This is a genomic window from Simkaniaceae bacterium, from assembly GCA_021734805.1.
GTDB lineage: Bacteria > Chlamydiota > Chlamydiia > Chlamydiales > JACRBE01 > Amphritriteisimkania.
The window spans coordinates 1-47,632 of the sequence record JAIPIG010000014.1 but is presented as its reverse complement, the minus strand read 5'-3'; the positions used below and the strand labels follow the sequence as shown (position 1 = coordinate 47,632).

General features: G+C 41.9%; 33 protein-coding genes. 18 read left to right on the top strand and 15 right to left on the bottom strand.

Features of this window, described 5'->3' with window-relative positions; all coding sequences use genetic code 11:
* Positions 1-156 precede the first annotated feature (156 nt).
* Positions 157-726 carry a VTT domain-containing protein gene (locus K9M07_03970; protein MCF7852384.1) on the bottom strand — a complete coding sequence of 190 codons (570 nt, stop codon included), beginning with the start codon at positions 724-726 and terminating at the stop codon, positions 157-159.
* A gap of 250 nt (positions 727-976) precedes the next feature.
* Between K9M07_03970 and K9M07_03965 the strand changes: the two genes are divergently transcribed.
* From K9M07_03965 to K9M07_03955, 3 genes are read left to right on the top strand one after another with little or no spacing between them, the layout of a single operon-like run.
* The gene (locus K9M07_03965) at positions 977-2,149 is read left to right on the top strand and encodes an efflux RND transporter periplasmic adaptor subunit (GenBank protein ID MCF7852383.1); all 1,173 of its coding nucleotides are present in this window, start codon (positions 977-979) and stop codon (positions 2,147-2,149) included.
* Entirely contained in the window at positions 2,149-5,268 is a 3,120-nt protein-coding gene (locus K9M07_03960; GenBank protein MCF7852382.1) for a multidrug efflux RND transporter permease subunit, read from the top strand. Before K9M07_03965 ends, K9M07_03960 begins: the two co-directional genes overlap by 1 nt.
* Complete coding sequence (locus K9M07_03955) at positions 5,255-6,670, top strand: efflux transporter outer membrane subunit (protein ID MCF7852381.1); 1,416 nt, start codon at positions 5,255-5,257, stop codon at positions 6,668-6,670. Before K9M07_03960 ends, K9M07_03955 begins: the two co-directional genes overlap by 14 nt.
* Here the strand turns inward: K9M07_03955 and K9M07_03950 are convergent.
* Positions 6,667-7,302: a hypothetical protein gene (locus tag K9M07_03950; GenBank protein MCF7852380.1), complete on the bottom strand. Its 636-nt coding sequence runs from the start codon at positions 7,300-7,302 to the stop codon at positions 6,667-6,669. The two genes, K9M07_03955 and K9M07_03950, sit on opposite strands and share 4 nt — an antisense overlap.
* Positions 7,303-7,414: 112 nt before the next feature.
* Positions 7,415-8,728 (bottom strand): PhoH family protein, encoded by a 1,314-nt coding sequence (locus tag K9M07_03945; protein MCF7852379.1) that lies wholly within the window; start codon positions 8,726-8,728, stop codon positions 7,415-7,417.
* 340 nt (positions 8,729-9,068) lie between these two features.
* On the opposite strand from K9M07_03945, the gene K9M07_03940 reads away from it, so the two are divergent.
* Positions 9,069-9,785, top strand: a complete 717-nt coding sequence (locus K9M07_03940) for a hypothetical protein (protein MCF7852378.1) — start codon at positions 9,069-9,071, stop codon at positions 9,783-9,785.
* 18 nt (positions 9,786-9,803) lie between these two features.
* Here K9M07_03940 and K9M07_03935 read toward each other — a convergent pair whose 3' ends face one another.
* A complete protein-coding gene (locus K9M07_03935) occupies positions 9,804-10,394 on the bottom strand; it encodes a hypothetical protein (GenBank protein ID MCF7852377.1) in 591 nt (196 codons plus the stop codon).
* Positions 10,395-10,901: 507 nt separating this feature from the next.
* Here K9M07_03935 and K9M07_03930 point away from each other — a divergent pair.
* A complete protein-coding gene (locus K9M07_03930; GenBank protein ID MCF7852376.1) occupies positions 10,902-12,125 on the top strand; it encodes an SH3 domain-containing protein in 1,224 nt (407 codons plus the stop codon).
* 58 nt (positions 12,126-12,183) lie between these two features.
* Positions 12,184-12,966, top strand: a complete 783-nt coding sequence (locus tag K9M07_03925; GenBank protein ID MCF7852375.1) for a ferritin-like domain-containing protein — start codon at positions 12,184-12,186, stop codon at positions 12,964-12,966.
* On the opposite strand, the gene K9M07_03920 is transcribed toward K9M07_03925, so the two are convergent.
* From K9M07_03920 to rmuC, 3 genes are all read right to left on the bottom strand, one after another.
* Positions 12,950-14,002, bottom strand: a complete 1,053-nt coding sequence (locus K9M07_03920) for a nucleotidyl transferase AbiEii/AbiGii toxin family protein (GenBank protein MCF7852374.1) — start codon at positions 14,000-14,002, stop codon at positions 12,950-12,952. The two genes, K9M07_03925 and K9M07_03920, sit on opposite strands and share 17 nt — an antisense overlap.
* Position 14,003: 1 nt before the next feature.
* Positions 14,004-14,627 carry a type IV toxin-antitoxin system AbiEi family antitoxin domain-containing protein gene (locus K9M07_03915; GenBank protein MCF7852373.1) on the bottom strand — a complete coding sequence of 208 codons (624 nt, stop codon included), beginning with the start codon at positions 14,625-14,627 and terminating at the stop codon, positions 14,004-14,006.
* Between the two features lie 165 nt (positions 14,628-14,792).
* Positions 14,793-16,109, bottom strand: a complete 1,317-nt coding sequence (rmuC, locus tag K9M07_03910; GenBank protein MCF7852372.1) for a DNA recombination protein RmuC — start codon at positions 16,107-16,109, stop codon at positions 14,793-14,795.
* A gap of 20 nt (positions 16,110-16,129) precedes the next feature.
* On the opposite strand from rmuC, the gene lexA reads away from it, so the two are divergent.
* On the top strand, positions 16,130-16,741 hold the full coding sequence (lexA, locus tag K9M07_03905; GenBank protein ID MCF7852371.1) for a transcriptional repressor LexA: 612 nt from the start codon (positions 16,130-16,132) through the stop codon (positions 16,739-16,741).
* Between the two features lie 57 nt (positions 16,742-16,798).
* Positions 16,799-17,887 carry an aminoglycoside phosphotransferase family protein gene (locus tag K9M07_03900; GenBank protein MCF7852370.1) on the top strand — a complete coding sequence of 363 codons (1,089 nt, stop codon included), beginning with the start codon at positions 16,799-16,801 and terminating at the stop codon, positions 17,885-17,887.
* On the opposite strand, the gene K9M07_03895 is transcribed toward K9M07_03900, so the two are convergent.
* The gene (locus K9M07_03895; protein MCF7852369.1) at positions 17,888-18,724 is read right to left on the bottom strand and encodes a phosphatidylcholine/phosphatidylserine synthase; all 837 of its coding nucleotides are present in this window, start codon (positions 18,722-18,724) and stop codon (positions 17,888-17,890) included.
* 302 nt (positions 18,725-19,026) lie between these two features.
* Between K9M07_03895 and K9M07_03890 the strand changes: the two genes are divergently transcribed.
* The 4 genes from K9M07_03890 (at position 19,027) to K9M07_03875 (ending at position 29,262) form a co-directional block, all read left to right on the top strand.
* The gene (locus K9M07_03890) at positions 19,027-23,385 is read left to right on the top strand and encodes a ribonucleoside-diphosphate reductase subunit alpha (protein MCF7852368.1); all 4,359 of its coding nucleotides are present in this window, start codon (positions 19,027-19,029) and stop codon (positions 23,383-23,385) included.
* Positions 23,386-23,416: 31 nt separating this feature from the next.
* On the top strand, positions 23,417-24,451 hold the full coding sequence (locus K9M07_03885) for a ribonucleotide-diphosphate reductase subunit beta (GenBank protein MCF7852367.1): 1,035 nt from the start codon (positions 23,417-23,419) through the stop codon (positions 24,449-24,451).
* Positions 24,452-24,672: 221 nt separating this feature from the next.
* A complete protein-coding gene (locus K9M07_03880) occupies positions 24,673-27,612 on the top strand; it encodes an insulinase family protein (GenBank protein MCF7852366.1) in 2,940 nt (979 codons plus the stop codon).
* Between the two features lie 42 nt (positions 27,613-27,654).
* Positions 27,655-29,262 carry a Do family serine endopeptidase gene (locus K9M07_03875; GenBank protein MCF7852365.1) on the top strand — a complete coding sequence of 536 codons (1,608 nt, stop codon included), beginning with the start codon at positions 27,655-27,657 and terminating at the stop codon, positions 29,260-29,262.
* On the opposite strand, the gene K9M07_03870 is transcribed toward K9M07_03875, so the two are convergent.
* From K9M07_03870 to sucC, 3 genes are read right to left on the bottom strand one after another with little or no spacing between them, the layout of a single operon-like run.
* Positions 29,251-30,396 carry a site-2 protease family protein gene (locus K9M07_03870; GenBank protein ID MCF7852364.1) on the bottom strand — a complete coding sequence of 382 codons (1,146 nt, stop codon included), beginning with the start codon at positions 30,394-30,396 and terminating at the stop codon, positions 29,251-29,253. The two genes, K9M07_03875 and K9M07_03870, sit on opposite strands and share 12 nt — an antisense overlap.
* On the bottom strand, positions 30,393-31,277 hold the full coding sequence (gene sucD, locus K9M07_03865; GenBank protein MCF7852363.1) for a succinate--CoA ligase subunit alpha: 885 nt from the start codon (positions 31,275-31,277) through the stop codon (positions 30,393-30,395). Before sucD ends, K9M07_03870 begins: the two co-directional genes overlap by 4 nt.
* Positions 31,278-31,286: 9 nt before the next feature.
* Complete coding sequence (gene sucC, locus K9M07_03860; GenBank protein ID MCF7852362.1) at positions 31,287-32,447, bottom strand: ADP-forming succinate--CoA ligase subunit beta; 1,161 nt, start codon at positions 32,445-32,447, stop codon at positions 31,287-31,289.
* A 123-nt stretch (positions 32,448-32,570) separates the two neighbouring features.
* Here sucC and ftsY point away from each other — a divergent pair, with 123 nt between their 5' ends.
* The 3 genes from ftsY to priA are packed head-to-tail and all read left to right on the top strand — an operon-like array spanning position 32,571 to position 36,589.
* Positions 32,571-33,491 carry a signal recognition particle-docking protein FtsY gene (ftsY, locus tag K9M07_03855; GenBank protein ID MCF7852361.1) on the top strand — a complete coding sequence of 307 codons (921 nt, stop codon included), beginning with the start codon at positions 32,571-32,573 and terminating at the stop codon, positions 33,489-33,491.
* A 54-nt stretch (positions 33,492-33,545) separates the two neighbouring features.
* A complete protein-coding gene (locus tag K9M07_03850; GenBank protein ID MCF7852360.1) occupies positions 33,546-34,358 on the top strand; it encodes a hypothetical protein in 813 nt (270 codons plus the stop codon).
* The gene (gene priA / locus K9M07_03845) at positions 34,358-36,589 is read left to right on the top strand and encodes a primosomal protein N' (GenBank protein ID MCF7852359.1); all 2,232 of its coding nucleotides are present in this window, start codon (positions 34,358-34,360) and stop codon (positions 36,587-36,589) included. The genes K9M07_03850 and priA overlap by 1 nt, the downstream gene beginning before the upstream one ends.
* A gap of 46 nt (positions 36,590-36,635) precedes the next feature.
* Here priA and K9M07_03840 read toward each other — a convergent pair whose 3' ends face one another.
* Complete coding sequence (locus tag K9M07_03840) at positions 36,636-37,271, bottom strand: NAAT family transporter (protein ID MCF7852358.1); 636 nt, start codon at positions 37,269-37,271, stop codon at positions 36,636-36,638.
* A gap of 384 nt (positions 37,272-37,655) precedes the next feature.
* Here K9M07_03840 and K9M07_03835 point away from each other — a divergent pair, with 384 nt between their 5' ends.
* Positions 37,656-38,027 carry a hypothetical protein gene (locus K9M07_03835; protein MCF7852357.1) on the top strand — a complete coding sequence of 124 codons (372 nt, stop codon included), beginning with the start codon at positions 37,656-37,658 and terminating at the stop codon, positions 38,025-38,027.
* 411 nt (positions 38,028-38,438) lie between these two features.
* Here K9M07_03835 and K9M07_03830 read toward each other — a convergent pair whose 3' ends face one another.
* Complete coding sequence (locus K9M07_03830; GenBank protein ID MCF7852356.1) at positions 38,439-40,409, bottom strand: hypothetical protein; 1,971 nt, start codon at positions 40,407-40,409, stop codon at positions 38,439-38,441.
* 229 nt (positions 40,410-40,638) lie between these two features.
* Between K9M07_03830 and lysS the strand changes: the two genes are divergently transcribed.
* Positions 40,639-42,213 carry a lysine--tRNA ligase gene (lysS, locus tag K9M07_03825; protein MCF7852355.1) on the top strand — a complete coding sequence of 525 codons (1,575 nt, stop codon included), beginning with the start codon at positions 40,639-40,641 and terminating at the stop codon, positions 42,211-42,213.
* Positions 42,214-42,239: 26 nt separating this feature from the next.
* On the opposite strand, the gene cysS is transcribed toward lysS, so the two are convergent.
* Both cysS and K9M07_03815 read right to left on the bottom strand, forming a co-directional pair.
* On the bottom strand, positions 42,240-43,664 hold the full coding sequence (gene cysS / locus K9M07_03820) for a cysteine--tRNA ligase (GenBank protein ID MCF7852354.1): 1,425 nt from the start codon (positions 43,662-43,664) through the stop codon (positions 42,240-42,242).
* Positions 43,665-43,677: 13 nt separating this feature from the next.
* Positions 43,678-46,419, bottom strand: a complete 2,742-nt coding sequence (locus tag K9M07_03815; GenBank protein ID MCF7852353.1) for an AMP-binding protein — start codon at positions 46,417-46,419, stop codon at positions 43,678-43,680.
* Positions 46,420-47,165: 746 nt separating this feature from the next.
* On the opposite strand from K9M07_03815, the gene K9M07_03810 reads away from it, so the two are divergent.
* Positions 47,166-47,483, top strand: a complete 318-nt coding sequence (locus K9M07_03810; protein ID MCF7852352.1) for a hypothetical protein — start codon at positions 47,166-47,168, stop codon at positions 47,481-47,483.
* Positions 47,484-47,632: the final 149 nt, after the last annotated feature.

Below are 47,632 nucleotides of genomic sequence, written 5' to 3'. Positions count from 1 at the left end.
TGGTGGAAATCAGAGCTAGCAGAAGCAATGATCAATCTCAGAATACTAAGAGCAAACGGAGACTGGGATGAATTTTGGAAAGAGGAAACCCCTCAAAGCGTGGCCGCCTAAATATGAGTACAATTTTTAGTTACACCCTTTTATACCGGGAGTGATTCAAGAGCGGTATAATTTTTTGATGAGAATCGGGAGCAAAACAAAAAGCGCTAGACCAATTAAAGCTAACTTGACATGCAAGTTAAAGAGCGTATTGAAAGACAAGCTTTGATGAATATCTAAAATAGATCCCATCGCAGCTCCGATTTGCGTATAGATAAACATAATCGGAATGATTCCAAAAAATGTCGTCCATATAAACCGCCAAAAAGGAACTCGAAGAAGGGCTGCCGCTAAGTTGACCAATGCTAAGGGAAAAATAGGAATCAGCCTTAAAAACAAAAGATAACTGGGGCCATTATTCTCTATTTCTTTTTCAATACGAATGAGTTTTGATCCCCACCTCTTACTTAGAAAATCACCCAAACTTGTCCGTGCAACCCAAAAAAAGATGATCGATCCCATTGTTGCGCTGCAGACGGCATAGATCAAACTGAGAGGTTGAAAAAACAAAAATCCCCCTAAAATAGATAGAAAAACACCAAGTGGAATGGCAAGTGAAACCATCACGATAAAGCTGATAATATATAAAAATGAAGTCCAAAACCAATGATCTGAGACAAATGTCATAAAACCGGAATAGTGGCGTTTGATCTCCGCGTAGATGAAATACTGTGACAGGCCCAAAAGGTAAAAGATCAAGATTAAAGCCAGGATGATTAATATTTTGTAATATCTTTTAAATGAAATCATTAAAACCAGCGTTAATAAAAATCGTTTATTTAACAATTAATATTTAAGGCGTTTTAAAACAATTGTTTATTTAATAATAAAGTGCTATTTCATCGTTTTTGGAATTCGAGTGAGGGTGTGCACAGAGATGAAAAACCTTAAATTATTCATTATATGCTTGTTATCGATTTACTTCACCGCCTGTCATAAAAAACAACAACCTCAAAAATTTGAGGTCCCCATCTCAGCCATGAAAGTAGTTGCCCAAACCATCCCCGCAGATTTTGAATTTGTCGGGGTTGCTAAAAGCTCCCATATCGTTGAACTGCGCGCGCGCGTTGAAGGCTATCTCGAACAAATCTCCTATGAAGAGGGAGGACTTGTCCAAGCCAATGATTTGATGTTTGTCGTAGATCCCAGACCCTTTATCGCAGCTGTAGAAGAGGCTAAAGGCCAACTCGCTTACCAAGAAGCTCTACTTTGGAATACTCAGCAAAGTAAAAACCGGATGATTCCTCTTTATGAGCAAAATGCCGTGAGTCAAAAAGATCTCGATGATGCCATTGCATCAGAAAAAGAAGCTGAAGCAAGTGTCCTATCCGCTCAAGCGAATTTATTGAAAGCCAATCTCAATCTCAGCTTTGCATCGATCCGAGCTCCGGTGACAGCCATGGCATCTCAAGCTAAATTCCGAGAAGGCGCTTTGATTGCTCCCGGTCCCGATAGCCTTCTGACCACTCTATATGTGATCGATCCCATATGGGTTAACTTTGCAGTATCCGAAGGCGACATTCTAAAAGCAAGAGAAGAAATGCTCAAAAAACGCCTCAAATATCCCGAAGGAATGAACTTTAAAATTGAAATTATGATGGCAGATAATTCCATTTTGCCTGCCGAAGGGAAAATTGACTTCACCGATCCTGCTCTGCAACAAAGTACGGGAACAATGCTCGTTCGATCTATTTTACCCAATCCTAAGGGATGGCTCAAGCCCGGGCAATTTGTCAGAGTGATTGTCAAAGGAGCAACGCGGCCCAATGCCATTATCGTCCCTCAATCGGCAGTCCAACAAGGGCAAAAAGGCGTTTTTGTCTATGTCATCGATAAAAATAATCAAGCACAAATCCGCCCCGTTTCAGCAGGAGATTGGTATAAAAACTATTGGATTATCAACGAGGGACTTCAAAACGGCGATATCGTCGTTGGTCAGGGTGTGAATAAAGTTCAAAATGGCACACCTGTTAAAATTGTTCAGTGGATGCCCTCCTCTCCCTCAAATGAACAATCCCCCCCATCATCACTAGGTAACTTTGTCCAATGATTTCTAAGTTTTTTATCCATCACCCTATTTTTGCCAGTGTGATTTCCATTATCATCACACTTGCAGGTCTTGCTGCGATGAATTCTTTACCCATTGAACAGTACCCCAATATCACCCCTCCTTTGATCCAAGTGACCGCAACCTATAATGGAGCCAATGCCCAAACGATGGCTGACGATGTGGCTTCCCCGTTGGAGCAGCAAATTCTCGGTGCTGAAAATATGCTCTATATGTATTCGCAAAACGCATCGACCGGAAATATGACGCTCGACATCTATTTTGCTCTAGGCAGTAACGCCGATATGGATCAGGTCAATGTCCAAAATCTTGTCAATCAAGCAATTTCTCAATTGCCTGAAAGCGTTCAGAAGCAGGGAATCGATATCAATAAACAGACGCCGAATATCTTAATTATTGTCGCACTGCAATCGCCTGACGGTCGCTATAGTCAAGAATTTGTGAGCAATTATGCGAGCATTAATGTCGTTAATTCTCTTGAGCTCCTTCCCGGGATTAGTAATATTACAATCATTGGTGAGCGCGACTATTCGATGCGAATTTGGCTGCGCCCCGATTTGATGGCGCAGCTTGGGATTACAACTAATGATGTCTACAATTGCGTTCAGGAACAAAATAATGACTTTGGCATTGGTCAGCTCGGTCAAGCCCCTAACCCTCATCCCGTGACTCTCACGGTCCCAATGTCAACAAAGGGAAGACTGTCAACGCCTGAAGATTTTGAAAATATTATCATCCGCGCCGATTTAAGCGGCGCTATGGTTCTTCTCAAAGACATTGCCACAGTGGATTTGGGCGCTCAAGATTATACCGTAGACGGATCTATTGACGGCAAATCAACCATACTGCTCGCTATCTATCAAGAATATGGGGCCAATGCCATTGATGTTGCCAATTCCATTCGGCAAGCCATGGAAAAAATGTCTGAGGGTTTTCCCGTAGGACTGACTTATAACATCCCCTATGACACAACACTATTTATCAAAGGATCCATCGTTGAAGTTGTTCGCACGATGCTTGAAGCCGCCATCCTCGTCGTCCTCGTCGTCTTTCTCTTTTTACAAACGATTCGAGCCACTTTAATTCCCGTTGTGGCTCTTATCGTATCTATTGTAGGAACTTTTGCCGGCATGTATGCCCTCGGATTCTCAATTAATACACTGACCCTTTTTGGAATGGTCCTCGCGATTGGAATTGTTGTCGATGACGCTATCGTTGTTGTTGAAAATGTTGAGCGCAATCTCCACACCTTTAATTTAAAACCCAAAGAAGCAGCGACTAAGGCGATGAAAGAGGTGACGGGCCCCATCATTGCCATTGTCTTTGTTCTTTGCGCCGTATTTATTCCCATCGCCTTCTTAGGGGGAATTGCAGGACAGCTCTATAAGCAATTTGCGATGACCATCGCCATCTCTGTTGTTTTTTCCGGGCTTGTCGCTCTCACCTTTAGCCCGGCTCTTGCTTCGATTGTATTACAAAAAAAACAAAAAGAGCGAAAATGGGCCCAAATTTTTAATACCGGATTACAAAAAGTAACCAATGGTTATTTAAAAATTGCCTCTTTTTTTCTCCATCACCGCACCATTAGCCTCGGTGTTTTTGCCGCAATTTTGGGAGGGCTCTTTTTCTTATTTAAAATCACTCCCACCAGTTTCGTTCCCAATGAAGACCAGGGGTATATCATTTCGATTGCCTATCTTCCCGATGCGGCAAGCCTTGATCGTACGATCAATGTCGATGATCAAATTAAAGATATTGCACTGAAACATCCGGGCGTGGATAAAGTGATTTCACTCACCGGATTTAGTATTATAGAAAGCTTGGATAGAACGACCATCGGAACGAATTTCATCATGTTAAAAGATTGGAGTGAGCGCAAAGCAAAAAACTTGCATGCCGATGCCATCATCCGCGATTTGCAAAAGGAGTTTTTTGCTATTCAGGATGCACAGGTTTTAGTGACAAACCCACCTGCGATTCCCGGAATCGGAACGGTTGGCGGCTTTGAGTTTTGGATTGAAAATCGGGGTGATGGCGGCAATGAAGCCTTAAAAATGGCCACGATGCAATTCATTGAAGCGGCAAAAAAACGCCCCGAACTCTCGCCCCTGCATACCACGGCCCAATTTGATAATTTACAATTCTACGTCGATCTCGATCGGTATAAAACACGCGCTCTAGGTGTGAGTGTTTCAGATGTCTTTCAAGCCCTGCAAACGCTTCTCGGATCGGTCTATGTCAATAATTTTAACAAATTCGGTCGCGTCTATCAGGTGATTATCCAGGCGCAACCCGAATTTAGAGAACGACTTGACAATCTCGGCGATATGTATGTGCGATCGAGTTATAACGAAATGGTTCCCCTTAAATCACTCCTTACGATTTATCCCAAAAACGGTCCCAATTTAGTCAGCCGCTTTAATGATTATCCGGCAGCGGAAATAATTGGAGGAGCAGCTCCCGGCTATACCTCCGGACAAGCCATTCAAGCAATGCAGGAGCTCGCCAAAGAAGCCCTTCCCCCCGACATGAACTTTGGGTGGAGCGGTGAAGCTTACCAAGAACTATCAACGGGAGGAACCTCTTCTCTTGTATTGATTGCAGGGCTTATCATGGTTTTTCTCATCTTAGCGGCTCTATATGAAAAATGGTCCCTTCCACTTGCAATTATTATGGCAGTCCCCTTTGGAGCACTTGGGGCTTTTATCGCTATTTGGATTAAGGGAATGCCAAATGATGTTTATTTCCAAATCGGACTTGTCACGCTCATTGCCTTATCAGCCAAAAATGCTATTTTAATTGTCGAATTTGCCGTGATTAAGCACAAGGAGGAGGGGTTATCGATTATTGATGCGGCTCTAGAAGCGGCTAGCTTGCGTTTCCGAGCGATTATTATGACGTCGCTCACCTTTATTTTAGGTGTTACTCCTCTCATTACAAGTTCAGGAGCGGGGGCAGCCTCACGCCATTCCGTCGGAACGGGAGTCTTTGGAGGCATGATCGCAGCGACAATTTTAGCCCTCTTTTTCGTCCCTTTCTTCTTTACACTCCTATATCGAGATTCCAAGAAAAAAGAAGAGGATCCCCATGAAAAAGATTAGTTTCCTCATACTGCTGCTTCTTTTCACCTCATGTTCTTTTAAACCTAAATATGAACGCCCCGAAATGGCCATCCCCTCTCAATGGCGCACTCCTTCCGATATCGCCCCTCAAGACTCGAATGTTGCTTGGTGGAAAGAACTCAATGATCCCATGCTCGATCGCTATATTGAAGAAGCGCTCGCCTACAACCAAAATATTAAACAAGCTGTTGCCGTCGTTGATGAATACATCGCCCGCCTTGGCATTGTCCGCTCTCAACTCTATCCCCAAATTCAAGGTCAAGCGGGAGCCATGCGCGAAAAAATGTCGGAAACGCTCATTTCACTTCCCTTTGGCATTACACCGATTAGTAATGTTTTTGATCTGATCCTCAACGCGAGTTATGAAGTCGACATTTGGGGGAAAATCCGGAATGCTAGTGATGCCGCTCAGTCACAACTTCTCGCATCCATTGAAAATCGGCGCACCGTAGTCCTTTCCATTGTCAGTGCAGTGGCTGCTGCCTACATCGATCTTTGCAGCTTGGATATGCAGCTCAATATCTCCAAGCAAACTAAAACTTCTCGCGAAGAATCTTACTACCTCGCTATTGTCCGCTTTGAACTTGGCCTCACTTCAAAAATTCAAGTTCAGCAGGCCCTCTCAGAAGTCGAATCAGCTGATGCGGCCATTATCGATCTTGAAAGAGAAATCGCCCTTAAAGAAGACCTCCTATCGATATTGCTCGGTAAACCACCTCAAAGCATTGAACGGGGCAAAGTTCTCTCTCAACTCGCGATGCCAATTAAAATCCCCACCTATCTCCCCTTTGACATTATGAGTCAACGTCCTGACGTCATTGCAGCGGAACAAAGCCTTATGGCCGCTAACGCCAATATCGGTGTCGCCAAAGCGCGCTTTTTCCCCGATCTCTCTTTAGCCGGAGCCTTTGGAACAGAGACTTCTGCTCTGGATAGTCTCTTCAAAGGTCCTTCGAGTGTTTGGCAATATGGAGCGACCCTCCTTCAAGAGATCTTCACCGGGGGGCGCTTAACAAGTGGGCTTCGCCTTTCTAGAGCACAAAAAATGCAGATGCTCCATAATTATGAGGAAACCATTTTAAATGCATTTAAAGAAGTCAATGATGCGTTGATTGCTCATGAGAAATCACTTGAGCTTGTCGATGTCCAGCGCGATCGCACCTTCACTCTTGCAGAATACTACCGCCTAGCTAACCTGCGCTATCAAGATGGTCAAACCGATTATCTCACATTCCTCGATGCGGAAAGGCAATACTTTAATGCTGAAATCGACTATGCTAAATCACTTGGCAACAGTTTTCTCACCCTTGTTGATGTCTATAAAAGTCTTGGCGGGGGATGGGTTATTCATGCCGATCAGGAAATGCTTAATGGTCTTTAATGCGGTGTTTCTAGGTATTTCATTAAAGAGCACAACAACATCGCCTGAACAAGAACATCGACCTTCTCAATCGATTTAACCGTTTTAGAATACGTATGTGCAATTGAGCCCCAGTTGCCCTTTTCGCGTGTCCATTCGTGTTCAACTTTTTTGTGTTTTAAAGATCCGGCTTCGAATTCATATTTATCCTGAGTCAGTTGGATTGTATAGCTCTCTTCAAGATTGCTTTTATCAAGCCACTCAAGGATGAGCGTATCTAAGTTATCAGGATACCGTATCGTTTTTGAAAAGGTTCTGTCTTTGAGCTTAAATTCTAAGTGACTTCCACTGCCAATCCCCTCACTGACTAAAGTCTCTTTTATTTTTTCCTTTGCAAAAAGCGTTAATGAATTCATCCATAATGGGCGATTTGTCTGAGCAGTGAATACTCCGGCTTCTTCCCATGATGCGCGATCTACCACCCAAACAAATGAAGTTTCCAGACGAGTACACATTGTGGGAATAAAACCAATGAATGTCGATACGACATTATATAAGCTTATGCCACCTTGAATGAGCTTAGTTAAATCGCTCATCAGACGGATTGGTTCTTCATATGTTTTGAGAAGTTGGTTAAATGCCTGCACGCTCATATAACACCGCTTTTTTTCTAATTAAAGCGAAATTATACCAAATTTTACATAAAAATTAAATCATTAAAACTTTGTTTATTATTAATTTAATTATAAATATAAACTTTAATTTTCACAGTATTTGGGCGGCTAAAGCAGCAAGCTGAGATCTCTCCGTTCTTTCAAGATACATATGACCGAAGATCGATTGCCCTTTAAAACGGTCAACGATATAGGTCAACGCATTGGAATCCTTATCGAGATACGGGTTATCAATCTGCGTTGGATCCCCTGTTAAAATAATTTTTGTCCCATGCCCCGCTCGTGAGATCACCGTCTTGACCTCATGCGGCGTTAGGTTTTGCGCCTCATCGATGATAATATACATTTTAGAGAGAGAGCGCCCTCTAATATAGGTAACGGCCTCCATCTCAATTTTATTACTCTCTAAGATCCAGTTCTTTGTTTCCTGACCGATATCTTCTCCTCCCGAGGTCTCCTCACAGAGAAATTTCAGGTTATCAAAGATCGGCTGCATCCAGTGATAAAGCTTTTCCTCTTTACTTCCGGGGAGATAGCCAATGTCCTTTCCAAGGGGCATAATAGGGCGAGAAATCAGCATACGCGAGTAAACGCTCTCATCGAAAATCTTTCTCATTCCACAGGCAAGCGCTAGAAGGGTTTTTCCCGTACCGGCCTGGCCAATCAGAGTGACGAGTTTGATCTCATCGCGCATTAAAAGATCAAGAGCACAGCGCTGCTCCGTATTGAGGGGTTTAATCCCCCAAATATCCCGAGTTAAGGGCTCAACCATTTTAAAGAGATTTGTCTTTTTATCGAATTTTGCGATTAGAGACGTCTCTTCTCCCGATTTCACATGGCAAAATTCATTGGGATAAAAGGGGCGATCTAAGGGGAGATCAATTTTCCCTTCGACATAGAACTTATTGACAGATTCTTTATCTAACTCCCTCTCTATCATGCCTTTATACACATTTTCAAGGGGGTTTTTAAGTGATTCATAATCTTGAGCTTCGATCCCAATAGCTTGGGCCTTGACACGTACAACAAAATCTTTCGAGACAATCACAACATCTTCCCCGTTTTCAAGGAGATGATGGGCTATAAGTAAAACTTTATTTTTACTGCGGTCTAAAGTCAGAGGAAAGGCTTTCTTCTCTCCATTTGTCGTATCGACCACGATACGAAGGGCAATATCATTACCGAGCTTAATACCAACTTTTAAATCGGCTCCTTTAATGATTCCATCTATATATCGAATAACGTGTCTTGCATTTTTTCCCAGTTCATCGCTGTAATGTTTCATTTTATCAAGTTCTTCAAGAACAATGAGGGGGATCACAACATCATTTCCCTCAAACTGCTCGATAGCTTCCGGATCATGAAGCAATACATTGGTATCTAAGATATAGGTTTTTCTTGGCATTTAGCCCTCTTTTTTCATTTTTAAATAATTAATTATTAATGAATTAAAGTGAAAAACTCCTCCTTCCATTTTTCCTATCTGATTTCACCATAGGAGTTTGCATAAAAAACCGCCACAGATTTGCTTTTCTTTTCGCGAAACAATATTTAATCGATTGATTGTAAGCATCTTATGAAATTAAATTTAAGAATGGTGGGGTTGGATACAAAGAAGTTCAAAATTTGCAGACAAATAGCATGAGTGCTAAATATGTTGACAAAGGAACGGGTATGGATTAAAATATTGGTATCAATCAAAAATGCTACCTTCTTGGTAGTCATATATTAATGTCGAGGCAGTTATGAAAATTAATAGCAAATTCTTGAGCCTACCCCCTCATATATCCACTTCTTGGAAAAACATCACTTCTATCCAATTGATCAATGAGCATGGTCTTTCCGTCCTTGCTATCATTTTGATGGATGGCCACATCATTAAAATTCCGGGCCTTCCTAAAGAAATCGTTGAGCAAGTATTCATTGCCCATTCTGAATTTCTCGAGATGGCAAATGAACAAGAACCTGCCCTATCATCGAATAATGACCATGTTGACTTTCAAAAAGTTGCGATGAATATGGGAGTGCCTATGCAGTTTAGTTTAGATGGCTTCCAAGGATTTGGAGCGATGCAGCATAACCCGGAGCAAGCAAACCTTCCCTCTCTGCCACCTGAAATTCTCACCAAAATTGCCTCAGTTGCTAAGGCATTGGGAATGGAAGAAGCGGGAGTCAGTATTCCCGATGCGCAACCTCATTGCAATTGTACTTACTGCCAAATTGCTCGTGCAATGAAAGGCGAGCAGCCTACCGAGGAAAAGGCCTTAGATATTGACGAACCCGTTGATGATATTGAACTCTCTTTTAGGGAATTTGATATCGAGCAAACCGGAGATAATCTCTATACCGTGACAAACCCCCTTGATCAATCCGAGCACTTTCAGGTCTTTTTAGGAGAGCCAATCGGATGCACCTGCGGTAAGAAAAACTGCGAACACATCAAAGCGGTTTTAAATTCCTAAAAGAAGAATTGGTTTTTTCTAAAAAGTGCGCCCTATAATGAGCTGAAAGGCCGGTAAGGGCGTTTTTATTTCCCAGTTGACTTGACTCGTCCGATAAACAACGGGAATCTCAAAACTCACTTGATAAAATTTTCTCTCCTCCCAATTAAGAGGAATTTCTCTTCCAAAAACCACATTCAATCCGATAGATTCTCTTCTCAACCCTTTGATTGTCATCGAGTGAGAATAAGCAACGCCCTCTCCAATATAAAACTGTTTGCGATCCATCGAAGGCGATAAATAGTGGAGCAGGCTTGCCTTCAATCCAATTTGCGCATTGAGAATGATCAGTAAGTTGTCAAATGATCCCTGAAGATCAAATCCCTTCGCCCCCGATTGCGTGCGGAAGCCAACGCCCATACTATAATTGGGAATTCCCGAATCGACAGATGTACCAACACCTTTATCGGAATAAAAAAATTGACGCGAGATCTCTTCAATGGGAACATCGCGATAAGCCCTTGACTTCGTTGCAAAGTCTTTTTCAACTTCTTTTGAATAACTTTCTTCTGCAACAAGTGGAAAGCCCAAGCTCATCAATAAACAGAGTATTTTTCTTGTATCCATCATTTTTTTGCGTAAAGGATTTTATACCGGGATTTTTTAATCATTCTCGGTATATATACCGCTCATCATTCAAGAGTTGTTTTTTTTGTCGCCGGCATCCCCGCTTGGTCGATTTACCTCACCTCTGCCTATTGTCAATAGCGCGTCGGTTCGGTAAAGGGCCTTCGGCCCGATCGACCATCGGTGCGCCGACTTCTAAAAATTCCAACTCTTGAATCACTCCCGGTATATTTAATCTTTTTAGAGATTAATTGTTAATTTTATATATTATCTCGACTTTGTACATTTTTCGGACACGAATTTTGCAAGATTTTGATATACAATCGGTTACCAATTCCTGCAATCGGCTTGAACACTCCATTACAGGAATTGGTAACCGATTGTATGTCAAAAGATTGTGAAAATTGCGCCGAAAAATGTACAAAGTCGAGATTATACTGGTGAAAAAAAAACTGAATTTCTAGAATGACAAAGATAGTGCACCCAAAAGCCTTAAGAGGAGTTGTGAACATGTCCGAAATCAAAGCATTATGCCTAATAGCCATTGGCGCCATGGCGCCTATTCTTTGCTCCGCTGACGAGCCCTATAAATCTACACTTTCAAAAGAAGAAGCTTTCCAATTATCATCCCTAAGCAATGCTCAGACCGGGCGCAAAGCACACCTGCCCTCTAATAAAACCGGCTTTAAAACATTTACCGGCCGGATTCTTGGCGGTCAAGTGAGAGTGCGCGCTCAACCCGATGTCGATTCTCCCATTGTTAAAGAACTTAGCAAAGATGAACTCGTCGTTGTACTCGGTGAATCCAATGATTTTTACGCCATTGCACCTCCCAAAGATTTCAAGGCCTATATTTTTAGAAGTTTTGTCTTAGATAACACAGTCGAGGGCAATCGAGTCAATGTACGACTTTCTCCCAATTTAGAAGCTCCCGTCATCGGTCATCTCAATACCGGAGATCGCATTCAAGGCTCTGTGGCACCTCAAAACTCAAAATGGCTTGAGATTGCCGCTCCTGAAAATGCCCGTTTTTATATCGCAAAAGAATTCATCGAATATGCCGGTGGACCAGATATGAAAGAAGTCAAAGAACACCGTCTTAAAGATGTGCACCAGCAAATTGAAGTGGCTTTCAATTTAAGCGATACCGAAATGAGAAAATCATACGAAAGTATCGACTTTGATCGCGTCTTGCAAAAGCTCAAAAGCATCGCTAATGATTATCAAGACTTTCCCGAAGAAATACAAAAAGTACAATCTAAACTCTTCTCTGTTCAAGAAGCTTATTTACAGAAAAAGCTTCAATATTTAGAGAAAAAAGCGGAAATGATCGAAGAGAAAGTCATATCAGAGGCAACTGTCGTAGCACAAGTTCCTCAAGAGAGTGTACAATCAAAACCCAGCGATAAAATGAAAATGTGGGAGCCTATTGAGCAAGCTATGTTTGCCTCATGGAAATCGATGCATCACGCTAAGACGATGGATGATTTTTATGCTGAGCAAAAAACAAAAGGCACTGTTATCTCCGGCATTGTACGTGAATTTTCCGACAATGTGAGAAATAAACCCGGTAGCCACTGCATTACATCAAGAGATATTCCCCAAGGCTATCTCTATAGCACTCACATTAACCTCGATGCTTATGTCGGTAAAAAAGTCAATTTAGTCGTTTCGTCAAGACCCAATAACAATTTTGCTTTCCCCGCTTATTACGTCTTCGAAGTCACGCATTGATTTCAACTCACATTTTATGCCAAAATAAAGCCCATCATCATTTTGATGGGCTTTTTTTATGGAACTTCGCGACTGGGCAACCCGGATTTTATCAGCTGATACGCTTGAGGAAAAATTATTCACCCCCGATCATTTAACCGATCACGCCCCCGGCGCCCCCGTCTTTTGGGATACACCGACTCGGCCTGCCGGGATGCAATTTTCTAAACACGGCAAAGAAGATAAATTACCTACATTTAAAGACCATTATGATCCAAATTCTAGAGCCAGATGCCTTCATCGCTTTGGAGGACATGAACTTCTCGCCGTTGAGATCATGGCATACGCCCTTCTTGCATTCCCGGACACACCGACCTATTTTCGCAAGGGAGTTGCAAATACATTGAGAGAAGAACAACAGCATGTTCGCCTTTATATGGCTGAAATGCAACGCCTCAATGTCACTTTTGGCGATCTCCCTCTTTATAAGCACTTTTGGAAACAAGTCCCCTATCTCAAATCCCCCATTCAATATATAAGCGTGATGGCGCTCACCTTTGAAATGGCCAATCTCGACTTTGCCCCTCTTTATCGCGACTCCTTTCGACGGCACGGCGATGAATCGTGCGCTCAACTTATGGAGCAAATCATCCGCGATGAAATTTCCCACGTCTCCTTTGGCATGCATTGTTTTAATAGGCTAAAACCCCACTCAGAACAATCCGACTTCAACCTCTACAAAGAGGCGCTCCCCCCGATCCTATCCCCTAAAAGAGCGAAAGGCTTTGTTTTTCAATCCGATCTTAGAAAAAAGGCCCACATTCCCGATGAGTGGATCTCCTCTCTCAAAGACTTCCACTAGTTAGTGTTTCTTCCAGAGAAAGCAAAGGTGTTGTGAAATTGATGCGATGTTCTAGTTCAGACAAGGTTCTCAGTATATCATCAAAATTTGCCGGCTCAGTAATATACATGTCGCGCATCAGCTGGTAATCACGTCGCAAGTCAGGCAGCCTTTCAGCTCTAGGAACAAGATGAAAAGTACCGGTTTTAGCTTCAGTGTAGTTTGCCCATGAGTCACGAAAGAATAAATTTTTCCATGAAACGACTCTATCTCGGAGATTACGGCAATCAATAACCTTGCTTACTTCTGGATGATTTGCTAGTGCTGCGGTATCAGCATAATGACGAGAGAATCTATCTCGCATTGGTTTATTAAGTGGTCGATGATATTCTGCATGTAGAATCGTAGCCTTTTCCCAGAAAGTTCGCTCAATCTCTAGAGCTATGACTTCGCATTGCCAATCAGGAAAGGCTGTAGGAAAAACCTCGGCAATCCAAGGTCGTATTATATGGCGCCCAGTTGGTTTCTGGTCAGTTAGGGAGCCGAACTCAAGTTTTACAGAACGTTTGATATAGGAAAATCCAGTTGGTAGTGATGATGGATAGTGAAGAAGAATTACCGGTGACTTGGTTTGGGGGTCTTTCAGAAATTCGAATATTATCTGTTCATTTTCCCCTAATACTCCCAATGTCGAAGCTTCCAACATCGACATAATCTGAGTTTGAACAGCTATTTCAGATACTCCTTCAGCTTTTTTCCACCATTTATCAGCTTGACTGCGATTTGTAGCGCTTTCAGGAAGTCCAAGAAAGGAAGGGGACAACGAAAGGTCGATATCCTCAGAAAATCGATTGATTGCACCAAATATTTTTGATAGGGAAGTACCTCCTTTGAATACAAGATTGTGAGCAAACTCCGACTCGAATAGAATACTGAGTAACCAGCATACGAAGAAATCTTTTTCCATGATTACAGGGGATATGTTTTTTTTAATGGCGGCTTGTTCAATATATAGACGTCTTTCATCAGAAGGTAGTTTTAAAAAGTCAAATTTCACTTCAAGTCTCCTCTGCTAATTCCTTGAAAATAGAATGCATCCATTCCGGCGTAAATCGAATATCCTTGAGCAATCCTTGCCGTGCGTTCAGTGGTATAGTCTGCTTTAAATGTTCAATTCGTTCTGGGGTGATATTTTCTTTACCTAATTCACGAAGTGCTTGCACCAAAAGTCCACTGAGCCGTCCTGCCATCGCCATATTTTTAGGCGTTGTTCGTCGTAGCTGAATGGTTGTCGTGCCTATTTTTACCATTCGACTTGGTCCATCTGTCAGAAATACAACTTTAGCAGGAACTTGTTCAGATAGTCCCAGTATGTTTGCTGCATAAGCACCTGTTGGTTGAATACGTGTGCAGTCCCTACCAACCAAGGCTTCTGCTATTGCTTCCGGAGATGGTTGAAGTTTTCCAAGCTTAGGGTGTTCTTTAGGAAAATCATATATTCCCCTTGCAAGGCGGCGAATGATGCCTTTTTGAACGAGTCGATGTAGAACAGTATCGACAGTTTGCCGACTACCAAGGCTCAAAAAGTCCGTTGGAACAAATACGGCACCATGCCCAAGAGTGTTTATTGCATTGAGTATTTGATGATCAATGCTATTAGATTTCTTTTGTTTACTTTTCATGTAAGAAATATTGGCATACTTTTCTTACAAACACAAGGGTGTTTTCCTAAAAATAAATGGCCTAGATATGTAACATGTTGATAATCAAACTGCAACTTATTGTATATGTAAGAAATATTGGCTTGTTTTTCTTACATAATTAAGTAGTCATTGGCCATCACATCGTTAGCTGTGTGAGCTCCCCGCTTGATCAGGAAGATTGCAGCTTGGCCCCCGCTTGATCTCTTCACTTGATGGATTGGTTGGGATAAGAGAACGGGGGATCATTTCGATAAATTCAGGGGATTCGAGCTCAAGCTCATGTGCACCGGCGCCCAGTTCTTTAAGTTTGCGCGCGCTCACAAGTACCCTTGTTTCAAAAGATCCTACTGTTTTATTAAATGATTCGGTAGCGAGCTTTAAATTGCGCCCGAGCTGCCCCATATGGCGATTCATATCGTGTAGCCGTTTATAGAGTTCATGCCCGAGTTTGGAGACTTGTTCGGCATTTTTAGAAATCTGATCCTGTTTCCAGCCAAATGCCACGGCTTTGAGAAGCCCGATGAGTGTTGATGGTGTTGCTAAAATAACCCCTTTATCCGCCCCCAGCTCTAATAATGAGGGATCCGTTGAGAGCGCCGCCGTATAAAATGACTCGTTAGGTAAAAAGAGAACGACAAATTCGGGGCTTTGATCAAAGTGTTTAAAATAGGTTTTCTTTGACAAGGAGAGGATGTGCATACGCAATTGTCTCGCATGAAGTTTTAGTTTTTCTTCCCTCACATCTTCATTTTCGGCTTGGCTTGCCTCTAGAAAGGCATCAAAAGGAGCTTTGGCATCAATCGCAATCGATGTGCCTCCGGGCATTTGGACAATCATATCAGGACGTTGCTTCTCATCCTCTTCTCCAAATGTCTTTTGTTCCATAAAATCGCAATGATCGAGCATTCCCGCAAGCTCGACAATGCGCTTGAGCTGAACTTCACCCCATTTTCCGCGGACGTTAGGTGCTTTTAAAACGCGGATCAATCCCGATGTCTCTTCTTTAAGCTTGGCTTCCGATTCAGTTAGCGACTTAATTTGTTGCATCAACGCTGAGTTTTCCTCATGCCTCTCTTTTTGAATTTTATGGAGCTGCTCATCGAGTTTAGCAAGGGATTCTTTCACGGGATTGACAATGTGCTTAATCGACTCTTCTTTTTTAGAAAGGCTTCCTTCACTTTTTTCATGCAGCTGCTCAAAAGATTTCTTTGCCAAATCGAGAAAGGATTGATTATTTTGCTTAAGCGCTTCGTATGAGAGCGATTGAAATGCCTCTTTAAATTCCCTTTCGCTTTTCTGATAGAGTTGTTTTTCCTTTTCATAAGCTGCCTCTTTCTCTTTGAGAATCACTTCAAGGCGCATATTATCAAGTCTGAGCTGAATCGCGTTTTTATTGGCTCTGTAATACAAACATGCTATAACAATGGCAATAATAGAAAAAAATGCTGCGAAATAGATCATTTTAAATCCTAGAGATTATCATGAAAGGAATGACTCAAAAGCAAAAAGAACTGCTTCATTTTATTCGCGAGTTTATCGCAACGCATGATTATTCACCAAGTTTAGATGAGATCAAAGTGCATTTTGGCTATCGCTCTCTTGCTACCGTACACCAGCATCTCACCTCCCTTAAAAAAAAGGGGCTGATTACTGCACGAAAAAATTGCGCCAGATCGCTAAACCTCATTGAAAAAGCTTCAGAACTTGCTCAGATTCCCATTGTCGGAACCCTTGTCTCCTCTCATCCTATTGAGTTTTTCCCCTCAATTGAGCATACCTATTCCATTCCTAAGTCACAAGTTCCGACTCCCCATCAAAGTTATATTTTACAAGTGCGGGGGGATAGCTTAATTCATGAACATATTCAAAATTTAGATTTACTCCTTATTGAAGCCTCTTCCTCTCTCAAATCTAAAGAAATCGGTCTTTTTACCCTCTCAAGCGGCTCTACCCTACTTAGGCGTTATTTCCCTGAAGACTCATTTATCCGCTTAGAGCCTCTCTGCTTTACCTCTTACACCCCGACTGAGATCTTTAGACCCCATGAGATCAAAATCCAGGGTAAACTTATTTCTTTAATCAGAAACTATTGATTCTATTTCTATATATAATAAAACTAGTGTATAATTTGTTCATTAATTTGGTTTTATATGAATAAATTAATAAACTTTATTTTACTTTTTTTTACTTCTTTTGCCGCTGCCGATTCCATTGATGACTTTGTCGAAATGACTCTAGGACAACGCTGCGAAATCATTCCCAAAGAGGCTATTGATCAAGAACCCGATATGATCGAAGATGGAATGCTCGCTCGGATTTACTTTGTCAAAAATGGATATGAAAATATTGCTGTTGTGAAAGTATTTCCTAAGGAGATCGGAGCGCAAAGAGACTATATTCGCGAGCGCAAAGCCTATGAATCTCTCATGTTTCAGCAAAGCGCTAATCTCAACCCCCCTCATCTCATGGCCGCAGGAGAAGATGAAGAGCACACTTACCTCATCATGGAAATGGCAAAAGGGAAAAGTCTGAATAAATGGCTCCGAGCAGCGGGTCAGAGTTACTTGAAGCGCAAACAAAAGATACTCTATGCACTTGAGGCAATTGAAGAGTCAAGTCGGTATCTGCGCGCATTTCATGAGCGCACTCGTCATCTTCCCCTCAAACAAGACCCTTATAGTTTAAAGTGGGCCAACGGGCGCTTTGAATGGCTTATTGATCACTGCGAAAAAAATACCGTGCAGGGAATTGACCTCGTTACATTGAAATCTCTACATCAAGAGATGCAAAAAAAAATCACCGAACAATCGCTGACTCTAGGTCAAACCCATGGAGATCTGCATCCGGGGAATGTCTTTTATGACCCTATGGAACATCGAGTCACATTTATCGACTTTACCCGTCTTTCTTACCCGCTCCAAACATATACCGGCGAGCCTATTGCGCGCGATGCGATGCAATACCTCATGACACTCCAAGCTTGCGCCAAGGGATATGGATGGACTCAAGAAGAAATTCAATTGATTGAAGATGCCTTTTTTAAAGGCTATGGCCAAGATTCGATCCGGCCGATTGAACTCAACTATTATAAACTGATCGAAGCTATTGAAATTATCGACACATTTGATGCGGACGCCTACGATGTAAAAGCCTCATCTGATCTTCTCAAAGCCCAATTTGAGAAAATGTACGCCTTTTCTAAAGCCGTAGTCATCGATGAAATCAATCGATATATTTAATTATTTCCTTCCTGAACCGAAGAGTTTACGCGCTTTGATAAAGCGGGTAATCGATAAACACAGACCTACAATGAGATAAAGAAAAGAAACGCAAACAAGCATGATCGGAAGATAGTAAAGAACCCCATAAAGAAGAAAAATAGCCGCAATCACTGTCAAAAACATGACAAAAAAAGAGGGAACGCCAATATGGAGCGATTTGAGTGAAGGAAATTTCCATCGGCAAATCATCAAATAGCCAATGAGCACCATCCAACACCCAATGATGATGGTGCGTGTTCTCACATCAAAAGCAAAGAACTCACGGCTAAAGGGCGAATTCAAAAAGAATAAAACCGAAACCGAACACATCGCCGCCGCCGGAATAGGTAGCCCGATAAAGCTTTTTTTAAGAGCCACTTCCTCTTGTTTTGATTTCTTTTTCCCCATTGATAGGACATTGAATCGGACAAGTCTGAGCACACCACACATAGAAAAAATCATCGCACAGATAATCGAAAAGAAAACAAATTCCCCCTCTTCGGCAAACGTCTTCACACTTTTTAAGAAAAGGACAGAAGGGACGACACCAAAGGTGATAGCATCGGCAAGGGTATCGAACATAAATCCAAATTCACTCTCCGCTTTCATTGCGCGGGCAATGGTTCCATCGAGAAAATCGGCAAATGCAGCGAGGATCAGAATGAGAACAGAAGCGTTCAGCAGCTCATATAAGCGGCTATTTGCATCGGTCATGATTGTTTTAAAGATAATAAATAAACCACAGGCAAGTCCAAATGCCGTAATAAAATTCGGGACTAAATTGACTTGGCGAATCACTGGAAGTTTACGGTTCATTCGGATATACTCATCGATACATTACTTGCTCTAGAGTATAGCAACTCGAAAAATTTCCTGCTTTGAAAATCGAGAGATCAGATCAAAATTGCCCGTAAAAATTTTATCGCATTCTAATTGCTTCAGGCTTTGGCTTTTGAAAATAGCAAAATAAAACTTGAAGATTTTTTTGTAGACAATATCCACCTGATCACAATATATAGTATGCTTATGTTCCACGTGGCACAACATGTAGTAACCTCTACAATTGTATGCAATAAGAAATCAATGGTTTATTAACAGTTAAAAGGAATGAGACACCGATGCATAAAATAACCAAAACTAATGAACAAAATCAGGAAAATACAAAATGTGAAATTCTTTCTGAAGTGAGTGAAGCGGTTAAACAGACGAATATTGAAAAACTCATCCAAAATGCAACTGTTGTCAAACGCAACGGTCGGATTGTCCCCTTTCATAAAGAGCGCATTCAAAATGCTATCGAAGCCGCTTTTCGAGATGTGAAAAGCATTCCAAAACCCACTCCCCTTGATGATGACCTTATCTCTGCCATTGAAGAGATGACAAATAGCGTTGTAACTCAGGCTCTCACTCTAGGTGATAAAGGGATCTCTTTAACCGTTGAGGGCATTCAGGATTTGGTTGAAATCACACTGATGAAAAATGGTTTTCACGATGTAGCCAAAGGCTATATCATCTACCGAGACAAGCAAAAAGAAGCGCGCGAAGATTCGATCGAAAATATTAAAATTTACCGCATTGATGATATTCAAGTGCGCTTTAATCCCATGAAGTTTTCAGGATCTATTGAACATCTTTTCCGCCGGTTTCACGGCATCGAAGGTGAAACGCCCGACGAGATCATTGAAACTGTCAATAATATGACAAAAATACTAATTGATGAAATCTATTCCCTTTCTCAAATCAAACAACTCCACGTTTCAGATATTCAAGATCTCACTGAAAAATTCCTGATGAAAGAGGGCTTCTTCGAAATCGCCAAAGAATATATTTTGCAACGCGTTGGCAAATTAGAAGAAATGAAGGAGAGAAAACGACAGTCGGCAACTAAAGACGAAAAGACATTTGAGTACATCACGCATGATGCTAAAACAAAAATAATGACCCGTTCAAGACTGCTCAAAAAAGCAAAACATGCCTGCCATAGCCTTGATAACACCAATGCTGAAGAGCTCCTTGACGAGGCGATTAAAAATTTTTATAAAGGCATTAAAGAAGAAGAAATTGACCGCGCGATGATCATGGCTGCACGCGCTAAAATCGAGCGCGAACCGGAATATACAAAAGTGGCATCGCGGCTCCTGCTTGATGTCATTTACCGCGAGAGCATGCAAGTCTCCTTTCTCGATCCCGATCTTAAACAACTCCATAAGAAGTATTTTACCCGTTATTTGAAAAAAGGAATTTCTGTTGGACGTGTTTCCGAAAAACTCCTTGATTTTGATTTGGAAGCCATTGCAAGTGCTCTTGATATTGAGCGCGATGATCTCTTTTCTTATCTCGGCCTTCAAACACTCTATGATCGTTATTTCCTTCATCACCTTGAAACAAGAATTGAAACACCCCAAATCTTTTGGATGCGCGTTTCGATGGGACTTGCGATTGAAGAAGCCGATAAAACGCAAAAAGCGATTGAGTTTTACAACACGCTCTCCCGTTTTCACTACACTTCGGCGACTCCAACGCTCTTTAATGCGGGAACACCCCACTCTCAGCTCAGCTCATGCTATTTGCTCACTGTGATGGATGATCTTCACCATATTTTCAAAACGGTTTCCGATGATGCACAGCTCTCAAAATGGGCCGGCGGAATCGGCAATGACTGGACCAATGTGAGGGCAACCGGCTCTCGTATTCACGGCACGAATGGCAAAAGCCAGGGCGTCATTCCTTTCCTCAAAGTGGCGAATGATACGGCCGTCGCGGTCAACCAATGTTTTAATCCCGATACGAGAATCTTTACCAACCAGGGAGTGAAGCCCATCGCCAATGTTGCTATTGGAGATCTCGTTCTTGGTATTAGCGGGACATACCGCGAGGTAACTGATCGCTTTGTTTACAATCAAAAAGATCCAATGATTGCGATTAATATCAAACATTCACTTGAACCCATTCACGTGACAACAGCTCATCCCTTCTATGCAATGCAAGGGGTCCCAAAAGAACAGGCCGTTTCTCGCACTCATGCGTGGATTGAAAAGGGAAAAGTATCCCCAACTTGGGTCGAAGCAGCTCAATTAAAAGTAGGGGATTACATCGCTCAAGCTATCCCAAAAGAAGTTGTTGTTGTTCCTGAACTCACTGAAGATGACGCTCGCCTCTACGGTATTTTACTCGGTGACGGCCACTTGTCTAAAAGCGGATCCCAGTGGGGCGTTTCAGGTAACCCTAAAAGTGATGCCCATCTAGACTTTATCAGAGAATATCTCACTCAGCATGGCATTCACTTCTGGGAAACGGCGCGAGGTGATTCTTATATTCAAATCCATTGGGCTGCAGGCCGTGGTGTTGTCAGAGATGCAACATCAGGTCAATTTGTATCGTCAGGGGCCCCAACACTTCCCTTTGAACACGCTGATCTCTATGATAATGAGGGCAACAAATATATTGCCCCTCGATTTGCACACTTACCAAAACAACAACTACTGGCTCTACTTCAAGGTCTAATAGAAACGGATGGCAATGTCTCACGCGGTAAAGAGATCACTTTCTGCAATACGTCTTTGCATCTCATCGAAGGTGTCCGTTATCAATGTTTAAGACTCGGCATTCCCACTGCAGGCAATCGAAGAGAGCGCTCTTATGACCATGAAGCCCGTCGGTCCGATGCTTCTACAACGACATTTAAGGGGAGCACAATCTCTTATGACTTGCGTATCCCTGCCGTTGCATCTCTTGCAGAAAAAGTAGGCTGTCAACCTGTGACTAAACAAAATTGGCTTTCAACTCCGGGATTCGTCTGGAGTCGAATCACTTCAGTTGAAGATCAAGAAAAAACAGCTGTCGTTTGTGACCTCGTCGTTGAGGGTGATGAGTCTTACATGACCACAGCAGGCCTTGCTCATAATGGCGGAAAACGAAAAGGAGCGATGTGCGCTTATCTCGAGACGTGGCACCTCGATATTGAAGACTTCCTCGAGCTGCGTAAAAATACGGGAGATGAGAGACGCCGCACACACGATATGAATACGGCCAACTGGATCCCCGATCTCTTTATGAAGCGCGTTCAAGAGAATGGATCGTGGACGCTCTTTAGCCCGAGCAATGTTCCCGACCTTCACAGTCTTTATGGTGAAGCGTTTGAAAAGCGCTATCTCGAGTACGAAGCGCAAGTCGAAAGCGGTGAGCTAAAACTCTTTAAAAAAGTAGAAGCTGTCGCACTATGGCGAAAAATGCTCAGCATGCTCTTCGAAACAGGTCATCCTTGGATCACATTTAAAGATGCCGCTAATGTACGCTCCCCTCAAGATCATATGGGGGTAATCAACAGCTCTAACTTATGTACTGAGATTTTTCTTAACACATCCGAAACGGAAACGGCCGTCTGCAATCTCGGCTCAATTAACCTAGTTGAGCATGTGACAAAAGAGGGTATCGATGAAAAAAAACTCGCTTCAACCGTTGAAGTGGCTATTCGTATGCTCGATAATGTGATCGACATTAACTTTTATCCCACACAAGAAGCGCGCAATGCCAACGTAAAACACCGCCCCATCGGCCTTGGAATTATGGGCTTCCAAGATGCCCTTTGCATGCGCAAAATCTCTTATGCTAGCCACGAGGCCATTAATTTTGCAGATGAGATCATGGAGCTAATCGCTTATTATGCGATCCTCGCTTCAACAAAGCTCGCTAAAGAAAGAGGAACTTACTCTTCTTATAAAGGATCCAAATGGGATCGGGGCATTCTGCCGATCGATACACTGGATCTTCTCGAAAAAGAGCGCGGCACGCCCATCGATGTCGAGCGCACGATGCGCAAAGACTGGACAAAGGTGCGAGAAGCCGTCAAAAAGTATGGTATGCGCAATAGCAATACCATGGCTATTGCCCCTACTGCAACAATTGCCAACATCATTGGAGTCTCTCCATCGATTGAACCAAACTATAAAAACCTCTATGTGAAGTCAAATCTCTCAGGAGAGTTTACCATTTCAAATCGCTATCTCGTTGATGATTTAAAAGAGATTGGTCTTTGGAATGATGAAATGCTCGACGACCTCAAATACTATGACGGATCGCTTAGCGAAATCCCCCATATTCCTCAAGATATTAAGATGAAATATCTCACGGCATTTGAAATTGATCCCGATTGGATTATCAAATGCGCAGGCCGCCGCCAAAAATGGATTGATATGGGACAATCCCTTAACTTATACCTCTCAGAACCAAGCGGTAAAAAAATGCATGAGATGTATTTCCTCGCTTGGAAAAATGGCCTTAAATCCACCTATTATCTCCGCGCGCTCGCTGCAACGCAAATTGAGAAATCATCGGTGGATATTAATAAGAGAGGTCTTCAACCCCGCTGGATGAAAAATTCTTCAGCTTCGAGCAATATCAAAGTCGATCGATCAACTCCTAAAATGAGCGAAGGCGCCGTCTGCTCGATGGAAGAGGGATGCGAGAGTTGCCAATAATTATACACTTTGAACTAAAAAGGATGCGAATATGATTGAAAACGGAGAACTAAAGCGCGTTGAGGCCAAAAAGAAGCGGCTAATCAACTGCACAGCTGTCGATGTGAACCAACTGATGCCTTTAAAATACCACTGGGCGTGGGAACACTACCTGAACGGGTGCGCAAACCACTGGATGCCGACAGAAGTTCCTATGGCTAAAGACATTGAGACTTGGAAATCAGATGATCTATCACAAGAGGAGCGCCGCTTAATCAAGCGCAATTTAGGCTTTTTCTCGACAGCAGAAAGCCTTGTAGGGAATAATATCGTGCTTGCAATTTTCAAACACGTAACTAACCCCGAAGCGCGTCAATACCTGTTGCGCCAAGCCTTTGAAGAAGCCATTCACACGCATACCTTCCATTATATTGTAGAATCGCTTGCCCTTGATCCGGGTGAAATTTTCAATATGTATAATGAAAATGAGACGATTCAGCGTAAAGACGCCTTTGAAATGCGTCTTACCGAAGACATCTTGAAAGACAATTTCTCAACTAAAACGCCTGACGGTGCGCAAAAATTCCTCGAAAACCTCATCGGTTACTATATCATTATGGAAGGCATTTTCTTCTATAGCGGATTTGCGATGATTCTCTCTATGCAGCGTCAAAATAAAATGACGGGGATCGGAGAGCAATTTCAATATATTTTGCGCGATGAGACAATCCATCTCAATTTCGGAATCGACTTAATTAACTCGATTAAAGAGGAAAACCCCGGACTTTGGACCTCTGATTTTCAAAACTATATCATCGACTTAATTAAAGAAGCCGTTGAACTCGAAATCGCTTACGCTAAAGACTGTTTGCCTAATGGCATACTGGGTCTTTCTGCTGATATGTTTGAGGATTATGTTGGCTATATCGCCGATCGCCGCCTTGAGCGCATAGGCCTTAAACCAATATATCTCACGAAGACACCTTTCCCTTGGATGAGCGAAGTGATCGATCTCGGCAAAGAGAAAAACTTTTTTGAAACAAGAGTGACTGAATATCAATCAGCCGCTAGCCTTTCTTGGAACTAATATGGATTAGGGGATTTCCATTGATGGGGATCCCCTTTTTTAGAATTGGTATAAAATCTAGAAACCTCTATGGAAAGAAAGAGATACCAAAAACGTAAGTTGTGGGGTATTTCTTATATCTTGAATCACTCCCGGTATATAAAAAAACTTTAAAGAAATCATCAAGAGAGACATAATCCCTCAACTTGTTTAGTCGAGTTTAAAATAAAAATGGATTGTTAATGAAGCCAAAGTACAAAGAATCAGAGCAGTACAAAGATTTTATCTTTAAAAGAGTTGTTCCTATCGATGAGATCAACTGCGTTTTGTACGAGCTTGAACATCAACCGACCAAAGCTCAAATTGTTCATATTCAAGCTGATGATCCTGAAAATGTTTTTTGTCTTTCCTTTCGCACCTATCCTGAAAATGATAATGGTGTAGCTCATATTCTCGAACACACCGTTCTTTGCGGCTCTGAAAAATTTCCCGTTAAAGACCCCTTTTTCTCTATGCACCGCCGCAGCCTTAATACTTTTATGAATGCTTTTACCGGATCGGACTTTACCTGCTATCCGGCTGCATCTCAAGTAGAAAAAGACTTCTATAATTTACTCGAAGTTTATCTCGATGCCGTCTTTTATCCCGAGCTCAAAGAAATGAGCTTTTTACAAGAAGGGCATCGCATTGAATTCGAAGATCCAAAAGATCCCACCTCTCCCCTGACTTATCGAGGCATTGTATTTAATGAAATGAAAGGAAGTCTCAATAACCCTGAAATGCGTCTTTGGCATTCGATGCAAAAGGCCCTCTTTCCCAACCTCCTCTATCGCTATAACTCAGGTGGAGAGCCGGCTGCTATCCCCAACTTAACCTATGAAGAACTCAAAAAATTTCATGCGACTTATTATCACCCCTCTCAATGTCTTTTTTATGTCTATGGCAATCTCGATCTCAAACATTATCTCGATTTTATCGATAATAAAGTATTAAAGAAGACCACTAAAAAACCGGCGCTTCCCCTCATTCCAAAAGAGAGCCGAGCTAAAAAACGACAAAAAATCACAGATACTTTCCCCTCGATTGAAGGCGATCTTACCAATAAAAATATGGTTGCTTTCGGATGGCTTACGACCGCAATCACTGATACTGTCGAGACATTAGCCCTTACCCTTCTAGATGCCATTTTAATGGAAAATGACGCCTCTTTAATCAAGGCCGAATTACAAGCTTCAAAGCTGACGGTCTCCGCCGATGCCTTTATGGAAACGGATATGAGTGAAGTTCCATACATTATTGTCTGTCGCGGCTGCAATGCCGAAAATGCCGATGCTTTGGAAAAAATTCTCTTTCAATCTTTTAAGAAAATTGTCAAAAGCGGAATCTCTCAAAAGAGCATTGACGCTGCGATGCATCAGCTCGAACTGTCCCGTGTTGAAATCACAAAAGATCATGGCCCCTACGGTCTTTCTCTATTTATGAGAAGTGGTCTTCTCATGCAACATGGCGGGAATCCGGAGGATGCTCTTAAAATCCACTCTCTTTTCGACGAGCTTAAAGAACACCTTAAAGAGGAAAAATATCTCGAAGAGCTCATAAAAAAACACTTTATCGATAATCATCACTACGTCCGCCTTCTCATGAAACCCGATCCGAGCCTAGAACAAAAAGAAGAAGATGTAGAAAAAAAGGCCCTTGAAAAGATCAAACAAAAACTCAGTCCCGTTGAAAAAGAAAAAGTGATTGGAACAGCGCTTGCTCTCGAGCGATTTCAAGATGAACAGGAAGAAGCCAGCATTGACTGTCTCCCCAAACTCTCAATTCAAGATATCCCCAAAAAGGTGAGTGACTTCCCCCTCAACTTCGAGATGGTCAATCAGCTCGGTTTGTATCATCATGAGACATTCACAAATGGGATGACCTACGCCGATATCATTTTCGATCTATATGATACCCCAATGGAAGATCTTCACATCCTTAAACTCTTTACATCCATTATCACAGAACTTGGATCAGGGATTCGAAATTACAAAGAGACATTGGAGTTTGTTCAATCTTTTACGGGGGGTATTTACGCCTCACTCTCCTTTAATCCCATTTATAATAAGCCAACTATTTTGCGCCCAACCCTTTCTATTCACGGTAAATCCCTATCGCGCTTTAACGATCACCTCTTTACTATTTTGAAAGATACGATTTTAACCCCTCAATTAGATGATACCAATCGAATTAAAGAGCTGATTGAGCAAACCTATACGATTCTCTACGACAAGATCAATCGCAATGCTTTAAATTATGCCGTGAAGTCGGCATTAGCCCCTTTTTCCGAACACAATTTCATCATAAATGAAGTTTCCGGTCTTCCTTACTACCTCTTTATTCGCGATCTTGCACTCAATATGGAAACAAAACTAGAACCCGTTCTCATCAAGCTCAAAGCAGTAAAAGAAAAACTTTTCCATCTCAATAACCCTCATCTGGTGATGACAAGTGATCGAGAAACACTCGATCATATCAAGAAGAAAGACGTTTATAAGATGACCCAAATCCCCTCATCCCCCTTTTCTCCTTGGGTTGGAAACTTTCAAATCCCCTCACAACCCAACATTGGAAAACTCATTTCTTCTCCGGTAGCTTTTATTTGCCAAGCCTATTCAACCCTTTATTACGATCACCCCCTCTCTGCAGCCCTTTATCTCGCAACATTCATTATGGAGAACAGAGTACTTCATCAAAAAATTAGAGAGCAAGGAGGAGCCTATGGCTCGGGAGCCAGTTATTATCCATTGACGGGCAATTTCTATTTTTACTCCTACCGAGATCCCAATCTGAATTCGACTTTAAAAGCCTTTAAAGATGCAATTGATACGATTGCAAAAGGGCAATTTAACGATCAAGACCTCCTCGAAGCAAAACTCGGCCTCATTCAAATCCTCGATATCCCCATATCCATTGGATCTATTGCAACAGTCACCTATTTTCGCGAAAGACAGGGAAGAGTTAGAGAAGTGCGCCAAGCCTATCGAGATGCCATTTTAAATGCGACAAAACAAGACGTCATCAATGCAGTTAAAGAAGCGCTCCTTAGTGGTGAAGATAAAAGTCAAATTAGCGTTTTTTCATCCAAAGAATTTTTGCAAAGAGAAAAATCCTTTATCCCTCTTGACATAAGCGATATATAGCCTTAACATGGTGATCCCTGATTGTAACTATGAGGCCATACCATGAAAAATACGATAGTCAATATTGCTACCTTTATTTCTCTTTCACTTTCAGCCCCTATGCAGGCAAGTATTTTCAACTTCTTTTCTTCTGACGATAAGTCGGAAGAAAAACAACAGGTTGTTACTCAAGAAACTCCTTCTCAAGCTAATCCTCAACTCGCATACACTGCAGACAATAGCGACCCATTGATTGCAGCCGGCCGCAATCAGATGCCGCCTTGTGATCGCTCACGCGACAATAGTGCTCTATCTAATGGAAATGAGGGAATTAACTACGCAAAACTACTCACACGGACATTTTCAAATGTCGCTAAAAAAGCGATTCCTTCTGTTGTTTTCATTAAAACAGAGGTTCCTGCCGAAGCCGATTATGGACAAATGAATCCGTTTGCCGATGATTTCTTCTACCGCTTTTTTGGGGGTACCCCTCCAAAACAACGCAATCAACCCTATAATACACCTCCGATGCAGATTGCCCAAGGTTCGGGATTTATTATTACAAAAGACGGCTATATCATGACGAATTATCACGTTGTGAAAGACTCAACAAAGATCACCGTCGATTTAAACGATAAAGAAAATTCACAGTACGAAGCGGAATTTGTCGGTGGCGATCCTCAAACTGACATTGCCCTGATTAAAATTACGGGTAAGGAAGACTTTCCCTATCTCGAACTCGAAGACATCAATAATGTCGAAGTCGGTGAATGGGCCATTGCGATTGGCAATCCTTTTGATCTCGAAGCATCAGTCACTGTAGGTGTTGTCTCTGCTAAAGGGCGCAATGATCTTCAAATTAGCGCTCTAGAAGATTTTCTCCAAACGGATGCCGCCATCTATCCCGGAAATTCAGGTGGACCGCTTCTCAATCTCGATGGAAATGTGATCGGGATGAATACCGCCATTTTAACAAACCGCGGCAACTTCATCGGCATCGGTTTTGCCATCCCTTCGAGCATCCTCGGTGTTGTCAAAGATCAGCTCATTCAAAATGGAATCATCACTCGCGGTTATATCGGTGTATTGCTGCAAGATGTTGAACCTAACATGATCAACGCGCTTCAACTCGATAAAGCGCGTGGCGCCATTGTAACACAAGTAATGCCCGATTCACCGGCAGCTCAAGCAGGACTACAGCAAGGGGATGTGATTCTTGAAATCAATGACCAAATCATGAAAGATCGAGAAACCGTACGCAATGCCATTGCTATTCTCCCTCAAGGATCTGTCGCTCAAGTCAAAATTAGCCGACTTGGTAAAGTGCAAATGGTCGATGTAGCCATCGGTAAAAATGATCAAAACCAGCACTATCAAATGACTGCAGTTGCACAAAAGCTCGGACTGCAAGTGCAAAACTTAAATTCGGATCTCGCTGCACAGTATGGCTATAAAAGCGATGATACCGGTGTGATCGTTACCGAAGTGCGCCCCGGATCAATTAGCTATACTGCTAAAATGCGCCCCGGCATGCTCATTAAAAACGTCAACCATGAACCGGTGACTAATGTCGATGACTTCAATGCAGCCCTTGAAAAGACACAGGGTAAAAATGTCTTTATCCTCGCTAATGACCGTGGCCGCCATATTTTTATTTCCCTATCCATGTAGGGATTGGATAAAAGATTGAAATGAAGACTTTTCTCGAATGGGATTGAAGTAATCCTTTTCGAGAAATTCTTTGATGTGATCACAGCCAAAATCTTTCGCGGTTTCAAGCCACCCCATTGCCGCTTCAAGATCATTTTTGGCAGCAGCAGCGGCAGCAGATCGCAAAACGAGATCGCTATCGGGCAAATTAACTAAGCAATTACCTGAAAGGGAGAGAACCGTATCGAAATCCCCTACTTCAAAAGCTGCTTTGTGGAGTAAAACTTTTCCCGTATCCGATAAGGATTTTAAATTAGGCTTTAATAATTCATAGGCTTGATTAAAATCGCCTTTGCTCATTTGAACCTTGGCGAGATCTTGCGTTGCCAATTGAAAAACCATTCCGGCTTTGGAGCGTGCCCGAATCTCTTCTAATAATGAAATCGCCTCCTCAAATTTTTGGCCGGTGACAAGCTGTTCCGCTTTAGCTAAATGCCCTTTGAGTTCATCATTTTCATCTACTCTTGTTGATGTGCGAATCTGTCTTGCATACTCAAAATTCTGAAAGGCAAAAAGAAAAAAGAGAATGCTAATAATAAAGTTTTGAAAAAAGATAAATGCCATCGCAATGAGAAGGGAAACAATCATTGAAGCAATAAAAGCACCGTGCCGTCCCTTATACCCAAAGACCCCCTCCAAAATAATGCGCATGAGTTGTCCCCCATCCAGAGGTAAAACGGGAATCAAATTCAGAATGGTCCATAGGAAATTGACTGTCACAATAATATCTAAAAAAGAAAGGATGAGAGGATTAGAAAAGACTTTTAAGAGAATAAGGGCTTCCCCAATTAAGAATAGCGAGAATCCAAAACAGGGGCCTGCTAAAACGACCAAAAACTCCTTAGGCAAAGAAATTTTAGGTTGAGTAGCATACGTCACACCACCAAAAGCAGTCAGTTCAATTTGCGGATTTTGTCCAAATGCCCTAGAAATAAGCGCATGTCCAAATTCATGAACGATAATCGAAATAAAAATCACTCCGATCCAAATCAGCATGCCCGTAAAATTGCGGCTAATGTAATAACCGATCAAACCCGCCGTTAAGAAAAAAAAGGGGGAAATTCTAATCGGGATAGATCGCTTTGCTTGCGTCATTTTTTTGCTCTCTTCATGGCATCAACCATGGCTTTTCCAATGTCAGCAGGAGTCTCACTCACAACGACACCGGCTTTTTTAAGGGCCTGAATTTTACCTTTTGCCGTTCCATGCCCCCCTGAAACAATCGCACCGGCATGCCCCATGCGCCTTCCGGGAGGAGCCGTCATACCTGCAATAAAGGCAGCAACGGGTTTTGTACAATTTTCAGCAATCCAATGGGCTGCTTCTTCTTCTGCCGTTCCACCGATTTCTCCAATCAGTAAAATCCCTTTTGTTTCAGGATCTTTTTCAAAGAGCTTTAGTATATCGATAAAATCCGTTCCATTGAGTGGATCTCCCCCAATTCCAACACATGTCGTTTGCCCAAGACCGAGCTGAGTTGTTTGCCAAACGGCCTCATAAGTGAGTGTTCCGGAGCGCGATACGATGCCAATTTTTCCATGTTTATGGATATATCCCGGCATAATACCAATCTTACACTCTCCTGCGGTAATGATTCCGGGACAATTGGGACCAATGAGTCTTGATGTCTTTGAAGCTTTCATAATGCGCTTTACTTCAATCATGTCCTTAATCGGTATCCCTTCCGTAATACACACGATGAGGGAAATTCCGGCATCTTCCGCTTCAATAATAGCATCGGCAGCAAAGGGAGGCGGCACAAAAATGAGCGATGCATCGGGGTCAACGGCATTTTTAGCTTCTTTTACAGTATCAAAAATGGGAAGGCCCAATGCTTTTTGCCCCCCCTTTCCGGGAGTCACCCCACCGACATATTTCGAGCCATAGGCTAGCCCTTCTTCCGTATGAAACAGTCCCGATTTTCCGGTAATTCCCTGAGTAATGATGCGCGTGTTTTTGTTAATTAAAATCGCCATATTCCTTCCCTATTTCACTGCCTGAATCACTTTTTTCGCTGCATCTTCAAGATCATCTGCCGTGATAATGTCGAATGTTGATCTTTGAATCATTTTTCTTCCCTCTTTGACATTGGTCCCTTCAAGCCGCACAATAATGGGAATTTGCGGTTTGACTGCTGTTGCAGCTGCAATAATCCCCTCAGCAATCGTTGCGCAATTCATAATCCCACCAAAAATGTTGACTAGAATGGCTTTGACATTGGGATCCTCTAAAATAATCTTAAAGCCTTCCGTTACTTTTTCCACTGAGGCGCCACCGCCTACATCTAGAAAGTTTGCAGGTGCCCCCCCATAATGAAAAATCATATCCATTGTGGCCATTGCAAGCCCCGCCCCGTTAACCATACAGCCTATCGTCCCTGTGAGAGGAACATAAGCGAGATCAAACTCTTTAGCGCGGCTCTCACTGCTCTTGACCTGGGTTGGATCGTAAAAAAGAGCGAGATCTTTTTGTCTAAAAAGGGCATTGTCATCGATAGAGAGTTTTGCATCGAGGGCAAATAATTGGTCATTATTTGTCAAAACGAGGGGGTTAATCTCTAAAGTTGAGGCATCGCAATCTAAAAAAGCTTTAGCAAGCCCTAGTGCGATCTGTTTTCCCTGCTTTGCGACATCTTTTTCCCATCCCATAAATTTAACAAGCTCAACGAGTTGATAGTTGCGCAGGCCCACACACAAGTCAATTGGCAATGTTAAAATGCGATGAGGGGTTTTTGCTGCAACTTCTTCAATATCAACTCCCCCTTCAGGTGAAGCAATCAAAATAGCTCTCGCCCTTTCACGATCAATGGTGCATCCTATATAATACTCTTTCTCAATATCAACCGCGGGTGTGATCATCACCTGGTGCGCTACAATCCCCTCTGCACCTGTTTGATTGTTGACGATCTTCATCCCCAACATGCCTTGTGCGAGCTCTTTTATTTTATCTCTTGAAGTTCCAACTTTCACCCCACCGGCTTTACCCCTTCCTCCTGCATGGACTTGAACCTTCACAACGGCAACATCGGTAGAAAGCGAAGCTAAAGCTTCATCAATTTCAGTTTCATTTTTGACAATCCGAAATTCAGGGATAGGGATCTTATATTTCTTCAAAATCTGTTTGGCTTGATATTCATGTGTATTCACGCTTGACTCGAACCTCTTAACATATTCTTTATCTTTTGATTTCACTACGGTATAAATTTACTTATGTGATAGATTCTTATTATCGATCAACCGAAAAATCAATCGCTTTTCGAAGGCATATCCATGTTTAAATTCTTCAAATCGGGTATTAGCAAACTCAAAAATGCACTTAAAAAGACCCAAGCTAAGTTGACTTCGGAATTAAAAGGTCTTTTTTCTAAGCCCCTGTCTGAAGATACGTTAGAAGAACTCGAACGCATTTTGTATGAGGCTGATCTCGGATCGATATGCGTGGAGGAGTTTGTCAGCCATATTCGCGATTTTCATAAGAAATCACAACACAAGGGAATGGATGCCTACATTCTCGAAATGAAAGACTACTCCAAAAAAATTCTCTCTTCGCATCTCGACGTCAACGAAGAATTAAAGCACCCCCATCTTATTTTAGTTGTTGGAACCAACGGATCGGGAAAAACCACTTCCTGTGCAAAACTTGCCAAATTTTATAAAGATCAAGGAAAAAAAGTCCTTCTTGCGGCAGCCGATACCTTTCGCGCCGCAGCCATTGACCAACTCTCGATTTGGGCCGATAGGATCGGCGTTGATATTGTTAAAGGTCAACCTTTTGGAGATCCCGCAAGCGTGGTTTATGATGCCATTACAAAAGCGCTCGCAAAAGATTTTGATGTGATTATCGCCGATACGGCAGGTCGCCTCGAATCCAAAAAAGATCTCATGCGAGAACTTGAAAAAATCCGACGTACGGCCCAAAAACTCATCCCCGATGCCCCCCATGAAACACTCCTTGTCATCGATGCAACAACGGGACAAACAGCTATAGAACAGACAAAGATCTTTAATAGCTTTACACCTTTATCTTCACTTGTGTTATCTAAATTAGACGGCTCGGCAAAAGGGGGGATTATCCTTGCCATTTATCGACAGCTTAATGTTCCCGTCCATTGGGTCGGAACAGGGGAGACAATTGATGATTTTGCCCCATTTGAGATCGATGAATACTTAGATGCACTTTTCCAACTCTAACCCGCATTTTGGTATAATATCAAAGAGAAAGGCCCATTAAGTCAGATATTTTGTATGGATGATATAAAAAAAGAATTTATTTCCCTAACAGCTCATTTTAAGGGATGGCTGGAAGACAATAGACCTGAGCTTTACTTTGAGGTGCCCATTGCCCCAATGACCTCACCTCCTTTAAAGGTCCTTCCAAACGAACCTTCATTTCCTCTACGAGAAACACCCCTTCCGTCGGCTCCCGTTCCACCTCAACTCGTCAAAAGAGATTTTTTGCATCGCAAAAAAGTTGTCATTGAAAAGAAAGCCCCCACCTCTAAACCGCAAGAGGTAAAAAAACAATCCCGGACCATTGAACTCTCTCCCATTCAACTGGAAGAAGAAGATCCACTTGCGGATGTGGCTCGCTCTTTTCAACAAGCTTGTCCTCATATATTGATCCACGATGCCATTCCCTCCGATCGCAAGGCTAAAATTGTAAAAAACGCTTGGAAAATCAAACGCCAACTCATTGATGTCCCCATTTTTGTTTCAAAAGAGCTCCATCCCTTCCTCCCCTTCTTTCACAATTTAGCTAAAGCTATAGACATTGCCTTCGCCCCATCAAAAGTCATTGAAATTGAAACGTTTGAACAAAAAAATTTGTGGGGAGAGCTTCTCGATCATAAACATATTCGCTTGATCTTGTGTCCCGATCTGGTCTTATGGGCCTCTCCCTATCTGGTCACTCACTATAAAAGGTTCCCCGTTAAGAATGCCCACAGGCTGAACGACATCGACTTGCTCCTTTTATCCGATCCTGCGCTCTACTTAAAAGACCCTTTATTAAAACGCTCTCTTTGGAATATGCTAAGGCAAAAACTCGTCCAAAATTGATGAAATTTGATCTTTATGCGACAGTCATTATCGATGAGCAGGCTATCAAACCTCTCGACTATGGAATCCCCGATCACCTCAAAGGAGATGTTCAGGAAGGATCACGCGTCCTCATTCCACTTCGCAGCGCAAAAGTAAAAGGAACCGTTCTTTATATTCGCAAAAAAACGGCACTTAAATCGGTCCAACCCCTCCTTGAAGTGATGATGGAAAAACAAAAGATCCCCGAGGATCTTTTTTCTCTTGCGCATTGGATGTCAAAATACTATGCAACGCCTCTTCGAAAATGTCTCAACTGCATTCTCCCTTCCCCCGTACGAGATGATAAAGAGCAGCAAAGAAAATATCTGATCAAACGCGCCCTATCCAAACCTAAAACAATCGCCCTTTGCGCAACCTTACGCGAAAAACATCCGGCTCAAGCAGCCATATTAGAAGCAATGATCAAATATGATAAGGGAATCTTCCTCTGCGATCTTTTAAATGAAACAAAAGTCTCTCAAAGCCCCATTGAAACTCTCATTAAAAATAAAGCTCTTGTAAAAGAGCATATGACTATTGACCGCTCTTTGCTTTTGTCTGATGAATATTTTCAAACAAAGCCCAAAACCCTGAATGAAGAACAAGCGAAGATCCTCACAGCACTGGAGCTTGCCCTTTTAAAGGCCTCCTTTGAAACCCATCTTCTTCATGGGATCACGGGATCCGGAAAAACCGAACTTTATCTTCAACTCATCCAAAAAACACTAAATCAAGGTAAATCCGTCATCTTACTTGTTCCCGAAATTGCCCTTACGGCACAAACGATTGAACGGATCAAAGGGCGTTTTCAAAAGGAGATCGCTATTCTCCACTACCGCCTTTCGGACGGGGAAAAACTCGATACCTGGAAAAATATTCATGCGGGAAAAATTAAAATTGTCGTCGGAGCCCGCTCAGCCGTTTTTTCGCCTCTTCCGAATTTGGGACTCATCATCATTGATGAAGAGCAGGATAATTCCTACAAACAAACAGATGAAATGCCTTGCTATAATGCACGTGATGTCGCCATCGTGCGCGCTAAGCTCTGCAATGCGCTTGTCCTTTTAGGAAGTGCAACACCCTCACTTGAGAGTTATTATAATGCTCTTCACGGCAAGTTTATCCTTCATACTTTAAAAGAGAGGGCAGGAAATAGCCAACTTCCTAAAGTATCTATTATCGATATGCGCCTCGATCGCGAAGGATCAACGAATCACCGTTTTTTTTCAGAAACCCTTCTTAGCCAAATGAGACTCAAAGTGGCAAAGGGAGAACAAGTCATCCTCTTTCTTAATCGCCGTGGAACTTATAGCCTGCTTAAATGTGAAAAATGCGAACATGTCCTGCAATGCCCCCACTGTGATCAATCCCTCACTTTTCACCGCTCCGAGCATCACCTTTCTTGTCATTTATGTGGATATACTCTTACGCCGCCTCCGACAACCTGCCCTGAATGCAAAACGGGAGAAACCATTCGCTTTAAAAGCCCGGGAACCGATCAAATTGAGCGCTCGCTCAACGCAATGTTTCCCGATATCCGCACGCTGCGGATGGATGGAGATACGACACGAAAAAAAGGAAGCCACGATCAACTCTTCAAACAATTTAGAGCGGGAAAAGCTGATGTATTAATCGGAACGCAAATGATAGCAAAAGGGCTTCATTTTCCTTCAGTCACCCTTGTTGGAGTGCTCAATTCCGATTCCTCCCTCAATATCCCCGATTTTAGAAGTTTTGAGACCGTATTTCAACTGATCACACAAGTCTCGGGCCGAGCCGGGCGCAGTGAACTACGCGGTGAGGTTATTATTCAAACGCGAATGCCCGAACACGAAATTTTTGCCTTTGCCTCTAAAGAAGACTATGATGGGTTTTACCGCTTTGAGATTGAAAATCGAAAACTTTTTCTCTATCCCCCCTTTTCACATCTTATTAAACTCGTTTTTTCAGATACCGATGAGTCGATCGCTCTTGATTTTGGAAAGGCATTCCGCTCTAGCCTGATTCAAAGCCTCCCAAATGCCTTTACAATCGCTCCTATTGTCCCCTGCGGTCTTGCAAGGGTCAAAGATCGCTTCCGCTTTCAATTCTTTGTCAAAGGAGAAAAAATCATGGCGGCGAGTCAGGCGATTCAACAACTCCTGGCAGACAGCAAACGGCCAAAAAACCTGCGCGTTCTGATCGACGTCGATCCCCGCGACACGGCATAAAAAAAAGGACTCCCTTCCGGGAGTCCTTTTAAAGTCGAATAAGTTTTTATCGGCTAGCTAATACCGGGAAAAATCCGATCAGTCCTTCAGCAAAAGTTTGAAGAGAGATAGCGCCTAAGATCAACCCGCCAATTCGCGTGATAATATTGATCCCGGTGTGCCCTACTTTTCGCTCTAAAGCACCGGCATAATACCAAATGATCCCGATGATAAATGCGATCACAATGCAAATCCCCGATACAATCAATTGATGTTGCAAATTAGGGATATCGCCAAGACGGATAATGATCGTGCTAATCGCTCCGGGACCGGCAATCAGCGGAATGGCAAGAGGGACAATCGCAACCGACTCTTTTTGCATCGCCTCTTTTTCTTCTTCTCTTGTCTTCTTAAGACGGGATGTTTCTGCGTTGAGCATTGTAAAAGCAAGCATAATTAAAACAAGGCCTGCCATAACTTGAAAGGCATACACTTTAATAGAGAGTGCCTGCAACATATAGTTCCCTACAAAAGTCATTCCAACTAAAATGACCGCAACGGCAATGCTTGCCTTAATGGCAGTTTGTTTCTTTTGCTCAATGGTATGATTCTGAGTCACCATTAAAAAAACGGGTAATGCCGACATCGGATTACAGATAATCAGCAAAGTAATGAAAAAACTAAAAAAATTAATAATGTCCATAAAATATATTGTATAAAATTTTCCCCTATCCATAGACCTATTTGGTTCCGTCATCGGAAGGGATCATTTATTTATTATGATCGAAGTTCAGATTCACTGCAAGAGGCAGACTTCTAACCCGCATTTCTCATAAATTTGAGCCCTCCTCATCCGTACCTGTTCAGCTATCTTTCCGATCATGCTCATCACCAATGTCTTGAGGATATTGGCTCTTCGCACTATCAAAAATCTATCCCTTCAGGCTGCAGCCCTCCTCCCCAACTTTGTGAGAAATGCGGGCTAAAGAAACAGCATTGTATTATAACTAATAAATTATTTTAATATAGTTAATTAACTAACAAAAGTTTATACTGTTTATTCAAAAATGAAATAAAAAGGAAATTTATGATGTTCTGTTGTTGTCAATCAAGAACGCCTGTCCACCCTGAACCGGACACAAATGAAGCCCCACCTACAACATGCCGGCGCATTCAAGCCTCGCACAATGAAATCTGGGACGCCGGCGGAAGGGGCGCCGTAAGAGGAACTCAAGCAGGTTTTATTGTTGGTGTTGGACTTGGGGCCTTTGTTCCGGAACTTGGCATGCCAAATTCCTCAGCACGCAGCCTAAGAGGAACCCTTGTTCCAATCAATGATCCCGGAGCAAGTGCCGTGACTCAAAATAAACTTCTACTTATTTTTTATAGCACCTTCGTTGGCGCTGTTGGCGGAGCGGCCGTTGGAATTTGCCGAAAAATCATCCAAATTTGCCATTAGACCTCTTTGAATCTAGAGCGGAAGACATATTAAATAAATTCTATTTTTCATTGAAAAAAATGAGAACTATAACGAGCTACCTTTACAATGAAAATGATTAGAAAAACACCAGTGGCAAACCCATGAAAGCCTTTTTTTGTTTCTTTTCTCTTCCATTGACAAGCAAAATAGATAATCAAAGCAAGATTCACAAGAATAAAGAAAAAATCACTCATATTTCCTCAATTGTCGATCATTTTATCTAGAGAACGTTGTTCATGTCGCTTCTCTTTTTCCATCTCATGAAGCGAGTCATATATTTTTTTAGCTTCTTTCATTTCTTTAACGCCATCTTTTATTTGAGGAAACGAGTATACTTAAAAATTTAATTTCGAAAGAGGTCTATTGACAATTCATGATGCCGGAAAAATACTATGCCGGTTTCAGTTCAAGAATACTGAGATACCATAACACCAACTGACTCCCTTTTTCAGTAAGGTGATAGCTTCTTTTCCCATCAATGTCTAACGAAGCGACCCATTCTGAGGAATACTCATCATCCTCACCTAAAACTTCGATCCCTATCTTTTCTTGTATTTCACCCAAAAGCGATGCGGTAGGTCCCCATGGAATCGTCTTATTCATCGACATTGTATGCACGTGATCTACGACCAAATCCGGCGTATAGGCAGTGTGGACCTTTTTTTCTATCCGTAAAAATTGAGGAACTAGCAGCCCGGATGAGGGAACACATAATCCAACGGCCTGAGCCTGAAATGCCCCTCTAATTTCTTTATATTCTTCAGGAGACGGTTCCGGTAAATTAGCAAAATATTTCACGCAATGAATATATAAGCGGGTGACATCATCTATACGGGTTAAAAAATATTTATAAAAGGGGCTGATACTCATTTGATTCCACATCATTTCTCCGGCATAAGAGCGGACAAACTGCCTCATTCCCAGCTCGACATTATGAATAAAATGAACATTATTACTCCCCCCCTCAAACGTATCGAGAATTGCTTTAAAGACGCCGTCCTCATCCGCTATTTCTCTAACGCTCTCTCGTATCAGAGCGCTTCTTACTAGCGCTAACTGGTAATGGATATGCCATCTGGCATTGTCTGTTTTAGGTTCAAGAAAATACTGAATTTCTCGAATCCACCCTTCAGCGCACTGATTACCTATCTCACTCAATTCACAAAACTTTGATTTAAAATCATCTGAGTGAGCAATGCTAAGCAGAGTCATTTTTAAAAGCTTTTCAAAAGAGGTTCGATCCCCTCCCGCATAGTCAGAATCAACAGCCCAACCATCGCAAGCCCCTTTAATTCTTTTAAATCCGAGATACTGCTCATAACTCAATTCTAGGCTATGTTCTTCTTTAAATTGATCAAAATCCACTTCCGTATCGATGGCTTTTGTTGAACGCACCCTATCAGTATCTGTAAAAGTGATTTTATCCGATATAAGCCCTTCGCTTATAAGTCTTGATCGAACTTCCCCGAAACAATCGGTTAGCGATTTTTCTTCTATTTCAGCTTCCTCTTCAGCGGATAAAACCGTTAAATCTTTCGAATAGATCGATGTTGGATTCAGTTGTAGGTCATGAGCTCCCCTTAAAAACGCGTCCCATCTTTCGCTTGTTAATTTTTTATCTTCACATATTACATGTTTAGGTAAAGGATCCTCATCCGACATAAGTGGGGGCAAACGCTCATAGATATAAAAAAAAGCTTCAAATGTTGTATACGCTGCACTTAATGAAGACATCGGCCCAAAAAATGGCGCAAATACGCCCACAAATGTTATTAATTGTTGCAGATAATTATCGATAACGGCGGGTAAATAGCCATTGCGCTTCAAAACGGCCATTCCTAATAAAGACAATCCCACACCGGCTACAATTTCATGGCCGAAAACCCCCATGGCAACATATGCCGCCGTAGCTAATCCATCCAAAAATGCAGGAAGAAAATCGAGTACGACTTCTCCTAAGGGCGCTAACTTTTCGACATAGCCCATTGCATCGCAAAGGTATTTCAATCCTATTTGGTCTTCAGACAGGCCTGTCTTAAATTCTTCGATTTGTTCATATTTTTTTTTGATATAGATAGTGATAGCCACTCCAATCGGAATGACAGAGACGTAGCCGATCAGAGATGAGCCTGTTAAGACCTCAAATTGATTGCCGATACTGTTCAATCGTTCAGATCCGATCATCGCCGTCTCATACAACCGATCTCCGTCCAGCCCCATTGTTTGCATTTTAGTTGACTGCGTATAATCTCGACAGGCAAAGCCAACCCCTGAAATAACCGGAGCAAATCGAGTGGCTTGGTCTTTGAGATCTTGCATATAGCGAGATGCCGTCACATAATCTATAGGAAATAAGCTCAAAACAACCTCTTTGTGCATAAATATTGTATCAAAAACACGCCTAAATTTTAAGATATATACAAAATTTTAATTATATTTTTTAACTTAAGTCGTTGATTTTTATATAAGTAGAATGACTTTGGTTAAAAAACCCCCTCCATAAATAGGAGGAGATTTTTTAAAAATGCGAGACTAGACAAGAACAATTTGAGTCGATAAACTATTGAACTAAAAACAAGCGATTAAGTCCATGTCAGAAAAAAGTCCCGAATACCATCATTTTGAAGAATATCAGAACCGCCTTAGCAAACTCGAAGACATTAAGCGCTATAAGGTCGATCCCTACCCCCATCGCTTTGAATCGAAAAGCTCATGCGCGCATTTAACTTCTGAATATACAAGTGAGACAGCAACAAGTGAAGGTGCGGAGAGAGGTGAATCCGATCTCGTTTTTGCAGCAGGTCGTATTATTTTGTTTCGAGCGATGGGAAAAAATGCCTTTGCTCAAATCCAAGATGAAAGCGGCCGTATTCAGCTCATGTTCAATCGCGATCACACGAAGGTCGAAGGGCTCGATTCTCCTGAGATCACACCCATTAAGTTTATTGAAAAAAAACTCGATTTAGGAGACTTGATCGGTATTGAAGGACATGTTTTTAAAACGCATAAAGGTGAGCTCACCATCTATGTTAAAAAACTAACGCTCCTCGCTAAATCACTCCTCCCCCTTCCCGATAAACACTCCGGACTCGTCGACAAGGGCGTGCGCTACCGTAAACGCTGGATCGATCTTATCTGCCATCAAGATGTAATGGAAACATTCAAATTGCGCAGCACCATTGTGAAAATGATCCGCGACTATATGGATCAACACGATTTTATGGAAGTTGAGACACCCGTTTTACAAAATATCTATGGCGGTGCTGAAGCCAGGCCTTTCACGACAAAGCTCAATGCCCTCGATCAGGAAATGTTTTTGCGCATTTCTCTTGAAATCTCATTGAAAAAACTTTTGATTGGCGGATATGAGCGTATTTTTGAAATTGGTAAAGTCTTTCGCAATGAAGGGATCGACCGAACGCATAACCCCGAGTTCACCATGCTCGAAGCGTATCGCGCTTATTGGGATTATGAAGACGTCATGACCTTCACTGAAAAACTTTTTGAAATGATTGCCCTTAAGTTATTCGGTACGACTAAAATTGTATCGCGTATTGAAAAAGACAGTCAGGAACATGAAATCGATCTCAAAACGCCTTGGAGACGCCTGACAATGAAAGAGGCCATTCAGCGTTATGCCAATATTGATGTTGATGCTCTCAATGAAATGCAAATGCAAAAAATTCTTATTGAACAAACAGATCTCACTGAAGAAGACGTTAAAGATAAACCAAGAGGTCTTCTTATTGCCGATCTTTTTGGAGAACTCGTTGAAAAACACCTCATTCAACCCCATCACATTATTGATCATCCTATTGAAACAACACCCCTTTGCAAACTCCATCGCAATCCGAATTTAAGAGATGAGCAAATTGTCGAACGCTTTGAAACCTTCATTCTCGGTTTTGAGTTTTGTAATGCTTATAGTGAACTCAACGATCCCGTTATCCAGCGCAAGCTCCTCGAGCATCAAGCACAAAAAAGAGAAAATGGTGATGATGAAGCCTCTCCTATGGATGAAGAATTTATCGAGGCAATCTGCCAAGGGATGCCTCCGGCAGGTGGCCTAGGCATTGGAATTGATCGCCTTGTGATGCTCTTTACAGGAGTTCACTCGATTCGCGATGTCGTTTTCTTCCCCCTCATGAAACCGGAAGAAAACTAATGAGGGAATTGCAAAACTCCCTCTAACTATCTCTTCTTTAGCTGCGAGCCTTCGGGAGAGTCTTCAATAATGTATCCGTGAGAATGGATTAGATCTCGGTAGTGATCTGCTGCTTTAAAGTCTTTTTGAATACGCGCTTCTTGTCTTAAGCGGAGCGCTTCTAAAAGTTCTTCGGGAATATCCTGCTCTTCGTTAAATAGCATCACACCAAGCACCTGATCAAAGTGCTGTAATACCGTGATGATCTCATAAGCAGCCTTCTCTGAAATTTGCTGTCGATCGATCAGAGAATTGATGTCGCGAACTAAATTGAAAATAACAGAGAGTGCTTCGGAAATATTGAGATCATCGGCTAGAGCCTCTTTAAAGTTGCACTTGGCCTGCATTAAATAGTCTCGATAAGCGAAATCATGAGGGCCTTCATTAATGCGCTTGAGTCTCTCAATAAAATCATTCAGCCGTCTCACTGCATTTTTGGCTGCTTGCAAACCATCTATGGTAAAGTTCAATTGAATGCGGTAATGAGCTTGTAATAGAGCAAAGCGAACCTCTTTTCCGGAAAATCCTTTTGCCATGAGATCGCGCAAGGTAAAAAAGTTGCCTAAACTTTTAGACATTTTTTTTCCATTAACAAGGAGATGCTCACAATGGAGCCAATGTTTTGCAAAACATTGCTGTGTACAGGCTTCCGATTGAGCAATTTCATTCTCATGATGAGGGAAGATATTATCCACTCCTCCAACATGAATATCGAGAGTATCTCCCAGGTGTTTAATCGCCATCGCTGAGCATTCGATATGCCATCCCGGGCGTCCTTTCCCAAAAGGGCTATCCCAAAAAATGGGCCCATCTCTTTTTTCTTGATAAGCTTTCCAAAGAACAAAGTCGGCAAGATGATCTTTTTCATACTCATCACTGCTATTTTGCTCAGAGGCATTGGCTTTGAGATCCTCTAACGAAAAATGGGAGAGCTTGCCATAACATGGAAATTGAGCAATATCAAAATAAACACTTTGATCTTTCCCGATATAGGCAATCCCTTTGTCTAGCAATTTTTGGATCATTGCAATCATTTCAGGAATATGATCTGTCGCCTTAGGATAGATTTCCGCCTTCTCGATATTGAGCCTTTCCAAATCCTCAAAAAAAGCATCGATATACTTTTTTGTATACTCACTGAGAGGCTGATGCGCCTCAACAGCTCCTTTAATCGTCTTGTCATCGACATCTGTGATATTCATCACCTGCTTGACACCAAAACCAAAAAACTTGAGAGTCTTGCGCAAGAGATCTTCAAACACATAGGTTCTAAAATTGCCAATATGGGCATAGTCGTAGACAGTTGGACCACATGTATACATTTTTAAAGGTTCATGAGCGACAATCTTTTCTTTTTGTCTAGACTCAGTATTATACAACTTTAAATAAATAGATTTTTCATCCGGTTGCATCAATTTTTACCTTTTAAAGTGCTTCCATATCAGCAAGTTCCTGCTGGAACCTCGCATTGATCGCGCGATAGTCAATCTTTCCCGTCCCTGTCGTTGGGATCTTATCAACCACGTCAACCTTTGTAATCTTCACAATGCGCCCAAAACCGGAATCTTTCAACATTTCATTGACTGAATCTCGATCGAGCTCACATGTTGTTAATAAACCTAATTTAGGTTTTACGCCTTCTTTTTCAATAGCCGATAAGACAAAACAGGCTTCATTGGGATTAATATTAAAATGTCTTTCCAGTGATTGACAGATCAATTCATGCTCAACAGAAGCAAGGGAAACCATCTCCCCCCCAATTTTTACAAACCGCTTGAGGCGTCCCGATAAAACCAAAGCCCCCATCCCGTCAATATATCCAATGTCTGCACTGCGATAATACTTTTCCCCTTCAATTTCGATGAAAGTCTTATCCTTGCCCGGTCCAATATATCCTTCAAAAACAGAAGGTCCGCGAATACACACTTCCCCCGGCTTGTCATCATCAATGACCTCTTCCGTTTCGGGATTGATAATCCGTAGTGTAATACCCGGAAGCGGCTGTCCTACACCTTTTGCCCCCGTTCCCGGTCTTTGGATTGTGACAACAGGTGAACACTCCGTGATTCCATACCCCTCAATAAAAGTCGCATCAGGTGAGCCCAATTGAACAAGGGAAGAGCCTAATTCGGCAGGTGATTTTTCAGCTCCCGAGACAAATAGACGAACTGAGCGAAGCTCATGATCTTTTACAACGCGCAGCAAATTCATCAAAAAGCTCGGAGCCGAAGCCAATATTGTTAATCCATAGTATTCGATATCGAATGCCATTTGATTAGCATCTGTCGGATCCGGTGCATAAAAGACCTTCATTCCACAAAGCAATGGCAATAACCCAATGAGACAAAACCCAAATGAATGAAAAGGGGGCAAAACACAATACATAATGTCCGTACTCTGAAGGTTGATGCACGTCAAAGCAGCCGCCTGATTGCTTAAAATATTGCGATGAGATAGTGGAACTGCTTTTGGATAGGCTTCGGTCCCACTTGTAAATAAGATCACTGCATGATCTTCTCGATTGATTGACTCGAGATCGAGATGGCGTATCAGCGCTTTTGCCTTTTTCTTGGAAAGCATAGCCCCCGCAATTTTGTCTTTTAACGAGATGCTTAAGCGGATATCTTCCATCAACTTCAAATGATCATCAAGGCGGCCTAATTCCACTTGATCGAGCTTATCTAAGAATTTTCTCGAGCTAATCACATTTTTAATATTTAAAAGATCAATCGAATGTTCAAGAGAGCGCAGTCCTGCCGTCCAATTCAACATGACAGGAACCTTTTTTGCTAACATGATTGCCATGACTAAAATATACACACCGCATGAAGAAGGAAGCATAATTCCAATATACTTACCCTCCATTTTAGCAATTTTTTTAGAGAGAATGAGGGCTAAAAGCTTAAAGCGCTGATAAGTTAACTCCCCTGTGATCGCATCGGCACAAGCAACGAGATCTTTCATCCGATCGCATGTTTTCAAAAAGGAAATGGGAATATTGCGCTCATCAATCAGCGCCTGAATGGGGCGTATTCCTTCCTCAGTCCATTTTGCAATCTTTTTCTCTTCGATTTTAAAAGGATTTGTCTCTTTTTCTTTGCATTTTGTAGCAAGAACATATAAATCACGCACGAGTCGAAGCTCACCCGGCTGCACCTTGAGATGCAAGTCAAATTCCTTAGTTAGAAAAGCATAGACATTCGCAATATCAAGAGAATCCATTCCTAAATCTGCCGATAATTGCATCTCATCTTTTATCTCGAGATCGGGCTTATCAATCACTTTTTGAAGATACGGATTAATCTTATCCTTAGTTTTTTGAGAAATTTTGATATCTTCAGGGAAAAGGCTCTGTTTCTTCGGATCGAATTCAACCTGAGGAACTTTATCCTTATAAAACCGATAGGAGACTAAGCGCAAAGGCTCTTCTTTAACAATGCGCCCCTCATCATCACGATATTGGTTATAAAAATTCTCAAGATACTGATTCAAAGTCAACTTATCTTCCGTCTGAGGAAAATCGATTGGATTGACGGCAAATTCAAGCGTCACATCACGTCGAGGCGTTAAAAAAAGGAAGTTTTTGAATAAGATTTTAATCCCTTTCCAAACAAGTCCCCAGAAAGGAGGAATGCTTCCGGATAGAGCGCGCGAGAACATACTTCCCCAGAGCCCCTCAACGCGAAGCAATACAATATCGAAATCGCGATACTCAGTGAGCAAGCGATTAATCAATGAACTCCCTCCGATTTTTTCATGCGCCGTTCTCTTTAAAAATCCGGAAGGATAAATCAGAAGATTTTCCCCATTTTTCAAACGGGTCAAAATATTTTCAAAAGCCTCATCCCCTTTCTTCACTTTCCAAGTATTAACGGATGTTTCGAAATCCGGAATGGGAATGGCTCCCATTAAGTCCATGAAAAAGCGGGCTCCGGGATAGTAATAGAACTTTTCAACAACAAGAGGATGCGGTTTGAAGTTCTTCCACAAGTGGGCAAGAACAATAATCGGATCAATTTCAGCCGGATGGTTAGGCAAGATAAGGCAGCCCCGTTTAGACCCCTTAAGTTTTTTAAGTTCTTTAGTATTCTTAATCTTAATGCGATAGCGTAAAGAAAGCAATAAACGGACAGACCAACCAATCAGTCTAGCAATCCCCTTTTTCATTCCGGGTCCTTTCATTAAAAAATTCAAAGGAATCATTATAAATGATTTGCTATCTACTTGTAAATATCAGAGCTTCAACACAGCAAAAAATAAGGCTTGCCCGATTTTTCAGAAATTGCTTATATTCCGACCCTCTATAGATGCGCTGCTACTTGTTTTTCTTCTTAGAAAGAAAAACATTATTAGAAATTTGTCTGCGAATAACAACAAAGAAGTTAATTTGGATCCGGGTTCTTTAGAAAAAATTATGACAAATCCTTTTGTAATTGCAATTGGGGTTTCTGCCAGAACATTAGTTTGTGCAGTTTTATTATGCGCGGGTATTCAACTATTTGATTTCAGGAACCTTTCCTCTTTCTTTGGGAAAAGAAAAGTTTTCGGCCTATTTTTATTAATTTTAGGAATAAGGCTTTTGATTAGTATAGTATCCTTTTCTACACCATTTGATTACTAACTCGATTTTACAACTCATTTCGGTATATGGCATTGTTGCATAATTCATTTTTTACCTAACATGCTCATTATTAGTTTTTACCACAGAGAGCACAGAGCACCGGAATGCGCATTTTCTTGATTTTTCTCTGTGCTCTCTGTGGTTGTTAATGTCCTTATTGTCAATAACTTGATAGTTTATCGAATGATGCAACAAAGTATACCGGGAGTGATTCAAGAGTTGGAATTTATTGACTTAATATAATTAAATAAACATTGTTAAATTAAATAAGATATTTAATTGTAAATGAATGATGTCTACAAGAAATAAAAAAAAACGCATTAAAACAAGCTCTTCTCCTCAAAAGAAGACGCAACGCCAACATGCTACTTCTCTAAAGAAAAAAAGTCGGGGCAACTTAGCCTCCAAATCGACAAAGACCCTTTCGAGATCCGAACAAGAAATGTCTAAAAAAACAATACAAATTGCCCGTCTATTAAAGCAAGAAACCACCCGATCAAACCCCAAACGCTTTTCGTTAAAAACGCGGGTCTTTAAAAGAGGCAATGATTTAGAACATAAAGTCTATGAAATTCTGCGCCTGTTAAAAGAGCAATCTAACGGCATTTAAAAAATCCCCGTATATACCGCTCGTCATTCAAGAGTTGTTTTTTTTGTCGCCGGCATCCCCGCTTGGTCGATTTACCTCACCTCTGCCTATTGTCAATAGCGCGTCGGTTCGGTAAAGGGCCTTCGGCCCGATCGACCATCGGTGCGCCG

Bases quoted from the DNA above. Each gene is read 5' to 3' on its own strand.
- K9M07_03970 (MCF7852384.1), bottom strand. From the start codon at position 726: ATGACATTTGTCTCAGATCATTGGTTTTGGACTTCATTTTTATATATT.
- K9M07_03965 (MCF7852383.1), top strand. From the start codon at position 977: ATGAAAAACCTTAAATTATTCATTATATGCTTGTTATCGATTTACTTC.
- K9M07_03955 (MCF7852381.1), top strand. From the start codon at position 5,255: ATGAAAAAGATTAGTTTCCTCATACTGCTGCTTCTTTTCACCTCATGT.
- K9M07_03950 (MCF7852380.1), bottom strand. From the start codon at position 7,302: ATGAGCGTGCAGGCATTTAACCAACTTCTCAAAACATATGAAGAACCA.
- K9M07_03945 (MCF7852379.1), bottom strand. From the start codon at position 8,728: ATGCCAAGAAAAACCTATATCTTAGATACCAATGTATTGCTTCATGAT.
- K9M07_03940 (MCF7852378.1), top strand. From the start codon at position 9,069: ATGAAAATTAATAGCAAATTCTTGAGCCTACCCCCTCATATATCCACT.
- K9M07_03935 (MCF7852377.1), bottom strand. From the start codon at position 10,394: ATGATGGATACAAGAAAAATACTCTGTTTATTGATGAGCTTGGGCTTT.
- K9M07_03930 (MCF7852376.1), top strand. From the start codon at position 10,902: ATGTCCGAAATCAAAGCATTATGCCTAATAGCCATTGGCGCCATGGCG.
- K9M07_03925 (MCF7852375.1), top strand. From the start codon at position 12,184: ATGGAACTTCGCGACTGGGCAACCCGGATTTTATCAGCTGATACGCTT.
- K9M07_03915 (MCF7852373.1), bottom strand. From the start codon at position 14,627: ATGAAAAGTAAACAAAAGAAATCTAATAGCATTGATCATCAAATACTC.
- rmuC (MCF7852372.1), bottom strand. From the start codon at position 16,109: ATGATCTATTTCGCAGCATTTTTTTCTATTATTGCCATTGTTATAGCA.
- lexA (MCF7852371.1), top strand. From the start codon at position 16,130: ATGAAAGGAATGACTCAAAAGCAAAAAGAACTGCTTCATTTTATTCGC.
- K9M07_03900 (MCF7852370.1), top strand. From the start codon at position 16,799: ATGAATAAATTAATAAACTTTATTTTACTTTTTTTTACTTCTTTTGCC.
- K9M07_03895 (MCF7852369.1), bottom strand. From the start codon at position 18,724: ATGAACCGTAAACTTCCAGTGATTCGCCAAGTCAATTTAGTCCCGAAT.
- K9M07_03890 (MCF7852368.1), top strand. From the start codon at position 19,027: ATGCATAAAATAACCAAAACTAATGAACAAAATCAGGAAAATACAAAA.
- K9M07_03885 (MCF7852367.1), top strand. From the start codon at position 23,417: ATGATTGAAAACGGAGAACTAAAGCGCGTTGAGGCCAAAAAGAAGCGG.
- K9M07_03880 (MCF7852366.1), top strand. From the start codon at position 24,673: ATGAAGCCAAAGTACAAAGAATCAGAGCAGTACAAAGATTTTATCTTT.
- K9M07_03875 (MCF7852365.1), top strand. From the start codon at position 27,655: ATGAAAAATACGATAGTCAATATTGCTACCTTTATTTCTCTTTCACTT.
- K9M07_03870 (MCF7852364.1), bottom strand. From the start codon at position 30,396: ATGACGCAAGCAAAGCGATCTATCCCGATTAGAATTTCCCCCTTTTTT.
- sucD (MCF7852363.1), bottom strand. From the start codon at position 31,277: ATGGCGATTTTAATTAACAAAAACACGCGCATCATTACTCAGGGAATT.
- ftsY (MCF7852361.1), top strand. From the start codon at position 32,571: ATGTTTAAATTCTTCAAATCGGGTATTAGCAAACTCAAAAATGCACTT.
- K9M07_03850 (MCF7852360.1), top strand. From the start codon at position 33,546: ATGGATGATATAAAAAAAGAATTTATTTCCCTAACAGCTCATTTTAAG.
- priA (MCF7852359.1), top strand. From the start codon at position 34,358: ATGAAATTTGATCTTTATGCGACAGTCATTATCGATGAGCAGGCTATC.
- K9M07_03840 (MCF7852358.1), bottom strand. From the start codon at position 37,271: ATGGACATTATTAATTTTTTTAGTTTTTTCATTACTTTGCTGATTATC.
- K9M07_03835 (MCF7852357.1), top strand. From the start codon at position 37,656: ATGATGTTCTGTTGTTGTCAATCAAGAACGCCTGTCCACCCTGAACCG.
- lysS (MCF7852355.1), top strand. From the start codon at position 40,639: ATGTCAGAAAAAAGTCCCGAATACCATCATTTTGAAGAATATCAGAAC.
- cysS (MCF7852354.1), bottom strand. From the start codon at position 43,664: ATGCAACCGGATGAAAAATCTATTTATTTAAAGTTGTATAATACTGAG.
- K9M07_03815 (MCF7852353.1), bottom strand. From the start codon at position 46,419: ATGAAAAAGGGGATTGCTAGACTGATTGGTTGGTCTGTCCGTTTATTG.
- K9M07_03810 (MCF7852352.1), top strand. From the start codon at position 47,166: ATGTCTACAAGAAATAAAAAAAAACGCATTAAAACAAGCTCTTCTCCT.